The organism is Bacillus sp. COPE52, assembly GCF_003355115.1.
GTDB lineage: Bacteria > Bacillota > Bacilli > Bacillales > Bacillaceae_G > Bacillus_A > Bacillus_A toyonensis.
The window spans coordinates 65,616-121,364 of record NZ_CP031292.1 but is presented as its reverse complement, the minus strand read 5'-3'; the positions used below and the strand labels follow the sequence as shown (position 1 = coordinate 121,364).

Annotated in this window: 71 protein-coding genes and 2 other annotated features (1 of these 73 cut by a window edge); of the genes, 69 read left to right on the top strand and 2 right to left on the bottom strand. The window is 39.0% G+C overall.

Annotated features, from left to right (window positions below):
* From clpC to DPQ31_RS00390, 67 genes are all read left to right on the top strand, one after another.
* Positions 1–2,331 carry the 3' portion of an ATP-dependent protease ATP-binding subunit ClpC gene (gene clpC / locus DPQ31_RS00720; RefSeq protein WP_000971171.1) on the top strand. It extends 105 nt beyond the left edge of the window, so the window shows 2,331 of its 2,436 coding nt (coding positions 106–2,436); its start codon lies off the left edge, out of view; its stop codon occupies positions 2,329–2,331.
* 95 nt (positions 2,332–2,426) lie between these two features.
* On the top strand, positions 2,427–3,803 hold the full coding sequence (radA, locus tag DPQ31_RS00715) for a DNA repair protein RadA (RefSeq protein WP_001085199.1): 1,377 nt from the start codon (positions 2,427–2,429) through the stop codon (positions 3,801–3,803).
* A 3-nt stretch (positions 3,804–3,806) separates the two neighbouring features.
* Entirely contained in the window at positions 3,807–4,880 is a 1,074-nt protein-coding gene (disA, locus tag DPQ31_RS00710) for a DNA integrity scanning diadenylate cyclase DisA (RefSeq protein WP_000392164.1), read from the top strand.
* A gap of 160 nt (positions 4,881–5,040) precedes the next feature.
* Positions 5,041–6,144 (top strand): PIN/TRAM domain-containing protein, encoded by a 1,104-nt coding sequence (locus DPQ31_RS00705; protein ID WP_000919680.1) that lies wholly within the window; start codon positions 5,041–5,043, stop codon positions 6,142–6,144.
* 16 nt (positions 6,145–6,160) lie between these two features.
* Entirely contained in the window at positions 6,161–6,841 is a 681-nt protein-coding gene (gene ispD / locus DPQ31_RS00700; protein ID WP_000288308.1) for a 2-C-methyl-D-erythritol 4-phosphate cytidylyltransferase, read from the top strand.
* Positions 6,842–6,957: 116 nt separating this feature from the next.
* Positions 6,958–7,434 (top strand): 2-C-methyl-D-erythritol 2,4-cyclodiphosphate synthase, encoded by a 477-nt coding sequence (ispF, locus tag DPQ31_RS00695; protein ID WP_000488380.1) that lies wholly within the window; start codon positions 6,958–6,960, stop codon positions 7,432–7,434.
* Positions 7,435–7,523: 89 nt separating this feature from the next.
* Complete coding sequence (gene gltX, locus DPQ31_RS00690) at positions 7,524–8,981, top strand: glutamate--tRNA ligase (protein ID WP_000415160.1); 1,458 nt, start codon at positions 7,524–7,526, stop codon at positions 8,979–8,981.
* Positions 8,982–9,028: 47 nt separating this feature from the next.
* Positions 9,029–9,277, top strand: a binding site (T-box leader).
* Positions 9,278–9,423: 146 nt separating this feature from the next.
* Entirely contained in the window at positions 9,424–10,089 is a 666-nt protein-coding gene (gene cysE / locus DPQ31_RS00685) for a serine O-acetyltransferase (RefSeq protein WP_000476498.1), read from the top strand.
* Entirely contained in the window at positions 10,070–11,467 is a 1,398-nt protein-coding gene (cysS, locus tag DPQ31_RS00680) for a cysteine--tRNA ligase (protein ID WP_000152262.1), read from the top strand. Before cysE ends, cysS begins: the two co-directional genes overlap by 20 nt.
* A gap of 2 nt (positions 11,468–11,469) precedes the next feature.
* Positions 11,470–11,877, top strand: coding sequence for a Mini-ribonuclease 3 (locus tag DPQ31_RS00675; RefSeq protein ID WP_000564265.1), 408 nt, complete (start codon positions 11,470–11,472; stop codon positions 11,875–11,877).
* Positions 11,874–12,617 carry a 23S rRNA (guanosine(2251)-2'-O)-methyltransferase RlmB gene (gene rlmB, locus DPQ31_RS00670; RefSeq protein WP_208731458.1) on the top strand — a complete coding sequence of 248 codons (744 nt, stop codon included), beginning with the start codon at positions 11,874–11,876 and terminating at the stop codon, positions 12,615–12,617. Before DPQ31_RS00675 ends, rlmB begins: the two co-directional genes overlap by 4 nt.
* Positions 12,618–12,620: 3 nt before the next feature.
* Positions 12,621–13,133 (top strand): NYN domain-containing protein, encoded by a 513-nt coding sequence (locus tag DPQ31_RS00665; protein WP_000997879.1) that lies wholly within the window; start codon positions 12,621–12,623, stop codon positions 13,131–13,133.
* Between the two features lie 67 nt (positions 13,134–13,200).
* Entirely contained in the window at positions 13,201–13,860 is a 660-nt protein-coding gene (locus DPQ31_RS00660) for an RNA polymerase factor sigma-70 (protein WP_000387198.1), read from the top strand.
* Positions 13,861–13,990: 130 nt separating this feature from the next.
* Positions 13,991–14,137 carry a 50S ribosomal protein L33 gene (rpmG, locus tag DPQ31_RS00655; RefSeq protein WP_012260172.1) on the top strand — a complete coding sequence of 49 codons (147 nt, stop codon included), beginning with the start codon at positions 13,991–13,993 and terminating at the stop codon, positions 14,135–14,137.
* A 23-nt stretch (positions 14,138–14,160) separates the two neighbouring features.
* Positions 14,161–14,340: a preprotein translocase subunit SecE gene (secE, locus tag DPQ31_RS00650; RefSeq protein ID WP_001241321.1), complete on the top strand. Its 180-nt coding sequence runs from the start codon at positions 14,161–14,163 to the stop codon at positions 14,338–14,340.
* Between the two features lie 131 nt (positions 14,341–14,471).
* Positions 14,472–15,005, top strand: a complete 534-nt coding sequence (nusG, locus tag DPQ31_RS00645; RefSeq protein ID WP_000415793.1) for a transcription termination/antitermination protein NusG — start codon at positions 14,472–14,474, stop codon at positions 15,003–15,005.
* Between the two features lie 167 nt (positions 15,006–15,172).
* Complete coding sequence (rplK, locus tag DPQ31_RS00640; RefSeq protein WP_001085872.1) at positions 15,173–15,598, top strand: 50S ribosomal protein L11; 426 nt, start codon at positions 15,173–15,175, stop codon at positions 15,596–15,598.
* A 179-nt stretch (positions 15,599–15,777) separates the two neighbouring features.
* A complete protein-coding gene (gene rplA / locus DPQ31_RS00635) occupies positions 15,778–16,470 on the top strand; it encodes a 50S ribosomal protein L1 (RefSeq protein WP_002093855.1) in 693 nt (230 codons plus the stop codon).
* 49 nt (positions 16,471–16,519) lie between these two features.
* Positions 16,520–16,664: a sequence feature (ribosomal protein L10 leader region), on the top strand.
* A gap of 39 nt (positions 16,665–16,703) precedes the next feature.
* A complete protein-coding gene (gene rplJ, locus DPQ31_RS00630; protein WP_000048718.1) occupies positions 16,704–17,204 on the top strand; it encodes a 50S ribosomal protein L10 in 501 nt (166 codons plus the stop codon).
* A gap of 67 nt (positions 17,205–17,271) precedes the next feature.
* A complete protein-coding gene (rplL, locus tag DPQ31_RS00625) occupies positions 17,272–17,631 on the top strand; it encodes a 50S ribosomal protein L7/L12 (protein ID WP_000159737.1) in 360 nt (119 codons plus the stop codon).
* 74 nt (positions 17,632–17,705) lie between these two features.
* Entirely contained in the window at positions 17,706–18,305 is a 600-nt protein-coding gene (locus tag DPQ31_RS00620) for a class I SAM-dependent methyltransferase (RefSeq protein ID WP_000763276.1), read from the top strand.
* 291 nt (positions 18,306–18,596) lie between these two features.
* A complete protein-coding gene (gene rpoB / locus DPQ31_RS00615) occupies positions 18,597–22,130 on the top strand; it encodes a DNA-directed RNA polymerase subunit beta (RefSeq protein WP_097959563.1) in 3,534 nt (1,177 codons plus the stop codon).
* Between the two features lie 37 nt (positions 22,131–22,167).
* The gene (rpoC, locus tag DPQ31_RS00610) at positions 22,168–25,779 is read left to right on the top strand and encodes a DNA-directed RNA polymerase subunit beta' (RefSeq protein WP_000567945.1); all 3,612 of its coding nucleotides are present in this window, start codon (positions 22,168–22,170) and stop codon (positions 25,777–25,779) included.
* A gap of 113 nt (positions 25,780–25,892) precedes the next feature.
* The gene (locus DPQ31_RS00605; RefSeq protein WP_000121831.1) at positions 25,893–26,141 is read left to right on the top strand and encodes a 50S ribosomal protein L7ae-like protein; all 249 of its coding nucleotides are present in this window, start codon (positions 25,893–25,895) and stop codon (positions 26,139–26,141) included.
* A gap of 114 nt (positions 26,142–26,255) precedes the next feature.
* On the top strand, positions 26,256–26,678 hold the full coding sequence (rpsL, locus tag DPQ31_RS00600) for a 30S ribosomal protein S12 (protein ID WP_001142341.1): 423 nt from the start codon (positions 26,256–26,258) through the stop codon (positions 26,676–26,678).
* 29 nt (positions 26,679–26,707) lie between these two features.
* A complete protein-coding gene (gene rpsG / locus DPQ31_RS00595; RefSeq protein ID WP_001137492.1) occupies positions 26,708–27,178 on the top strand; it encodes a 30S ribosomal protein S7 in 471 nt (156 codons plus the stop codon).
* A gap of 206 nt (positions 27,179–27,384) precedes the next feature.
* The gene (gene fusA / locus DPQ31_RS00590) at positions 27,385–29,463 is read left to right on the top strand and encodes an elongation factor G (RefSeq protein ID WP_000196385.1); all 2,079 of its coding nucleotides are present in this window, start codon (positions 27,385–27,387) and stop codon (positions 29,461–29,463) included.
* Between the two features lie 117 nt (positions 29,464–29,580).
* The gene (gene tuf / locus DPQ31_RS00585) at positions 29,581–30,768 is read left to right on the top strand and encodes an elongation factor Tu (protein ID WP_001029617.1); all 1,188 of its coding nucleotides are present in this window, start codon (positions 29,581–29,583) and stop codon (positions 30,766–30,768) included.
* A 397-nt stretch (positions 30,769–31,165) separates the two neighbouring features.
* Complete coding sequence (rpsJ, locus tag DPQ31_RS00580; protein WP_001040595.1) at positions 31,166–31,474, top strand: 30S ribosomal protein S10; 309 nt, start codon at positions 31,166–31,168, stop codon at positions 31,472–31,474.
* 34 nt (positions 31,475–31,508) lie between these two features.
* Entirely contained in the window at positions 31,509–32,141 is a 633-nt protein-coding gene (gene rplC / locus DPQ31_RS00575) for a 50S ribosomal protein L3 (RefSeq protein WP_000160209.1), read from the top strand.
* Positions 32,142–32,166: 25 nt separating this feature from the next.
* Entirely contained in the window at positions 32,167–32,790 is a 624-nt protein-coding gene (rplD, locus tag DPQ31_RS00570; RefSeq protein ID WP_001127258.1) for a 50S ribosomal protein L4, read from the top strand.
* Positions 32,790–33,080 carry a 50S ribosomal protein L23 gene (gene rplW, locus DPQ31_RS00565; protein ID WP_001205558.1) on the top strand — a complete coding sequence of 97 codons (291 nt, stop codon included), beginning with the start codon at positions 32,790–32,792 and terminating at the stop codon, positions 33,078–33,080. The genes rplD and rplW overlap by 1 nt, the downstream gene beginning before the upstream one ends.
* Positions 33,081–33,108: 28 nt before the next feature.
* Positions 33,109–33,939, top strand: coding sequence for a 50S ribosomal protein L2 (gene rplB, locus DPQ31_RS00560; RefSeq protein ID WP_000511583.1), 831 nt, complete (start codon positions 33,109–33,111; stop codon positions 33,937–33,939).
* Positions 33,940–33,999: 60 nt separating this feature from the next.
* Positions 34,000–34,278, top strand: coding sequence for a 30S ribosomal protein S19 (gene rpsS, locus DPQ31_RS00555; protein ID WP_000124454.1), 279 nt, complete (start codon positions 34,000–34,002; stop codon positions 34,276–34,278).
* Between the two features lie 17 nt (positions 34,279–34,295).
* Positions 34,296–34,637, top strand: a complete 342-nt coding sequence (gene rplV, locus DPQ31_RS00550) for a 50S ribosomal protein L22 (RefSeq protein ID WP_001148024.1) — start codon at positions 34,296–34,298, stop codon at positions 34,635–34,637.
* A 3-nt stretch (positions 34,638–34,640) separates the two neighbouring features.
* On the top strand, positions 34,641–35,300 hold the full coding sequence (gene rpsC, locus DPQ31_RS00545) for a 30S ribosomal protein S3 (protein ID WP_000529958.1): 660 nt from the start codon (positions 34,641–34,643) through the stop codon (positions 35,298–35,300).
* Position 35,301: 1 nt separating this feature from the next.
* Positions 35,302–35,736: a 50S ribosomal protein L16 gene (gene rplP / locus DPQ31_RS00540; RefSeq protein ID WP_000928969.1), complete on the top strand. Its 435-nt coding sequence runs from the start codon at positions 35,302–35,304 to the stop codon at positions 35,734–35,736.
* A complete protein-coding gene (rpmC, locus tag DPQ31_RS00535) occupies positions 35,726–35,926 on the top strand; it encodes a 50S ribosomal protein L29 (RefSeq protein ID WP_000855718.1) in 201 nt (66 codons plus the stop codon). The genes rplP and rpmC overlap by 11 nt, the downstream gene beginning before the upstream one ends.
* A 20-nt stretch (positions 35,927–35,946) precedes the next feature.
* Complete coding sequence (rpsQ, locus tag DPQ31_RS00530) at positions 35,947–36,210, top strand: 30S ribosomal protein S17 (RefSeq protein WP_000004106.1); 264 nt, start codon at positions 35,947–35,949, stop codon at positions 36,208–36,210.
* Between the two features lie 43 nt (positions 36,211–36,253).
* Positions 36,254–36,622 (top strand): 50S ribosomal protein L14, encoded by a 369-nt coding sequence (gene rplN / locus DPQ31_RS00525; RefSeq protein ID WP_000615912.1) that lies wholly within the window; start codon positions 36,254–36,256, stop codon positions 36,620–36,622.
* Between the two features lie 38 nt (positions 36,623–36,660).
* Positions 36,661–36,972, top strand: coding sequence for a 50S ribosomal protein L24 (rplX, locus tag DPQ31_RS00520; RefSeq protein ID WP_000558200.1), 312 nt, complete (start codon positions 36,661–36,663; stop codon positions 36,970–36,972).
* 26 nt (positions 36,973–36,998) lie between these two features.
* Positions 36,999–37,538: a 50S ribosomal protein L5 gene (rplE, locus tag DPQ31_RS00515; protein ID WP_001080829.1), complete on the top strand. Its 540-nt coding sequence runs from the start codon at positions 36,999–37,001 to the stop codon at positions 37,536–37,538.
* Positions 37,539–37,571: 33 nt separating this feature from the next.
* Positions 37,572–37,757, top strand: coding sequence for a 30S ribosomal protein S14 (gene rpsN / locus DPQ31_RS00510; protein ID WP_001085700.1), 186 nt, complete (start codon positions 37,572–37,574; stop codon positions 37,755–37,757).
* A 29-nt stretch (positions 37,758–37,786) separates the two neighbouring features.
* Positions 37,787–38,185: a 30S ribosomal protein S8 gene (gene rpsH / locus DPQ31_RS00505; protein ID WP_000245511.1), complete on the top strand. Its 399-nt coding sequence runs from the start codon at positions 37,787–37,789 to the stop codon at positions 38,183–38,185.
* A 32-nt stretch (positions 38,186–38,217) separates the two neighbouring features.
* Positions 38,218–38,757 (top strand): 50S ribosomal protein L6, encoded by a 540-nt coding sequence (gene rplF, locus DPQ31_RS00500; RefSeq protein WP_000086552.1) that lies wholly within the window; start codon positions 38,218–38,220, stop codon positions 38,755–38,757.
* Positions 38,758–38,788: 31 nt separating this feature from the next.
* A complete protein-coding gene (gene rplR, locus DPQ31_RS00495) occupies positions 38,789–39,151 on the top strand; it encodes a 50S ribosomal protein L18 (protein ID WP_000628818.1) in 363 nt (120 codons plus the stop codon).
* A gap of 21 nt (positions 39,152–39,172) precedes the next feature.
* On the top strand, positions 39,173–39,673 hold the full coding sequence (rpsE, locus tag DPQ31_RS00490) for a 30S ribosomal protein S5 (protein WP_000554646.1): 501 nt from the start codon (positions 39,173–39,175) through the stop codon (positions 39,671–39,673).
* A 13-nt stretch (positions 39,674–39,686) separates the two neighbouring features.
* Entirely contained in the window at positions 39,687–39,869 is a 183-nt protein-coding gene (rpmD, locus tag DPQ31_RS00485) for a 50S ribosomal protein L30 (protein WP_001085231.1), read from the top strand.
* Between the two features lie 33 nt (positions 39,870–39,902).
* Complete coding sequence (gene rplO, locus DPQ31_RS00480) at positions 39,903–40,343, top strand: 50S ribosomal protein L15 (protein WP_000766083.1); 441 nt, start codon at positions 39,903–39,905, stop codon at positions 40,341–40,343.
* Positions 40,343–41,644 carry a preprotein translocase subunit SecY gene (gene secY, locus DPQ31_RS00475; RefSeq protein WP_000490120.1) on the top strand — a complete coding sequence of 434 codons (1,302 nt, stop codon included), beginning with the start codon at positions 40,343–40,345 and terminating at the stop codon, positions 41,642–41,644. The genes rplO and secY overlap by 1 nt, the downstream gene beginning before the upstream one ends.
* Positions 41,645–41,698: 54 nt before the next feature.
* Complete coding sequence (locus DPQ31_RS00470) at positions 41,699–42,349, top strand: adenylate kinase (RefSeq protein ID WP_001048990.1); 651 nt, start codon at positions 41,699–41,701, stop codon at positions 42,347–42,349.
* Positions 42,349–43,095 (top strand): type I methionyl aminopeptidase, encoded by a 747-nt coding sequence (gene map / locus DPQ31_RS00465; RefSeq protein WP_000582534.1) that lies wholly within the window; start codon positions 42,349–42,351, stop codon positions 43,093–43,095. The genes DPQ31_RS00470 and map overlap by 1 nt, the downstream gene beginning before the upstream one ends.
* Positions 43,096–43,163: 68 nt before the next feature.
* The gene (gene infA, locus DPQ31_RS00460) at positions 43,164–43,382 is read left to right on the top strand and encodes a translation initiation factor IF-1 (RefSeq protein WP_001029884.1); all 219 of its coding nucleotides are present in this window, start codon (positions 43,164–43,166) and stop codon (positions 43,380–43,382) included.
* Positions 43,383–43,417: 35 nt separating this feature from the next.
* Positions 43,418–43,531 (top strand): 50S ribosomal protein L36, encoded by a 114-nt coding sequence (gene rpmJ / locus DPQ31_RS00455; protein WP_000868344.1) that lies wholly within the window; start codon positions 43,418–43,420, stop codon positions 43,529–43,531.
* 21 nt (positions 43,532–43,552) lie between these two features.
* Positions 43,553–43,918 (top strand): 30S ribosomal protein S13, encoded by a 366-nt coding sequence (gene rpsM / locus DPQ31_RS00450; RefSeq protein ID WP_000090793.1) that lies wholly within the window; start codon positions 43,553–43,555, stop codon positions 43,916–43,918.
* Between the two features lie 24 nt (positions 43,919–43,942).
* Positions 43,943–44,332: a 30S ribosomal protein S11 gene (rpsK, locus tag DPQ31_RS00445; protein ID WP_000101797.1), complete on the top strand. Its 390-nt coding sequence runs from the start codon at positions 43,943–43,945 to the stop codon at positions 44,330–44,332.
* 181 nt (positions 44,333–44,513) lie between these two features.
* Entirely contained in the window at positions 44,514–45,458 is a 945-nt protein-coding gene (locus tag DPQ31_RS00440; protein ID WP_000569643.1) for a DNA-directed RNA polymerase subunit alpha, read from the top strand.
* Positions 45,459–45,493: 35 nt separating this feature from the next.
* Positions 45,494–45,856, top strand: a complete 363-nt coding sequence (rplQ, locus tag DPQ31_RS00435) for a 50S ribosomal protein L17 (RefSeq protein ID WP_000331490.1) — start codon at positions 45,494–45,496, stop codon at positions 45,854–45,856.
* A 103-nt stretch (positions 45,857–45,959) separates the two neighbouring features.
* The gene (locus DPQ31_RS00430) at positions 45,960–46,802 is read left to right on the top strand and encodes an energy-coupling factor ABC transporter ATP-binding protein (protein WP_000711788.1); all 843 of its coding nucleotides are present in this window, start codon (positions 45,960–45,962) and stop codon (positions 46,800–46,802) included.
* Entirely contained in the window at positions 46,778–47,659 is an 882-nt protein-coding gene (locus tag DPQ31_RS00425) for an energy-coupling factor ABC transporter ATP-binding protein (protein WP_000406524.1), read from the top strand. Before DPQ31_RS00430 ends, DPQ31_RS00425 begins: the two co-directional genes overlap by 25 nt.
* Positions 47,647–48,441, top strand: coding sequence for an energy-coupling factor transporter transmembrane component T family protein (locus tag DPQ31_RS00420; protein WP_001186520.1), 795 nt, complete (start codon positions 47,647–47,649; stop codon positions 48,439–48,441). The genes DPQ31_RS00425 and DPQ31_RS00420 overlap by 13 nt, the downstream gene beginning before the upstream one ends.
* 14 nt (positions 48,442–48,455) lie before the next feature.
* The gene (gene truA, locus DPQ31_RS00415; RefSeq protein ID WP_208731457.1) at positions 48,456–49,199 is read left to right on the top strand and encodes a tRNA pseudouridine(38-40) synthase TruA; all 744 of its coding nucleotides are present in this window, start codon (positions 48,456–48,458) and stop codon (positions 49,197–49,199) included.
* A 152-nt stretch (positions 49,200–49,351) separates the two neighbouring features.
* The gene (gene rplM, locus DPQ31_RS00410; RefSeq protein ID WP_001260795.1) at positions 49,352–49,789 is read left to right on the top strand and encodes a 50S ribosomal protein L13; all 438 of its coding nucleotides are present in this window, start codon (positions 49,352–49,354) and stop codon (positions 49,787–49,789) included.
* A gap of 21 nt (positions 49,790–49,810) precedes the next feature.
* The gene (gene rpsI / locus DPQ31_RS00405; protein WP_000079986.1) at positions 49,811–50,203 is read left to right on the top strand and encodes a 30S ribosomal protein S9; all 393 of its coding nucleotides are present in this window, start codon (positions 49,811–49,813) and stop codon (positions 50,201–50,203) included.
* Positions 50,204–50,365: 162 nt separating this feature from the next.
* Positions 50,366–50,794, top strand: a complete 429-nt coding sequence (locus DPQ31_RS00400) for a DUF2521 family protein (protein WP_001101001.1) — start codon at positions 50,366–50,368, stop codon at positions 50,792–50,794.
* Positions 50,795–50,860: 66 nt separating this feature from the next.
* A complete protein-coding gene (gene cwlD / locus DPQ31_RS00395; RefSeq protein ID WP_000822443.1) occupies positions 50,861–51,574 on the top strand; it encodes an N-acetylmuramoyl-L-alanine amidase CwlD in 714 nt (237 codons plus the stop codon).
* A 143-nt stretch (positions 51,575–51,717) separates the two neighbouring features.
* Positions 51,718–52,785 (top strand): Mrp/NBP35 family ATP-binding protein, encoded by a 1,068-nt coding sequence (locus tag DPQ31_RS00390; RefSeq protein ID WP_000256618.1) that lies wholly within the window; start codon positions 51,718–51,720, stop codon positions 52,783–52,785.
* A gap of 55 nt (positions 52,786–52,840) precedes the next feature.
* On the opposite strand, the gene gerD is transcribed toward DPQ31_RS00390, so the two are convergent.
* On the bottom strand, positions 52,841–53,458 hold the full coding sequence (gene gerD / locus DPQ31_RS00385) for a spore germination lipoprotein GerD (RefSeq protein ID WP_208731456.1): 618 nt from the start codon (positions 53,456–53,458) through the stop codon (positions 52,841–52,843).
* Positions 53,459–53,597: 139 nt separating this feature from the next.
* Between gerD and kbaA the strand changes: the two genes are divergently transcribed.
* A complete protein-coding gene (gene kbaA / locus DPQ31_RS00380; protein ID WP_001088537.1) occupies positions 53,598–54,209 on the top strand; it encodes a KinB signaling pathway activation protein KbaA in 612 nt (203 codons plus the stop codon).
* 128 nt (positions 54,210–54,337) lie between these two features.
* Here kbaA and pdaB read toward each other — a convergent pair whose 3' ends face one another.
* Positions 54,338–55,102 carry a polysaccharide deacetylase family sporulation protein PdaB gene (pdaB, locus tag DPQ31_RS00375; protein ID WP_000464721.1) on the bottom strand — a complete coding sequence of 255 codons (765 nt, stop codon included), beginning with the start codon at positions 55,100–55,102 and terminating at the stop codon, positions 54,338–54,340.
* A 184-nt stretch (positions 55,103–55,286) separates the two neighbouring features.
* On the opposite strand from pdaB, the gene DPQ31_RS00370 reads away from it, so the two are divergent.
* Positions 55,287–55,505 (top strand): hypothetical protein, encoded by a 219-nt coding sequence (locus DPQ31_RS00370; protein ID WP_000901142.1) that lies wholly within the window; start codon positions 55,287–55,289, stop codon positions 55,503–55,505.
* Positions 55,506–55,749: the final 244 nt, after the last annotated feature.

The following is a 55,749-nucleotide window of genomic DNA, read 5'->3' as shown; positions in this document are numbered from 1 at the left end:
CTTGGGCTTGTACGCGAAGGTGAAGGAATTGCAGCAAAAGCGTTAATTGCTCTTGGATTAAGTCCAGAGAAAGTTCAAAAAGAAGTAGAAGCGTTAATTGGGCGTGGAACAGAAGCTTCTCAAACTGTACATTATACACCTCGTGCTAAAAAGGTTATTGAATTATCTATGGATGAAGCGCGTAAGCTAGGCCATTCTTACGTTGGAACAGAACACATTTTACTCGGTTTAATCCGTGAAGGTGAAGGTGTAGCGGCACGTGTTTTAAATAATTTAGGTGTAAGTTTAAATAAAGCGAGACAACAAGTGTTACAACTTCTTGGAAGTAATGAAGCTAGTTCAGGTCATCAAGGTGGTTCAGCAACAAATGCAAATACACCGACACTTGACAGTTTAGCAAGGGACTTAACAGTTGTTGCACGTGAAAATCGCTTAGACCCTGTTATTGGACGTGGTAAAGAAATTCAACGTGTAATTGAGGTGTTAAGCCGTAGAACGAAAAACAACCCAGTATTAATCGGTGAGCCTGGTGTAGGTAAAACGGCAATTGCAGAAGGATTAGCACAGCAAATTGTAAATAATGAAGTTCCTGAAACTTTAAGAGATAAGCGTGTTATGACACTAGACATGGGTACAGTAGTAGCTGGAACGAAATATCGCGGTGAATTTGAAGACCGTTTAAAGAAAGTGATGGATGAAATTCGCCAAGCAGGCAATATTATTCTATTTATTGATGAGCTTCATACATTAATTGGTGCCGGTGGAGCAGAAGGTGCAATCGATGCATCGAATATTTTAAAACCATCTTTAGCACGAGGAGAGTTACAATGTATTGGGGCGACAACTTTAGATGAGTATCGCAAATATATTGAAAAAGACGCGGCTTTAGAAAGACGTTTTCAACCAATTCATGTTGATGAGCCAAGTTTAGAAGAATCGATTCAAATCTTGAAAGGTTTACGTGACCGTTATGAGGCGCATCACCGTGTATCTATTACAGATGACGCTATTGATGCAGCTGTAAAACTTTCAGATCGTTATATTACAGATCGCTTTTTACCGGATAAAGCAATTGATTTAATTGATGAAGCTGCTTCAAAAGTTCGCTTACGTTCTTATACAACACCACCAAACTTAAAAGAGCTTGAAGTGAAGCTTGAGGAGATTCGAAAAGAAAAAGATGCGGCTGTACAAAGTCAAGAATTTGAAAAGGCTGCATCTTTACGTGATATGGAACAACGCTTACGAGAGAAGTTAGAAGATACAAAACGTCAATGGAAAGAGCAACAAGGAAAAGAAAATTCAGAGGTTACGGTAGAAGATATTGCAAATGTCGTTTCTACATGGACGCGTATCCCAGTTTCTAAACTTGCACAAACAGAGACTGATAAATTATTAAACTTAGAATCCATTCTTCATGATCGTTTAATTGGTCAAGATGAAGCGGTAGTAGCTGTAGCAAAAGCTGTTCGTCGTGCCAGAGCAGGATTAAAAGATCCGAAGCGCCCAATTGGTTCATTTATTTTCTTAGGGCCAACAGGTGTAGGTAAAACAGAACTTGCAAGAGCACTAGCAGAATCTATGTTCGGTGATGAAGATGCAATGATTCGCATCGATATGTCAGAGTACATGGAGAAGCATTCTACTTCCCGTTTAGTTGGTTCTCCTCCAGGATATGTTGGATATGAAGAAGGTGGACAATTAACAGAGAAAGTTCGTCGCAAGCCATATTCAGTTGTCTTATTAGATGAGGTAGAGAAAGCTCATCCGGATGTGTTTAATATTTTACTACAAGTATTAGAAGATGGTCGTTTAACCGATTCTAAAGGACGTACAGTAGATTTCCGTAATACAATTGTTATTATGACATCTAACGTTGGGGCAGATGCATTAAAACGTAATAAGTATCTTGGATTTAACGTACAAGATGAGAGCCGCGATTATTCGGATATGAAAGGCAAAGTAATGGATGAACTGAAAAAAGCATTTCGTCCAGAATTCTTAAACCGTATTGATGAAATTATCGTATTCCATATGCTTGAGAAAAAACATATTCAAGAAATAGTAACTCTTATGGTAAATCAGTTAGTGAATCGCTTAAAAGAACAAGAAATCGAATTGCAATTAACAGAAGGGGCAATTTCTGCTATTGCTGATAAAGGATTTGATCGTGAGTACGGTGCTCGTCCGCTTCGTAGGGCAATTCAGAAGCATGTAGAAGATAGACTATCTGAAGAACTTTTAAAAGGTGCTATTGAGAAAGGACAAAAAGTTATCTTTGATGTAGAAGGAGAATCATTTGTCATTCATAGTGCGGAAAAGGTAAAATAAGTATAGACAAACAAAGAGGGCTACGCGATAGCCCTCTTTCTTGTACGAGAAGGATAAACGTTTATAGACGAAAGTGAAGTGAACTATAAAAAGGTATGGCTAAAAAGAAAACGAAATTTATATGTCAAGAATGTGGTTATCAGTCACCGAAATATATGGGTAAATGTCCCGGATGTGGTCAATGGAATACACTTGTTGAAGAGATGGAACCAGTTGTATCATCAAGGCGCCTTAATTACGCGAATGCAATTCAAACGGAAGTAACAAAACCAAGACGTCTTACTGAAGTAGAAACAAAGTCTGAGGCACGTATTGAAACGGAATTTCAAGAGTTTAACCGTGTGCTTGGTGGCGGAATTGTAGATGGGTCCTTAGTACTTATTGGTGGAGACCCTGGGATTGGAAAATCAACATTACTATTACAGATTTCATCGCAATTAGCAGATTCTTCATATGATGTATTATACATATCGGGTGAGGAGTCGGCAAAGCAGATTAAACTTCGTGCAGATCGTTTGCATGTAAAGGGTAGCAATCTATTTGTTGTAGCAGAGACAGACCTGCAGCGTATTGCAGCACATATTGAAGAAATGAATCCAGCTTTTGTTGTTATTGATTCTATTCAAACGATACATTTACCTGAAGTGACGTCAGCACCAGGAAGTGTGGCACAAGTACGTGAATGTACAGCGGAATTAATGAAACTTGCAAAAACAAAAGGAATCCCTATTTTCATCGTCGGACATGTGACAAAAGAAGGAGCAATTGCAGGACCTCGTATGTTAGAACATATGGTCGATGCAGTTCTCTACTTTGAGGGAGATCGACACCATACGTATCGTATTTTACGAGCTGTGAAGAACCGTTTTGGTTCCACGAATGAAATGGGTATCTTTGAAATGAAAGAGCTTGGTCTTGCGGAAGTTTTAAATCCTTCTGAAATCTTCCTTGAGGAAAGGCCGGTTGGTGTTGCAGGGTCAACAGTAGTTGCTTCAATGGAAGGAACAAGACCGGTTTTAGTAGAAATACAAGCTTTAATCTCCCCTACTAGTTTTGGAAATCCTCGAAGAATGGCGACGGGAATTGATCATAACCGTGTTTCGCTTATTATGGCAGTATTAGAAAAAAGAACAGGCTTACTATTGCAAAATCAAGATGCATATTTAAAAGTAGCTGGTGGTTTGAAATTAGATGAACCGGCAATTGATTTAGCAGTGGCTTTAAGTATAGCCTCAAGTTTTAGGGATAAATCTACGGCACCAACCGATGCAGTAATAGGAGAAGTAGGATTAACTGGAGAAATAAGAAGAGTATCAAGAATCGAACAACGTGTACAAGAAGCGGCTAAATTAGGATTTCAACGTGTTATTATTCCTAGAAAAAACTTAGGAGGATGGACAATTCCAGATGGGATTGAGGTTGTAGGTGTTTCTAATTTAGGAGAAGCGCTTCGTTTGACATTAGGAGGCTAGGCTATGGAAGAAAATAAGCAACGTGTCAAAAGTATGATTAATATTTTACAGCTCGTGGCCCCAGGGACACCACTGCGCGAAGGGATAGATAATGTACTTCGCGCACAAACAGGGGGACTAATTGTTCTTGGATATAATGAGCAGATTAAAAGTATTGTTGATGGCGGTTTTCACATTAATTGTGCATTCTCTCCTGCTAGTTTATATGAATTAGCAAAAATGGACGGGGCACTTATTTTAAATGAAACGGGAAGTAAAATTTTAATAGCAAATGCACAGTTAGTTCCAGAGGCATCTATTGATTCTATTGAAACAGGCATGCGTCACCGAACAGCAGAACGTGTAGCGAAGCAGACTGGTAGCCTTGTTGTAGCTATTTCACAAAGACGTAACGTAATTACGCTATATCAAGGGAACTTACGTTATACACTAAAAGATATAGGGGTTATTTTAACAAAGGCAAATCAAGCTATTCAAACGTTAGAAAAATATAAGGCTGTATGGAATGATGGTATTACGAATTTGGGCATTCTAGAATTTGAAGAGGTCGTTACAATGTCCGAGGTCGTTCACGTTTTACATAGTGTTGAAATGGTACTGCGTATTAAAAATGAAATATTGAGCTATATTCATGAGCTAGGAACAGAAGGTAGGTTAATCCGTTTACAACTTACAGAACTACTAGCTGATTTAGAGGCAGAGGCAGCATTATTAATCAAAGATTATCACCAAGAAAAAACACAAGACCATCATCAAATTTTGAAAAAGTTGCAGGACCTTGCAAATACACAACTTTTAGAGGATAGTGATTTAGTTAAATTACTTGGCTACCCAGGGCAAACGAGTTTAGAAGAAAGTGTGACGCCAAGGGGATATCGAATCACAAGCAAAATCTCTCGTGTTCCGCCACTTATCATTGAAAATTTAATTAATCGATTCAAAACGTTGCAAGGTGTTTGTCGCGCGACTATTCATGAATTGGATGATGTGGAAGGAATTGGAGAAGTAAGGGCGAAGAAAATACGAGAAGGCTTAAAAAGAATTCAAGAGCATCTCTATATGAGTAGACACAATTAAGAATATTACATTGATTCCATAATATAACGACACTAGAACATTTTTGGTATATGATATGATATATTGGTAAATAAAACTATTTATAAAAAAACACGTCCGCTTTTGCATTCGGCGTTTTGATTAGCGAAACAATGGTTAATAATGAGTAGGAGGTGGTTGGATGTTAAAACGGATCGTACAGCTCTTCTTTCTAGTAATTGGGGGAGCGTTAGGGATTTACTTAATCCCAAAAGTTATTAATGTATTAGACATCGGTGCTGTTCCTTTATTGGAAGGATCGTATGTTCGTGCAATTATTGGTGCAATTATTTTATTTTTAACAACATTTTGGCTTGTAGATTATATTGTTCAACTTATTAAGCATATTGAAGAGGCTCTTGTAAAGGCGCCTGTAGCAGATGTTTTATTTGGTACATTAGGGTTAATCTCTGGTCTCATTGTTGCATATTTAATTTTAATACCAATTCGTGAATTTACAATTCCGGTTATTAGCACAGTATTGCAAGTGTTCTTTACTCTTTTACTTGGATATTTAGGATTCCAAGTAGGATTTAAAAAGAGGAATGAATTGCTAGGATTATTTACATTACCCCAACGCGGAGGTAAGAAGAAAAACAATAGTGAGAACGAAGAGATAGAGGTAGAAAAATCTACGGCTCATTGGAAAATTCTCGATACGAGTGTAATTATTGATGGACGTATTGCTGATATTTGCCAAACGAAGTTTTTAGAAGGAACAATTGTAATTCCACAATTCGTATTAGAAGAGCTTCAGCATATTGCCGACTCCTCCGATGCTTTAAAGCGTAATCGTGGTCGCAGAGGACTAGACATTTTAAATCGTATTCAAAAAGAGATGCCGATTCCGGTAGAAATTTATGAAGGCGATTTCGAGGATATCCAAGAGGTGGATAGCAAACTTGTAAAGTTAGCTAAAATCACCGGTGGAACTGTAGTAACAAATGATTTTAACTTAAATAAAGTTTCTGAATTACAAGGAGTAACGGTGTTAAACATTAATGATTTAGCTAATGCAATTAAACCAGTTGTACTCCCTGGCGAAGAATTAAGTGTTTATGTTGTGAAAGATGGTAAAGAGCAAAACCAAGGTGTTGCGTACTTAGATGATGGTACGATGATTGTAGTAGAAGATGGTAGAGAGTATGTAGGTTCGCAACTTAATGTACTAGTTACTAGCGTATTACAAACATCGGCTGGTCGTATGATTTTCGCAAAACGTAAATTATTAGAAAAAGCATTATAGGTAGAGGATTATTAATATGTATACATTAATTATTCCGGCAGCCGGTCAAGGAAAGCGGATGGGTGCTGGCAAAAATAAGTTGTTCTTACTTATAAATGAAGTACCGATTATCGTGCATACATTACGTGCTTTTGAAAGAGATAAGGCGTGCAAAAGTATTGTTATGGCAATTAACGAAGAGGAACGCCCGTATTTTGAAGAATTAATGCAGAAGTATCCGATTGAAAAACAGGTGCAATTTATTCAAGGTGGGGCTGAAAGACAAGATAGTGTATATAACGCGATTCAGCATGCAAGTGATGTGGAATACGTTCTTGTGCATGACGGAGCGCGCCCATTCGTAACGAATAAAGTGATTCAAGATGTATTAACAGCAGCAGAAAAATATGGGGCTTCCATTTGTGCAGTGCCAGTAAAGGATACAGTGAAGAAAGTAGAACAAGGTGTTGTTGTCGAAACGGTAGAACGATCTCAGCTTAAGGCTGTACAAACACCGCAAGGGTTCTCTGTTTCGCTTTTGTTAGAAGCTCATAGAAGTGCAAAACAGAGCTGTTTTCTTGGTACAGATGATGCAAGTCTCGTAGAACGCATTGGTAAGCAAGTAGGTGTAGTAGAGGGGAGTTACTATAATATTAAAGTGACGACTCCAGAGGATTTACTAATTGCTGAAAGTTTCCTTCATGTTCAGAAAAAATAGCCGTGATGGTGTATAACAAAGGAAAGCTCGGCAATAGCCGGGCTTTTCTTTGTAAGGATATCGATATAATATAGAGTCATAAAGCTCAGTGGTTTAGCTCAAGGAGGATGTAAAGAATGTTTCGAATTGGACAAGGTTTTGATGTACATGAATTTGCAGAAGGTAGACCGTTAATTATCGGCGGAATTACAATTCCCCATGAGAAGGGATTAATCGGTCACTCAGATGCGGATGTATTGTTACATACGATTGCTGACGCATGTCTAGGAGCAATTGCAGCAGGAGATATTGGAAAGCATTTTCCTGATACTGATCCTGCCTTTAAAGATGCAGATTCAGCTATATTACTACAAAAGGTTTGGGAATTTGTACGCGAACAAGGTTACGAGCTAGGAAACCTAGATTGTACAATTATTGCTCAAAAGCCAAAAATGGCACCGCATATTGAAAGTATGCGTAAACGTATTAGTGAACTGTTAGAAACGTCTATAGATAACATTAATGTAAAGGCAACAACAACAGAAAAATTAGGATTTACAGGTAGAGAAGAAGGAATTGCTTCTCAAGCAGTGGTATTATTACAGAAAAAATAATGGTTTTTAATTCGTAAGATGGATAATCACATTTTTTTGTTGTACAATTATAGAATGTGTTGACATTAAGAATGGAAGGTGTACCAATTATGGAAAAGCAAGTGAGAGTGCGCTATGCGCCAAGTCCAACAGGACACTTACATATCGGAAATGCGCGTACGGCATTATTTAATTATTTATTTGCTCGTCATCAAGATGGTAAGTTTATTATTCGTATTGAAGATACTGATGTAAAACGTAATGTTGCAGGTGGAGAAGAAAGCCAATTAAAATACTTGAAATGGCTCGGTATGGACTGGGATGAAGGTGTTGATGTTGGTGGTGAATTCGGACCATATCGTCAAACAGAGCGTTTAGATATTTATAAAAAATTATATCTAGATTTATTAGAGCGTGGTTTAGCTTACAAATGTTATATGACAGAAGAAGAGCTGGAAGCAGAGCGTGAAGGACAAATTTCTCGTGGTGAAACACCTCGTTATGCAGGTAACCATCGTGATTTAACTGAAGAACAAATGAAAGAATTTGAAGCTGAGGGACGTATTCCAAGTATTCGTTTCCGTGTACCAGCTGATCGTGATTACACATTCAAAGACATCGTAAAAGATGAAGTTGCATTCCATTCAAATGATTTCGGTGATTTTGTTATCGTGAAAAAAGATGGAATTCCAACTTATAACTTTGCGGTAGCAGTAGATGATCACTTAATGGAGATTACACATGTGCTTCGTGGCGATGATCATATTTCAAATACGCCAAAACAAATGATGATTTATGAAGCTTTCGGTTGGGACATCCCACAATTCGGTCATATGACCCTAATTGTTAACGAAAGCCGTAAAAAGTTAAGTAAACGTGATGAATCTATTATTCAATTTATTGAGCAATATAAAGAGCTAGGATATCTTCCAGAAGCAATCTTTAACTTTATTGCACTACTAGGTTGGTCGCCGGTAGGAGAAGAAGAGATCTTCTCTAAAGATGAGTTCATCAAAATGTTCGATGCAGCTCGTTTATCAAAATCACCTGCATTATTTGATTCTCAAAAATTAAAATGGATGAACAACCAGTATATGAAAAAGCAAGATTTAGATACGGTTGTAGAGTTAAGTTTACCGCATTTAGTGAAAGCTGGACGTGTAGGCGAAACTTTAAGTGAACAAGAACAAGCTTGGATTCGTGATGTAATTGCTTTATATCATGACCAAATGAGTTTCGGAGCTGAAATCGTAGAGCTTTCTGAAATGTTCTTTAAAGATCATGTTGATTATGAAGAAGAAGGACAAGAAGTGTTAAATGGTGAACAGGTACCTGAAGTACTTCGTGCATTTGCTGGTCAAATAGAAGCTCTAGAAGCGATGGAGCCTGCAGCGATTAAGGCAGCTATTAAAGCAGTTCAAAAGGAAACAGGGCATAAAGGTAAAAACTTATTTATGCCAATCCGTGTTGCTACTACTGGTCAAACACATGGTCCAGAGCTTCCTAATGCGATTGCACTTCTTGGGAAAGAAAAAGTTTTAAATCGTCTTCAAAAAGTAATTGGTTAACATTTTCTAGGTTTAGAAATATAATAAGTATACTTAAAATCTAATAAGGAAAAGCGACGAGAAGGAGAAGTAGAAAATCAGGCTTTTTACAGAGAGAACCACCTTTAGGCTGGAAGTGGTTTATAAGCGGATTTTTGAAATGCCCCTTCGAGTCTTCTGCTGAACAACGAATTGTTTCGTGAAATGTCTTAGGGCGTAAAGTAAGCAGAAGCGGTGTACACCGTTATCATGGATGAGTTTGAGGCTTTTTTATTAGCCTAAACAGAGTGGAACCGCGCTTAAAAGGCGTCTCTGTCAATATGACAGAGGCGTCTTTTTTTATACCGTAAAAGTCGGTATAAGTATAAGTTTGATCTCCTTGTATAAAGATTTAGAGGATAAGTGGGGAGTTAAGGGAGTTAGTTCACTCGAAAAAGCAGCCCATAAAGGGGAGGGGACATCGATGTTTAAGAGGCTTCGGGAAGATATTGAAGTCGTTTTTGAACAGGATCCAGCGGCACGAAGTTATTTCGAAGTCATTTTGACTTACTCTGGATTACATGCAGTTTGGGCCCATCGAATTGCACATGCTTTTTATAAAAAGAATTTCTTTTTTATTGCACGTTGGATTTCACAAGTTAGTCGGTTTTTTACTGGCATTGAGATTCATCCAGGAGCAACAATTGGTCGTCATTTTTTCATTGACCATGGAATGGGGGTTGTAATTGGAGAAACGTGTGAGATTGGTGATAATGTAACAATTTATCAAGGTGTTACATTAGGTGGTACGGGAAAAGAAAAGGGAAAGAGGCACCCTACAATTCAGGATAATGTATTAATTGCAACAGGTGCTAAAGTACTAGGCTCAATTACTGTTGGAGAGAATTCTAAAATTGGAGCAGGATCCGTTGTATTAAAAGAAGTCCCTGCGCATTCTACAGTTGTAGGTATACCTGGCCGAGTCGTTATTCAAAATGGAGTGAAGATTGGTCAAGAGTTAAATCATTCCGATCTTCCGGATCCGATTTTTGATAAATTAAAGGTTATGGAAGCAGAACTTGATAAATTGAAAAAGCAACTTGAAGTAAAGGTAGAAAGGAAGGATAAAAATGACTATTCACATTTATAATACGCTAACACGTCAAAAGGAAGAGTTTATTCCATTAGAAGAAAATAAGGTAAAGATGTATGTTTGCGGTCCTACAGTATATAACTACATCCATATTGGGAATGCGAGACCCCCTATGGTGTTCGATACAGTACGCCGTTATTTAGAATACAAAGGGTACGAAGTGCAGTATGTATCTAACTTTACTGACGTAGATGATAAATTAATTAAAGCGGCAAATGAATTAGGTGAAGATGTACCGACAATTGCTGACCGTTTCGTTGAAGCATATTTTGAAGATGTAACCGCACTAGGTTGCAAACATGCAACAGTTCATCCGCGTGTAACAGAAAATATGGATATTATTATTGAATTTATTCAAGAACTTGTGAATAAAGGGTATGCATATGAATCAGAAGGTGATGTGTACTTTAGAACGAAAGAATTCGAAGGTTACGGTAAATTATCGCATCAGCCAATCGCTGATTTACGTCATGGTGCACGTATTGAAGTAGGAGAAAAGAAACAAGACCCTCTTGACTTTGCTTTATGGAAAGCTGCAAAAGAGGGAGAAATCTTCTGGGAAAGCCCTTGGGGGAAAGGACGTCCAGGGTGGCATATTGAATGCTCAGCGATGGCACGTAAGTACTTAGGGGATACAATTGACATTCATGCTGGTGGTCAAGACTTAGCATTTCCTCATCATGAAAATGAAATTGCGCAGTCCGAGGCGTTGACTGGAAAAACATTTGCACGTTACTGGATGCATAATGGATATATTAATATTGATAATGAGAAGATGTCTAAGTCACTTGGAAACTTCATTTTAGTTCACGATATCATTAAGCAATATGATCCACAGTTAATTAGATTCTTTATGCTATCAGTACATTACCGTCATCCAATTAACTTTAGTGAAGAGTTATTACAAAGTACGAATAACGGGCTAGAAAGAATTAAAACAGCTTACGGTAACTTAAAGCATCGTATGGAAAGTAGCGCGAATTTAACAGATCATAATGAGAAATGGTTAGCTGAGATGGAAAAATTCCAGGCTGCATTTGAAGAAGCAATGGATGATGACTTCAATACTGCTAATGCGATTACTGAATTATATAATGTAGCAAATCACGCAAATCAATATTTATTAGAAGAACATACTTCTAAAGTTGTAATTGAAGCATACGTGAAACAACTTGAAACATTATTCGATATTTTAGGATTAGAATTAGCAAAAGAAGAATTGCTTGATGAGGAAATTGAGGCACTTATCCAAAAGCGTATTGAAGCTCGTAAAAATCGTGATTTCGCATTATCTGATCAAATTCGCGATGATTTAAAAGAACGGAATATTATTTTAGAAGATACCGCACAAGGTACAAGATGGAAAAGAGGATAAGAATGATTGATGCAAAGCAATTAAACAGCTTAGCGTTAGCATATATGGGTGATGCGGTATATGAACAATATATCCGCTATCACCTCCTTCAAAAAGGAAAAGTTCGTCCTAATCAATTACATCGCTTAGGGACGAGCTTTGTTTCGGCAAAAGCACAGGCGAAAGTTGTTTATCATTTATTAGAGACGTCATTTTTGACAGAGGAAGAAGAGGCGGTATTAAGAAGAGGGCGTAATGCAAATTCAGGTACCGTTCCGAAAAATACGGATGTACAAACATATCGACATAGTACAGCCTTTGAAGCGCTAATTGGTTATCATCACTTATTAAATAATCGTGAAAGATTAGACGAAATTGTATATAAGGCAATTGCAGTTTTAGAAGAAAAGGAAGGGGGCACATCATCATGAGTAGTGAATATATTATCGGACGTAACCCTGTAATTGAAGCGTTACGATCAGGGAGAGATATTAATAAAATTTGGATCGCAGAAGGTGCTGCCAAAGGGCAAGTGCAGATTGTACTAGCATTAGCGAAAGAAAATAAGATTATTTTACAACATGCACCAAAGAAGAAGTTAGATCAATTAGTTGAGGGTAATCATCAAGGTGTAATTGCTCAAGTAGCTGCATACCAGTATGCTGAATTAGAAGATTTATTCAAAGTAGCAGAAAAACGTAATGAAGATCCATTCTTCTTAATCTTAGATGAAATTGAAGATCCGCATAACCTAGGTTCTATTATACGTACTGCTGATGCCACAGGAGCTCATGGGGTTATTATTCCGAAAAGAAGGGCTGTAGGACTTACAGCATCAGTTGCGAAAGCATCAACAGGAGCAATTGAATATATTCCAGTTGCGCGCGTAACAAACTTATCTCGCACAATTGATGAATTGAAGGAACGCGGACTTTGGATTGCTGGTACAGATGCCAAAGGAAAAACGGATTACCGTAATTTAGATGGTAAAATGCCGATTGGATTAGTAATTGGTAGTGAAGGAAAAGGTATGAGTCGTATTATTGGTGAAAAGTGTGATTTCTTAATTACTTTACCGATGGTTGGTAAAGTTACATCCTTAAATGCTTCAGTAGCCGCAAGTTTGTTAATGTATGAGGTATATCGTAAACGTCACGAAATTGGTAAATAAAAAATGAACGATATTTTAATCGTTGACGGTTACAACATTATCGGAGCTTGGGGAGACTTGAAAAAACTACGGGATGTAGATTTGCAATCATCAAGAGACGCGCTTATTGATAAGATGGCGGATTATCAAGGATATACAGGAACGAAAGTAATGATAGTCTTTGATGCCTATACAGTCCACGGTATTGAAAAAAAGATGAAACAATCGCGGGTGGAAGTAATATTCACGCGCAAAAATCAAACTGCGGACGAAAAGATAGAGAAACTTGCGATTGAGCTTAGAAATATAAATACACAAATATATGTTGCGACTTCTGATTATACGGAACAATGGGTTATATTTGCGCAAGGTGCCCTTCGGAAATCTGCGCGTGAATTAGAGTTAGAAGTACAAGCGATGGAACAACAAGTAAGAAGACGTACAAAAGACACGAAAGAAAAGCAACCTGCCATGCGAAAGATATTTAGTGAGGATATTACAGAAAAATTAGAAAAATTAAGAAGAGGAGAGCGTTGAAGCATTGACGCTCTTTGTCTTTTTACTGTATAATATTGCTAAATAAATAGCGGTCGGAGGGATCAAGGTGGAAGCAGGCTTCGTAAGTGTAGGCGACGTTACATTTCGTGATTTAGAGGATGAGGCAATCGTTGAGTTAGTTCGAAAAGGTAATACTGACGCTCTAGAATATTTAATTCATAAATATAAGAACTTTGTTCGCGCGAAATCAAGATCTTATTTCTTGGTGGGTGCCGATCGAGAAGATATTGTTCAAGAAGGTATGATTGGATTGTTTAAAGCAATTCGTGATTATAAAGAGGACAAGCTGTCTTCGTTCAAAGCATTTGCTGAACTGTGTATTACTCGACAAATTATTACCGCTATTAAAACAGCAACAAGACAAAAACATATTCCTTTAAATTCGTATGTGTCTTTAGATAAGCCGATTTACGATGAGGAATCTGATCGAACGTTATTGGATGTTATTTCCGAAGCGAAGGTGACTGATCCTGAAGAGATGATCATTAGTCAAGAAGAATATACCGACATAGAGTCTAAAATATCTGAATTATTAAGCGATTTAGAAAGAAAAGTACTTTCTTTATACTTAGATGGTCGCTCTTATCAAGAGATTTCGGAACAGTTAAATAGACATGTGAAATCTATTGATAACGCTTTACAGCGGGTGAAGAGAAAATTGGAACGATATATGGAAATGAGAGAGAGTACAACTTTAAATTCATAGAAAGTAACGCAGGTGTAAATTAATTCACCTGTTTTCTTTTTGTAACGAGAGTGAGAGTCATGACATTGACATTGTCTTTTGTTGTATGATACATTTTTAGGGACATAATGTTACAAGGCTGGTGTAACTAATGAGGAAAAAAGTTGTACTCTCATGTGAAGAGTGTAAAAATCGAAACTACTCTACGATGAAAGATACGAGCTCAGTAGAGCGACTTGAGATAAAGAAGTTTTGTAAAACATGCAATAAGCATACAGTTCACAAGGAAACAAAATAAATAATACACTGGAGGTCCCGCAGATGCGTTTAACGAACTTTTTCGGCGATGTAGGTCGCGAAATGAAAAAAGTAAGTTGGCCTAAAAAAGATGAATTACTCCGCTCAACAGCGACTGTTATCGCTACAGTTGTGTTCTTTGCGATTTTCTTCGCAGTAGTTGATATGGGCATTTCTTCTTTAATTCGGTTAATTCTTGGTTAATTCTTGAATAAGAAGCACTTATCCATGATATAATGTTATTTATAAGAACTGTGTAAAAGCCCGGTGAACGGGTTTTTTCATTTGCGCAAAAAAATGTACGTCAGGGAGGGAAGGACGCTCGTCCTAAATGAATGGAAAAAAGTTGGTATGTTGTCCATACTTATTCTGGATATGAAAATAAAGTAAAGGCAAACCTAGAGAAACGTGTAGAATCAATGGGTATGCAAGATAAAATTTTCCGTGTTGTTGTCCCAGAAGAAGTAGAAGTAGAAATGAAAAATGGTAAAGAAAAAATAATGAAAAGAAAAGTGTTCCCAGGTTACGTGTTAGTGGAACTAATCATGACTGATGACTCTTGGTATGTTGTTCGTAATACACCGGGTGTAACAGGTTTTGTTGGTTCTTCAGGTTCTGGATCTAAACCATCCCCTCTATTAGAAGAGGAAGTTGTTACCATTATGAAGCATATGGGAATGGACAATGAAGTGGTTGATTTCGACTTTGAACTTCATGAGACAGTACGTGTAAATGAGGGACCATTCGCAGATTATACAGGTGCTATTGAAGAAATTGATGTGGAGAAGAAAAAAGTGAGTGTGCTTGTAGATATGTTTGGTCGCGAGACTCCAGTTGAACTTGACTTCCATCAAATTGAAAAATTATAAAATGAAACTTGAAATGAATTGTAAAAAGTGATAATATCTTTTAAGTCAGTACGTCTTCGTTATCGGAGACGTTTTTTGAAAGATTTTATCGTTACAGATAAAATATGACGTGGGAGGGCAAATCACTGTCCAATTGACCACATCACGGACTTAAGGAGGTGTGTCTCGTGGCTAAAAAGGTAATTAAAATGGTAAAGCTTCAAATTCCTGCAGGTAAAGCTAACCCAGCTCCACCAGTTGGTCCAGCATTAGGACAAGCAGGTGTTAACATCATGGGCTTCTGTAAAGAGTTTAACGCTCGTACAGCAGATCAAGCTGGTCTTATCATCCCTGTTGAAATTACGGTATTTGAGGACCGTTCATTCACTTTCATTACTAAAACTCCTCCTGCTGCTGTTCTTCTTAAGAAAGTAGCTGGTATTGAGTCTGGTTCTGGTGAACCAAACCGTAATAAAGTGGCAACTGTTAAGCGTGATAAAGTACGCGAAATCGCTGAAACTAAAATGCCTGACCTAAACGCTGCTAGCGTAGAAGCTGCAATGCGTATGGTTGAAGGTACTGCACGCAGTATGGGCATCGTTATCGAAGACTAATTCGATTTGTTTTTAAAAAAGGTTGCGGGTCTGGAATTCCAATTCGCAACCTTTATTATCGTAAATGATTATCGTTTTTTAAAATAAAAGGATGGCGCGCATCCTCAGGTTATCCCTGGAAAAAAAGCGTAAACGTGGGAGGTTATTCCGCTAAAACCACATTCGAGGAGGAAATAAAAATGGCTAAAAGAGGTAAAAAGTACGTAGAAGCTGCGAAGCTTGTTGATCGTGCAACTGCTTACTCTGCAACAGAAGCAGTAGAATTAGTAAAGAAAACAAACACAGCTAAATTTGATGCAACTGTAGAAGCTGCATTCCGTTTAGGTGTTGACCCTAAGAAAGCTGACCAACAAATTCGTGGCGCAGTTGTTCTTCCACACGGTACTGGTAAAGTACAACGTGTATTAGTATTCGCTAAAGGCGAAAAAGCAAAAGAAGCTGAAGCTGCTGGCGCTGAATTCGTAGGCGATGCTGATTACATCGGTAAAATCCAACAAGGTTGGTTCGATTTCGATGTAGTAGTAGCAACTCCTGACATGATGGGTGAAGTTGGTAAACTTGGTCGCGTATTAGGACCTAAAGGTTTAATGCCAAACCCTAAAACTGGAACAGTTACTTTCGATGTAACTAAAGCTGTTAACGAAATCAAAGCTGGTAAAGTTGAATACCGCGTTGATAAAGCTGGTAACATCCACGTTCCAATCGGTAAAGTATCTTTCGAAGATGCTAAACTAGTAGAAAACTTCAAAACAATTGCTGACACGCTACAAAAAGCTAAGCCAGCTGCTGCAAAAGGTACTTACATGAAGAATGCAACTGTTGCTTCTACAATGGGACCTGGCGTACGCGTAGACGTTTCTACACTTGCGTAAAAATTGGAAGTTGACTTCATAAAGAAGTTTTAATATAATCATTTATGTTGTGAATTTAAATAGTGTACCGTAGACAGTAGGTGTCATTCGACTTAATTTCCTACCTAGGTGTTAATATACGAAGCGGAATCTTTTTTCTGTGACTATATGCCTCCATGTCTACAAGTTGGGCATGGAGGTTTTTAGTGCACTTTCGGTACATCTTCTATATAATCTACAGGAGGTGTAATAACATGAGCAAAGTAATCGAAACTAAACAACAAGTTGTAACTGAAATCGCGGACAAACTTCGCGCTAGTAAATCTACAATCGTTGTTGACTACCGTGGTTTAACAGTTTCTGAAGCAACAGAATTACGTAAGCAATTACGTGAAGCTGGCGTTGAGTTCAAAGTTTACAAAAACTCTTTAACTCGTCGTGCTGCAGAGTCTGCTGAAATGGCTGAGTTAAACGAATTCTTAACAGGACCAAACGCAATCGCGTTCAGTAACGAGGATGTAGTTGCTCCTGCGAAAGTATTAAACGACTTCGCTACAAAACATGAAGCTTTAGAAATTAAAGCGGGCGTAATCGAAGGTAAACTTGTAACACTTGATGAGGTTAAAGCTATCGCTACTCTTCCATCACGTGAAGGCTTACTTTCTATGCTTCTTAGCGTTCTTCAAGCTCCAATCCGTAACCTTGCACTTGCTACTAAAGCAGTTGCAGAACAAAAGGAAGAGCAAGGCGCTTAATTTTTTAAAAGATAATTACTTGTTATCTATAAAACAATACAAACCTATTTAAGGGAGGATATTTACAATGACTAAAGAACAAATCATTGAAGCAGTTAAATCTATGACTGTATTAGAACTTAACGACTTAGTAAAAGCTATCGAGGAAGAATTCGGCGTAACTGCTGCTGCTCCTGTAGCTGTAGCTGGTGGCGCTGGTGAAGCTGCTGCTGAGAAAACTGAATTTGACGTAGTACTTGCAAGTGCTGGCGCTCAAAAAATCAAAGTTATCAAAGCTGTACGTGAAATCACTGGTCTTGGCTTAAAAGAAGCTAAAGAATTAGTTGACAACACTCCAAAAGCAATCAAAGAAGGCGTTTCTAAAGAGGAAGCTGAAGAAATGAAAGCTAAACTTGAAGAAGTTGGCGCTGCTGTAGAAGTTAAGTAATTAACTTTTGATGCTTTAAAAAGCTCGCTCTCATGCGAGCTTTTTTTTTAACTGTAAAGAAAAGAGGTGGCCATATGGCAGACCATTATTTTTCTAACGACCCTTCTAGTAAGAGTGATCGTAAACGATGGGAATTTACGCTTCGTGAATCTCGATTTACTTTTTTATCTGACCATGGGGTGTTCTCGAAAAACGAAGTGGACTTTGGTTCTCGTCTTTTAATTGAAGCGTTTCAAATGCCAGATGTTAAAGGTAATGTGTTAGACGTAGGGTGTGGGTACGGTCCAATCGGTTTGTCGTTAGCGAAAGAGTTTCAAGATCGTGAAATTCACATGGTGGATGTGAATGAAAGGGCCTTGGGGCTTGCAAAAGAAAATGCCGCTAATAACAAAATTGAAAATGTACGTATTTTGCAAAGTAGTGTCTATGAAAATGTAGATGGCAAGTATGCTGTTATTCTATCTAATCCTCCAATTCGTGCTGGTAAAGATATCGTGCATGAGATTTTAGAAAAAGCTGTAGAGTATTTAGTTTCAGGTGGAGAATTGTGGATTGTTATTCAAAAGAAACAAGGTGCACCATCTGCGCTAAAAAAACTAGAAGAAGTATTTTCTGAAGTTGAAGTTGTAGAAAAGAAAAAAGGATATTATATCATAAAATCAAAAAAGCGTTGACGGTTATTTTTGGCTATGTTAACATTATACAATGCCAATATATGATTTTCTGCGTTGAGAAAAGATGTATATTTTTGTTTCTCTTGGAAAAGATAGTAAAATCAGCAGATTATGAAACAGAATGATGGTTTTCTTAAAGAAGCCATTTTTCTTTTTGAGCAGGTAGAAAGACTCAACGTATCTATCTTTAAGAGAAAAAAACTACGCTAATAGCAGTAGTTGTATTTATTTGTGATTTTGCACAAATTTTTTTGTGCATTTATAATACTCATGATTTGAGGGGTGAAGCAGTTGACAGGTCAACTAGTTCAATACGGACGCCACCGCCAACGAAGAAGTTATGCCCGTATTAGTGAAGTATTAGAGTTACCAAATCTTATCGAAATTCAAACCTCTTCTTATCAGTGGTTTCTTGATGAGGGTTTGCGAGAAATGTTCCAAGACATTTCTCCGATCGAAGACTTTACGGGAAATCTATCGCTTGAATTTATCGACTACAGCTTAGGTGAACCTAAATACTCTGTAGAAGAATGCAAAGAGCGTGATGTGACGTATGCAGCACCACTTCGTGTAAAAGTGCGTCTAATCAACAAGGAAACTGGTGAAGTAAAAGAACAAGATGTGTTCATGGGAGATTTCCCACTCATGACAGAGACTGGAACATTCGTAATTAACGGTGCAGAACGTGTTATCGTTTCCCAGTTAGTTCGCTCTCCAAGCGTATACTATAGTGGCAAAGTGGATAAAAACGGAAAACGTGGTTTTACTGCTACTGTAATTCCAAACCGCGGGGCTTGGTTAGAGTATGAGACAGATGCTAAGGATGTTGTATATGTACGTATTGACCGTACTCGTAAACTTCCTGTAACTGTTTTGTTACGCGCATTAGGGTTTGGCTCTGATCAAGAAATCACCGAGCTTTTAGGTGATAACGAATACTTAAGCAACACATTAGAAAAAGACAACACAGATAGCACAGAAAAAGCATTGCTTGAAATTTATGAGCGTCTACGCCCTGGTGAACCACCAACAGTAGAAAATGCAAAGAGCTTACTTGTGTCTCGTTTCTTTGATCCGAAGCGCTACGACTTAGCAAATGTAGGTCGCTATAAGATCAACAAAAAGCTACACATTAAAAATAGATTGTTTAACCAACGTTTAGCTGAAACACTGGTGGATCCAGAAACTGGTGAAATTTTAGCGGCAGAAGGAACAGTCTTAGATCGTCGTACGCTTGATCGCATTCTACCTTACTTAGAGAAAAACATTGGATTCAAAACAGCGAAACCAATGGGCGGAGTGGTAGCAGGCGATGTTGAGCTGCAATCCATTAAGATTTATGCTCCTGAGTCAGAAGGCGAACGCGTAATTAACGTAATTGGTAATGCAAATATTACTCGTGATATAAAACATATTACACCAGGTGATATCCTTGCTTCTATCAGCTACTTCTTCAACCTACTATACAAAGTAGGGGACACAGACGATATCGACCACTTAGGAAACCGTCGTTTACGTTCAGTAGGAGAGCTTTTACAAAACCAATTCCGTATCGGTCTTTCTCGTATGGAGCGTGTTGTTCGTGAGAGAATGTCGATTCAAGATACAAATGCAATTACACCACAGGCGTTAATTAACATCCGTCCTGTTATTGCATCTATTAAAGAGTTCTTCGGAAGTTCTCAGTTATCTCAGTTCATGGACCAAACAAACCCATTAGCAGAGTTAACTCACAAACGAAGACTATCTGCATTAGGACCCGGTGGTTTAACGCGTGAGCGCGCAGGCTTTGAAGTGCGTGACGTTCACTACTCTCACTACGGTCGTATGTGTCCGATTGAAACACCAGAGGGACCAAACATCGGTTTGATTAACTCATTATCTTCGTTCGCGAAAGTAAATGAGTTTGGTTTCATTGAAACACCATACCGTCGTGTTGACCCAGAAACTGGTCTTGTAACAGGGCAGGTTGATTATTTAACAGCAGATGAAGAAGATAATTATGTTGTAGCCCAAGCGAATATGAAATTATCTGAAGAAGGAGAATTCCTTGATGAAGATATCGTAGCTCGTTTCCGTGGTGAAAACATTGTCACAAATAAAGAACGCATCGACTATATGGATGTATCTCCAAAGCAAGTAGTGTCGGCAGCGACAGCTTGTATTCCGTTCTTAGAAAACGATGACTCTAACCGCGCACTTATGGGAGCGAACATGCAACGTCAGGCGGTTCCGTTAATGAATCCGGAATCACCGATTGTAGGTACAGGTATGGAGTACGTATCAGCAAAAGACTCAGGTGCTGCAGTAATCTGTAAACACCCTGGTGTTGTTGAACGCGTAGAAGCACGTGAAGTTTGGGTACGTCGCTATGTAGATGTTGACGGTCAAACAGTAAAAGGCGACTTAGATCGCTACAAAATGCAAAAATTCATTCGTTCTAACCAAGGAACTTGCTACAACCAACGTCCAATCGTAAGTGTTGGAAATGAAGTTGTAAAAGGTGAAATCCTTGCGGATGGTCCTTCTATGGAATTAGGTGAACTAGCACTTGGACGTAACGTGCTTGTTGGCTTCATGACATGGGACGGTTATAACTATGAGGATGCGATCATTATGAGTGAGCGCCTTGTAAAAGATGATGTGTACACTTCTATTCATATTGAAGAATATGAGTCAGAAGCTCGTGATACGAAGCTTGGACCAGAAGAAATTACACGTGATATTCCAAACGTCGGAGAAGATGCACTTCGTAACCTTGATGAGCGTGGTATTATTCGCGTCGGTGCTGAAGTAAAAGATGGAGATCTACTTGTTGGTAAAGTAACACCTAAAGGTGTAACAGAACTAACAGCAGAAGAACGTCTATTACATGCAATCTTCGGTGAAAAAGCACGTGAAGTACGTGATACATCACTACGTGTACCACATGGTGGTGGCGGTATTATCTTAGACGTAAAAGTATTCAACCGTGAAGATGGCGATGAATTGCCACCGGGCGTGAATCAACTTGTACGTGCGTATATCGTTCAAAAACGTAAAATTTCTGAAGGTGACAAGATGGCAGGACGTCACGGTAACAAAGGTGTTATCTCTCGTATTTTACCAGAAGAAGATATGCCTTACTTACCAGATGGTACGCCAATCGATATCATGTTAAACCCATTAGGGGTACCATCTCGTATGAATATCGGTCAGGTATTAGAGCTTCATCTTGGTATGGCAGCAAGATACCTTGGCATTCACATTGCAACACCAGTATTCGATGGTGCTCGTGAGGAAGATGTATGGGGCACAATTGAAGAAGCTGGTATGGCAAATGACGCGAAAACAATCCTGTATGACGGACGTACTGGTGAACCATTCGATAACCGCGTATCTGTTGGTGTCATGTATATGATCAAACTTGCGCACATGGTTGACGATAAACTTCATGCTCGTTCTACTGGACCATACTCACTTGTAACGCAGCAACCTCTTGGAGGTAAAGCTCAGTTCGGTGGACAGCGTTTCGGTGAGATGGAGGTTTGGGCACTTGAAGCTTATGGTGCTGCTTATACTCTTCAAGAAATCTTAACAGTGAAGTCTGATGATGTTATCGGACGTGTTAAGACGTATGAAGCAATTGTTAAAGGTGAAAATGTTCCAGAACCAGGCGTTCCTGAATCATTCAAAGTATTGATTAAAGAACTGCAAAGTTTAGGTATGGACGTTAAAATGATGTCTAGCGACGATAAAGAAATCGAAATGCGTGATACAGAAGATGACGACGATCATCAATCAGCAGATAAATTGAATGTCGAAGTTGAGACAACTAAGGAATAATTGGGATAACCTGTAGACTAAAAGGGAGGTAGGCCCCTTGATAGATGTAAATAACTTTGAATATATGAAGATTGGACTTGCTTCACCTGACAAGATTCGTTCTTGGTCATACGGTGAAGTTAAGAAACCAGAAACAATTAACTATCGTACGTTAAAGCCTGAAAAAGATGGCTTGTTCTGTGAGCGTATTTTCGGACCACAAAAGGACTGGGAATGTCATTGCGGAAAATACAAACGTGTACGTTATAAAGGTGTAGTTTGTGATCGATGTGGCGTTGAAGTAACGCGTGCAAAAGTTCGTCGTGAACGTATGGGTCATATCGAATTAGCTGCTCCTGTATCTCATATTTGGTATTTCAAAGGTATCCCGAGCCGCATGGGACTTGTCTTAGACATGTCCCCTCGCGCGCTTGAAGAAGTAATTTATTTCGCTTCTTATGTTGTAACAGAAAGTGGAGATACACCACTTGATAAGAAGCAATTACTTTCTGAAAAAGAATACCGTGCATATCGTGATCGATATGGTAGCACATTCCAAGCTGCTATGGGTGCAGAAGCGATTAAAAAGCTACTACAAGATATCGATTTAGATAAAGAAGTAGACTTCTTAAAAGAAGAATTAAAAACAGCACAAGGACAACGCCGTACTCGTGCTATTAAACGTCTAGAAGTATTAGAAGCATTCCGTAACTCTGGAAATCACCCATCTTGGATGATCCTAGATGTTCTTCCAGTTATCCCACCAGAACTACGCCCAATGGTACAGTTGGATGGTGGACGTTTTGCTACTTCTGATTTAAACGACTTATACCGTCGTGTAATTAACCGTAACAACCGTTTAAAACGTCTATTGGACTTAGGTGCACCAAGCATCATCGTTCAAAACGAAAAACGTATGTTACAAGAAGCTGTAGACGCATTAATCGATAATGGTCGCCGTGGCCGTCCAGTTACTGGACCAGGTAACCGTCCATTAAAATCTCTATCTCACATGCTTAAAGGTAAACAAGGACGTTTCCGTCAAAACTTATTAGGTAAACGTGTTGACTACTCTGGTCGTTCAGTAATCGTTGTAGGACCGAACTTAAAGATGTACCAATGTGGATTACCGAAAGAAATGGCGCTTGAACTGTTCAAACCTTTCGTTATGAAAGAGTTAGTTGAAAAAGGTTTAGCACACAACATTAAGAGTGCTAAACGTAAAATCGAGCGTGTACAACCTGAAGTTTGGGACGTTTTAGAATCTGTGATTAAAGAACATCCAGTACTTCTAAACCGCGCACCAACACTTCACCGTCTTGGTATCCAGGCGTTTGAACCTACACTAGTAGAAGGTCGTGCAATCCGTCTTCACCCACTTGTATGTACTGCATACAACGCGGACTTTGACGGTGACCAAATGGCAGTTCACGTTCCGTTATCATCAGAAGCACAAGCAGAAGCTCGTATTCTTATGTTAGCGGCACAAAACATCTTGAATCCAAAAGACGGAAAACCAGTTGTTACTCCATCTCAGGATATGGTATTAGGTAACTACTACTTAACACTTGAGCGTGAAGGTGCAATCGGTGAAGGTATGGTCTTCAAAGATGCCAACGAAGCAATACTTGCATACCAAAATGGATATGTACATCTGCACACGCGTGTTGCAGTTGCTGCAAGTTCAGTAAATAATGTAACGTTTACTGAAGAGCAAAAAGGTAAGCTTCTATTAACAACAGTTGGTAAATTAATATTTAACGAAATCTTACCAGAGTCGTTCCCTTATATTAACGAACCAACAAACTCAAACCTTGAAAAAGAAACACCAGCGGAATATTTCGTTGAAAAAGGTGCGAACATTAAAGAAATTATTGCTAGTCGCGAAGAAGTGGCACCATTTAGCAAGAAGATTCTTGGTAACATCATTGCGGAAGTATTCAAGCGTTTCAAAATTACAGAGACGTCTCGCATGCTTGACCGTATGAAGAACTTAGGATTTAAATACTCTACAAAAGCTGGTATTACAGTTGGGGTATCTGACATTCTTGTATTAGGTGAAAAAGATGAAATTCTCCACGAAGCACAAGCAAAAGTAGATAATGTAATTAAACAATTCCGTCGCGGTTTAATCACGGAAGAAGAACGTTACGATCGTGTTATCTCTATTTGGAGTAATGCAAAAGACGTTATCCAAGGAAAACTGATGAAGTCCTTGAATAAACGCAATCCAATCTTCATGATGAGTGATTCCGGTGCCCGTGGTAACGCATCTAACTTCACTCAGCTTGCTGGTATGCGTGGTCTGATGGCCAATCCATCTGGTCGTATCATTGAACTTCCGATCAAATCAAGTTTCCGTGAAGGTTTAACAGTACTTGAGTACTTCATCTCTACGCATGGTGCTCGTAAAGGTCTTGCCGATACAGCACTTAAGACTGCCGATTCTGGTTACTTAACACGTCGTCTTGTAGACGTTGCACAAGATGTAATTGTTCGTGAAGATGATTGTGGAACAGATCGCGGTTTACTAATCGGTGCGATTAAAGAGGGTAATGAAGTAATTGAGTCATTATATGATCGTCTTGTTGGACGTTTTGCAAGAAAAACTGTAAAACATCCTGAAACAGGTGAAGTATTAGTTGCTGAAAATCAATTAATTACTGAAGATATCGCTCATATCGTTGAAAATTCGGGTGTTGAAACTGTAAACATTCGTTCAGCGTTTACGTGTAACACTCGCCATGGTGTATGTAAGAAGTGTTACGGTCGTAACTTAGCAACTGGTACAGACGTAGAAGTAGGAGAAGCGGTAGGTATTATCGCGGCTCAATCTATCGGTGAGCCAGGTACACAGTTAACGATGCGTACGTTCCATACAGGTGGGGTTGCCGGTGATGATATCACACAAGGTTTACCTCGTATCCAAGAGATCTTTGAAGCTCGTAATCCGAAAGGTCAGGCAGTTATCAGTGAAATCGACGGTGTTATCGCAGCGATCAACGATGTTAAAGATCGCCAAGAAGTAGTTGTACAGGGTGAGGTTGAAGCTCGTACGTATGCTATTCCTTACGGTGCTCGTCTGAAAGTAACGCCAGGACAGCCAATTAGCCACGGTAAAGAGTTAACAGAAGGTTCTATTGATCCGAAAGAATTACTAAAAGTAACGGACATTACGGCAGTTCAAGAATACTTATTACGTGAAGTTCAAAAAGTATACCGTATGCAAGGGGTAGAAATTGGTGACAAACACGTAGAGGTAATGGTACGTCAAATGCTACGTAAAGTTCGTGTAAGTGATGCAGGTGAAACAGATGTATTACCAGGAACATTACTAGATATCCATCAGTTTACTGATGCGAATGCGAAGGTGTTACTGCAAGGTAAACAACCAGCAACGGCTAGACCTGTTCTACTTGGTATTACAAAAGCTTCACTTGAAACTGATTCATTCTTATCTGCAGCATCATTCCAAGAAACAACTCGTGTCTTAACTGATGCAGCAATTAAAGGTAAACGTGATGAGCTTCTAGGACTGAAAGAGAACGTTATTATCGGTAAACTTGTTCCTGCTGGAACAGGTATGAATCGTTATCGCAAAGTTGATCTTGTAAAAACAACACAAGATGACATGAATGTAGAAAACGATGAGATTTATGTGGAACAGTAAAATTTTCCGTCGTAAATTTTGTATAAAAACATCTAATCCTAGTTGACATTGTATGAGTCAAAATGTTACTATAATCAAGGTTGCTCCTGAACGATGCTTTGGAGGATATTTATATGTCTTATCAAAAAGTGTCAAATGCTGAAAATGTAGTCGTTGGTCATAAACGAACATTGGAAGCAATCAAAAATGGTATAGTTAAAGAAGTTGTTATTGCAGAAGATGCTGATGTGCGGTTAACCCATATTATCATTCGCACTGCTTTGCAACATAACATACCCATAACCAAAGTTGAATCAGTTCGTAAGCTTGGAAAAGTTTCGGGGATTCAAGTGGGAGCTTCAGCAATAGGAATAATAAGTTAAAACTGTTTTTGTGAGGAGAGAGCATTTGCTCTTCCTTGCAAAAACTTTGTTTTCAACTAATAATGAACCACCTGGATATGTGGTCATACAAACATGCGAAGGGAGGATAATCAAATGCCTACTATTAACCAATTAGTGAGAAATGGTCGTACTGATAAAGTATGGAAATCTAAATCACCTGCGTTAAACAAAGGTTTTAACTCTTTAAAGAAAAAATCAACTGATATCTCTGCACCTCAAAAACGTGGTGTATGTACTCGTGTTGGTACAATGACTCCAAAGAAACCTAACTCAGCGTTACGTAAATACGCTCGTGTACGTTTAACAAACGGTATTGAAGTTACAGCTTACATCCCAGGTATCGGTCATAACCTACAAGAGCATAGCGTAGTATTAATTCGCGGTGGTCGAGTAAAGGATTTACCAGGGGTACGTTACCACATCGTTCGTGGAGCGCTTGATACAGCTGGTGTTGACAAACGTATGCAAGGACGTTCTAAATATGGTACTAAGCGACCAAAACCTGCTAAAAAATAATAAACTTATAATGAAAGGAGGAACTCAATATGCCTCGTAAAGGACCTGTTGCGAAACGTGACGTGTTACCTGATCCAATGTACAATTCTAAACTTGTAACACGCCTAATCAACAAAATGATGGTTGACGGTAAAAAAGGTAAATCTCAAACAATTCTTTATAACGCTTTCGATATCGTTCGTGAACGTTCAGATAAAGAACCAATGGAAGTATTCGAGCAAGCTCTTAAGAACATCATGCCTGTTCTTGAAGTACGCGCTCGTCGTGTTGGTGGTGCTAACTACCAAGTTCCAGTTGAGGTTCGTCCAGAACGCCGTACAACTTTAGGTCTTCGCTGGTTAGTAAACTATGCTCGTCTTCGTGGTGAAAAAACTATGGAAGAGCGTCTAGCTTACGAAATCTTAGATGCAGCTAACAACGCTGGTGCATCTGTTAAGAAACGTGAAGACACTCATAAAATGGCAGAAGCTAACAAAGCATTTGCTCATTACCGTTGGTAGGATTCAACGTAAAATAAATGTAAGCATAAACCGCTTTATTTGTCGCTTATGGAAGTGTGGAGAGGGAGAATGCCTCTCCCTTTCGTTGGGCGCTCGTTTTACATAATGAGGGTACTGGACACTGGCATATGTAACAATATAAAGTGGCTTTTTTGCTACTTAAAATAAAAAAATCCAATCCATATATGGAAGGAGCAAGACACCAAATGACAAGAGAGTTCTCTTTAGAAAACACTCGTAATATTGGTATCATGGCTCACATCGATGCTGGTAAAACTACAGCAACTGAGCGTATTCTGTATTACACAGGACGTATTCATAAAATCGGTGAAACTCATGAAGGTGCATCTCAGATGGACTGGATGGAGCAAGAGCAAGAGCGTGGTATCACAATTACTTCTGCTGCAACTACAGCTCAATGGAAAGGTCACCGTGTAAACATCATTGACACTCCAGGACACGTAGACTTCACAGTAGAAGTAGAACGTTCTTTACGCGTACTTGATGGTGCGGTAGCAGTACTTGATGCACAATCTGGTGTTGAACCACAAACAGAAACTGTTTGGCGTCAGGCTACTACTTACGGTGTACCTCGTATCGTATTCGTTAACAAAATGGATAAGATCGGTGCAGATTTCTTATACTCTGTAGGAACAATCCACGATCGTTTACAAGCAAACGCACATCCAATTCAGTTACCAATCGGTGCTGAAGATGAGTTCAATGGTATCATTGACCTTGTTGAAGAGTGTGCTTACATGTACGGTAACGATTTAGGAACAGACATCGAGCGTGTCGAAATTCCTGAAGAGCACAAAGAACTAGCTGAAGAATACCGTGGAAAGCTTATTGAAGCGGTAGCTGAGCTTGATGAAGAAATGATGATGAAGTACCTAGAAGGTGAAGAAATCACTGTAGAAGAGCTTAAAGCTGGTATCCGTAAGGCTACAACTTCTGTAGAATTCTTCCCAGTAATCTGTGGTTCTGCATTCAAAAACAAAGGTGTTCAAATTCTGTTAGACGCAGTTATCGACTACCTACCATCTCCATTAGATGTACCTGCTATTAAAGGTACTCTTCCGGATACAGAGGAAGAAGTAGAACGTAAGTCTAGCGATGAAGAACCATTTGCAGCTTTAGCATTCAAAATCATGACTGACCCTTATGTTGGTAAGTTAACGTTCTTCCGTGTGTACTCTGGTGTGTTAAACTCTGGATCATACGTGAAAAACTCAACTAAAGGTAAGCGTGAGCGTGTAGGTCGTATCCTACAAATGCACGCTAACAGCCGTGAAGAGATTTCAACAGTTTACGCTGGTGACATCGCTGCTGCTGTAGGTTTAAAAGATACTACTACTGGTGATACTCTTTGTGACGAGAAGAGCCTTGTTATCCTTGAGTCTATGGAATTCCCAGAGCCAGTTATCTCTGTAGCTATCGAACCAAAATCTAAAGCTGACCAAGATAAAATGGGTACAGCATTATCTAAGCTTTCTGAAGAAGATCCAACATTCCGTGCTCACACTGACCAAGAAACTGGCCAAACAATCATCGCTGGTATGGGTGAACTTCACCTTGATATCATCGTTGACCGTATGCGCCGTGAATTCAAAGTTGAAGCAAACGTTGGTGCTCCTCAGGTAGCATACCGTGAAACTTTCCGCGCTGCTGCGAAAGTTGAAGGTAAGTTCGCTCGTCAATCTGGTGGACGTGGACAATTCGGTCACGTTTGGATTGAGTTTGCACCTAACGAAGAAGGTAAAGGATTTGAATTCGAAAACAAAATCGTCGGCGGTGTAGTTCCACGTGAATACATCCCAGCTGTTGGAGCGGGTCTTGAAGACTCACTTAAAAATGGTGTACTAGCTGGTTACCCACTAGTTGACATTAAAGCAGCATTAGTTGACGGTTCTTACCATGATGTCGATTCATCTGAGATGGCGTTCAAAATCGCTGCATCTATGGCACTTAAAGCTGCGGTTTCTAAATGTAACCCAGTAATTCTTGAGCCAATGATGAAAGTTGAAGTTGTAATTCCTGAAGAATACATGGGAGACATCATGGGTGACGTAACATCTCGTCGTGGACGTGTAGAAGGTATGGAAGCTCGCGGTAACGCACAAGTTGTTCGCGCTATGGTTCCACTTTCTGAAATGTTCGGTTATGCGACAGCATTACGTTCAAACACTCAAGGACGCGGAACATTCTCAATGACATTTGATCATTATGAAGAAGTACCGAAGTCTGTTTCAGAAGAAATTATTAAAAAAAATAAAGGTGAATAATTGATTTTTATCGATTGTTCAAGTATAACTACTTATGTAAGCTTAGAAAGTGAGACTTCGGTTTCGCTTTCTAGTCTAAATATAAAATAACCTATATAAACTAAGGAGGAATTTAGAATGGCTAAAGCTAAATTCGAACGTTCTAAACCCCATGTTAACATCGGTACAATCGGCCACGTTGACCATGGTAAAACTACATTAACTGCTGCGATCACTACAGTTCTTGCAAAAGCTGGTGGTGCTGAAGCACGCGGATACGATCAAATCGACGCTGCTCCAGAAGAAAGAGAGCGCGGAATCACAATCTCAACTGCACACGTTGAGTACGAAACTGAAACTCGTCACTATGCACACGTTGACTGCCCAGGTCACGCTGACTATGTTAAAAACATGATCACTGGTGCTGCTCAAATGGACGGCGGTATCTTAGTAGTATCTGCTGCTGATGGCCCAATGCCTCAAACACGTGAGCACATCCTTCTTTCTCGTCAAGTAGGTGTACCTTACATCGTTGTATTCTTAAACAAATGCGACATGGTAGACGACGAAGAATTATTAGAATTAGTAGAAATGGAAGTTCGTGACCTATTATCTGAATACGGATTCCCAGGCGACGACATTCCTGTAATCAAAGGTTCTGCTCTTAAAGCTCTTCAAGGAGAAGCTGATTGGGAAGCAAAAATCATTGAATTAATGACTGAAGTTGATGCTTACATCCCAACTCCAGAACGTGAAACTGACAAACCATTCTTAATGCCTATCGAGGATGTATTCTCTATCACAGGTCGTGGTACAGTTGCAACTGGTCGTGTAGAGCGCGGAATCGTTAAAGTTGGTGACGTAGTAGAAATCATCGGTCTTGCTGAAGAGAATGCTTCTACAACTGTAACTGGTGTAGAAATGTTCCGTAAACTTCTTGACCAAGCTCAAGCTGGAGACAACATCGGTGCTCTTCTTCGTGGGGTTGCTCGTGAAGACATCCAACGTGGACAAGTTCTTGCTAAAACTGGCTCTGTAAAAGCACACGCTAAATTCAAAGCTGAAGTTTTCGTATTATCTAAAGAAGAAGGTGGACGTCACACTCCATTCTTCGCTAACTACCGTCCTCAGTTCTACTTCCGTACAACTGACGTAACTGGTATCATCCAATTACCAGAAGGTACTGAAATGGTAATGCCTGGTGACAACATCGAAATGACTATCGAACTTATCGCTCCAATCGCTATCGAAGAGGGAACTAAATTCTCTATTCGTGAAGGTGGACGTACAGTAGGTTACGGCGTAGTTGCAACTATCGTTGAGTAATCTTAACTGATATAAAAACCCAAGGGATTCTCCCTTGGGTTTTTTGTTTGTGTTTATATAATGAGTAAGATTATATTTTTATGTTTTGACGAGTTTCTTCTATAGTAATATAAAACCAACAAAACAAAACCCAGAAACTGTAAAATGAATTCTGTTAGATGAAAACTTGAAATTCTTTAAAGTGCCATGTATAATAGCAAAAGTAGAGAAAAGCAGATGCAAACAAAAAGATGCTTGCATCTAGACGAATAACATTGTATAATAGACAATGTTGGTCTTTGACTGCGATGAAGTGGAAGGTTGCTGACACACCCGGCCGCTTTGCCATGGCATGGTGTGGGGAAATTTCCATGGAGAAGGTCTATTTTAGAAATAGGCGAACGAAGGAGGGAAAATAATGGCAAAAGAAAAAATTCGTATCCGTTTAAAAGCTTATGATCACCGTATTCTTGATCAATCAGCTGAGAAAATTGTAGAAACAGCTAAGCGTTCTGGGGCAACAGTTTCTGGTCCGATCCCATTACCAACTGAGAAGACTATTTACACAATTCTTCGTGCTGTTCATAAGTACAAAGATTCTCGTGAGCAATTCGAAATGCGCACACACAAACGTTTAATCGATATCGTGAGTCCTACTCCACAAACAGTAGATTCATTAATGCGTTTAGACTTACCGTCTGGTGTAGATATCGAAATCAAACTATAAATTATATAACTTAAAAATGTAGGAGGTGTAACTCATGACCAAAGGAATCTTAGGAAGAAAGATCGGTATGACTCAAGTATTTGCTGAGAACGGTGAGTTAATCCCAGTAACAGTTATCGCTGCTAATCCAAACGTTGTTCTTCAAAAGAAAACAACTGAAACTGATGGCTACAATGCAATCCAGTTAGGATTTGAAGATAAACGTGAAAAGTTAACTAACAAACCTGAACAAGGCCACACTGCTAAAGCATCTACAACTCCTAAGCGCTTCATTCGCGAAATCCGCGATGCAGACGTGGACGGATTAGAGGTTGGTCAAGAGGTAAAAGTTGAAGTTTTCGCTGCAGGTGAAATCGTTGACGTAACAGGAATTTCTAAAGGTAAAGGTTTCCAAGGTGTTATCAAACGCCACGGACAATCTCGCGGACCTATGTCTCATGGTTCTCGCTATCACCGTCGTCCAGGTTCAATGGGCCCAGTTGCTCCGAACCGTGTATTCAAAGGCAAAAAACTTGCTGGACGTATGGGTGGAGACCAAGTTACTATCCAAAACTTAGAAATCGTTCAAGTTGACACTGAGCGCAACTTATTACTAGTAAAAGGTAACGTTCCAGGTGCTAAGAAATCTCTTGTAGTTGTTCAAGGCGCTGTGAAGGTTAGCAAATAATTCACAATAGGAAGGAGGAATTCCAATGCCAAAAGTTACTGTATATAACCAAACTGGTTCACAGGTTGGTGAAATCGAATTAGCTGAAGCTATTTTCGGTATCGAACCAAATGAAGCTGTACTTTTCGAAGCTGTAATGATGCAACGTGCATCTTTACGTCAAGGTACACACAAAGTAAAAACTCGTTCTGAAGTTCGCGGTGGTGGTCGTAAACCATGGCGTCAAAAAGGAACTGGACGTGCTCGTCAAGGGTCTATCCGCTCTCCTCAATGGCGTGGTGGTGGTACGGTATTCGGACCTACACCAAGAAGCTATGCGTACAAACTTCCTAAGAAAGTTCGTCGTTTAGCAATCAAATCTGCATTAGCTACTAAAGTAGTTGAGAACAACATTGTAGTTCTTGAAGACCTAGTGTTAAATGCACCAAAAACAAAAGATATGCTAGCAGTACTTAAAGGATTAACTGTTGAGAAGAAAGCTCTTATCGTAACTGCTGATGCAAACGAATCTGTAGAGTTATCTGCTCGCAATATCCCTGGAGTAACAGTAATCACTGCTGATGGCGTAAACGTTTTAGACGTGCTTCATCATGATAAGCTAATCATGACAAAAGCGGCAGTGGAAAAAGTAGAGGAGGTGCTTGCATAATGAGAGATCCTCGTGATATCATTAAGCGCCCAGTTATCACTGAACGTTCTATGGAAATGATGGCTGAAAAAAAATACACGTTCGATGTGGACGTTAAATCTAATAAAACAGAAGTTAAAGATGCTCTTGAAGCGATCTTTGGTGTTAAAGTAGAAAAAGTGAACATCATGAACTACAAGCCGAAAGCAAAACGCGTTGGTCGTCACGCTGGTTTTACTAGCCGTCGTCGTAAAGCAATCGTTAAGCTAACTGCTGACAGCAAAGAAATCGAAATCTTCCAAGGCGTTTAATTCTTACTAAAGAAGGAGGGAAATTGAGATGGGAATTAAAAAGTATAATCCAACTACTAACGGTCGTCGTAATATGACTACGAATGATTTCGCTGAAATCACGACTGACAGACCCGAAAAGTCATTACTTGCTCCTTTAAGCAAGAAGGCGGGTCGTAATAACCAAGGTAAAATTACTGTACGTCATCAAGGTGGCGGACATAAGCGTCAATACCGTATCATCGACTTTAAGCGTAACAAAGATGGAATTCCAGGACGCGTTGCTACGATCGAATACGATCCAAACCGCTCTGCGAATATCGCATTAATTAACTACGTTGACGGTGAAAAACGTTACATTCTTGCTCCTAAATCTTTAGAAGTAGGTATGGAAGTTATGTCTGGCCCAGAAGCTGACATTAAAATCGGTAATGCATTACCATTAATCAACATTCCAGTAGGTACTGTTGTTCATAACATCGAGCTTAAGCCTGGTCGTGGCGGACAATTAGTTCGTTCTGCTGGTACATCTGCTCAAGTACTTGGTAAAGAAGGTAAATACGTACTTGTACGTTTAACTTCTGGTGAAGTACGTCTTGTATTATCTGCTTGTCGCGCTTCAATCGGTCAAGTTGGTAACGAACAACACGAACTTATCAAAATCGGTAAAGCAGGTCGCTCTCGCTGGTTAGGTAAACGCCCAACAGTTCGTGGTTCTGTAATGAACCCGGTTGATCACCCACACGGTGGTGGTGAAGGACGTTCTCCAATCGGACGTAAGTCTCCAATGTCTCCATGGGGTAAACCAACTCTTGGATTCAAGACTCGTAAGAAAAATAAAGCGTCTGATAAATTTATCGTTCGTCGTCGTAAAAAATAATGGGATTGTAGTACGGTTCATTTCTAGAACCGTACGCCAATCACGAAGGGAGGCACCAAAATGGCTCGTAGCTTAAAAAAAGGACCATTTGTCGATGATCACTTAATGAGCAAAATGGAAAAATTAGTTGCATCTGAGCAAAAACAAGTTGTTAAAACTTGGTCTCGCCGTTCAACAATCTTCCCTCAGTTCATCGGACACACAATCGCTGTATATGATGGTCGTAAACACGTACCTGTGTACATCACTGAGGATATGGTTGGCCATAAGTTAGGTGAATTCGCACCAACTCGTACGTATAAAGGTCACCTTGCTGACGATAAGAAAACTAGAAGATAATGAGAGGAGGCACTTCAATGCAAGCTAAAGCAGTAGCGAGAACAGTTCGTATTGCTCCTCGTAAAGTTCGTTTAGTAGTAGACTTAATCCGAGGTAAGCAAGTGGGTGAAGCGATTGCTATCCTTAACCACACACCAAAAACTGCTTCTCCAGTTGTAGAAAAAGTTTTAAAATCTGCAATCGCAAATGCAGAGCACAATTATGAGATGGATATTAACAACCTAGTTGTTGAAAAAGTTTTCGTTGACGAAGGTCCAACGTTGAAACGTTTCCGTCCACGTGCAATGGGTCGTGCAAGCCAAATTAACAAACGCACAAGCCACATCACAGTTGTGGTATCAGAAAAGAAGGAGGGATAATCGATGGGTCAAAAGGTTAATCCAATTGGTCTTCGTGTCGGTGTTATCCGTGACTGGGAATCTCGTTGGTTCGCTGAGAAAGATTACGCTACATTATTACATGAAGACATCAAAATCCGTGAGTACATTACTGTACGCTTAAAAGATTCTGCTGTTGCTAAAGTAGAAATCGAACGTGCAGCAAATCGTGTAAATGTTACAATTCACACTGCAAAACCTGGTATGGTAATTGGTAAAGGTGGTACTGAAGTTGAAGCACTTCGCAAAGCTCTTAACCAATTAACAGGCAAGCGTGTACACATCAATATTTTAGAAGTTAAGAGAGCTGATCTTAACGCTAAATTAGTAGGCGAAAACATCGCTCGTCAATTAGAAAACCGTGTATCATTCCGTCGTGCACAAAAGCAAGTTATTCAACGTGCTATGCGTGCAGGTGCTAAAGGTATTAAAACACAGGTTTCTGGTCGTCTTGGCGGAGCTGATATCGCTCGTGCAGAATCTTACAGTGAAGGAACTGTTCCACTTCATACACTTCGCGCTGATATTGACTATGCAGCAGTTGAAGCTGATACAACATACGGTAAATTAGGCGTAAAAGTATGGATCTACCGTGGAGAAGTCCTTCCTACAAAAAAGAAAGCTTCTGAGGAAGGAGGAAAATAATATGTTAATGCCAAAACGCGTAAAATATCGTAGAGAGCATCGTGGTAAAATGCGTGGTCGTGCAAAAGGTGGAACTGAAATTGCTTTCGGTGAATTCGGTTTACAAGCACAAGCTGCTTCATGGATTACAAACCGTCAAATCGAAGCTGCTCGTCGTGCAATGACTCGTTACATGAAACGTGGCGGTAAAGTATGGATTAAAATTTTCCCTTCTAAGCCTTACACTGCAAAACCTCTAGAAGTACGTATGGGTTCCGGTAAAGGGGCACCAGAAGGCTGGGTAGCAGTAGTAAAACCTGGGAAAATTATGTTCGAAATCGCGGGTGTATCTGAAGAGGTAGCACGCGAAGCATTACGTCTTGCAGCTCACAAGTTACCTGTGAAATGTAAATTCGTAAAACGTGAAGAAAATGGTGGTGAATCTAATGAAAACTAATGATATTCGTGAATTAACCACTGCCGAAATCGAAACAAAAGTTAAAGCTTTAAAGGAAGAGTTGTTTAATCTTCGCTTCCAACTTGCTACAGGACAATTAGAGAATCCAACTCGCATTCGTGAAGTGCGTAAAGCAATTGCTCGTATGAAAACTGTAGTTCGTGAAAGAGAGATCGGAATTAATCGATAAATTGAGGGGAGGTTTGCATAGTGAGCGAACGTAACCAACGCAAAGTTTATACTGGTCGTGTAGTGTCTGACAAAATGGACAAAACGATTACAGTTTTAGTTGAAACTTACAAAACTCATTCCTTGTACGGAAAACGTGTTAAGTATTCTAAGAAGTACAAAGCCCATGATGAGCAAAACCAAGCGAAACTTGGCGATATCGTTAAAATCATGGAAACTCGCCCGCTTTCTGCTACTAAGCGTTTCCGTTTAGTTGAAATCGTTGAAGAAGCGGTTATTATCTAAATAGACGAATCGGAATTTTTAGTCCGAAGGGAGGTTTCATAACATGATCCAACAAGAATCTCGTTTGAAAGTTGCTGACAACTCTGGTGCACGTGAACTTTTAACAATTAAAGTATTAGGCGGCTCTGGTCGTAAATATGCTAACATTGGTGATATTATCGTTGCTACGGTAAAACAAGCAACACCAGGTGGCGTTGTTAAAAAAGGTGACGTTGTTAAAGCAGTAGTAGTACGTACGAAGAGCGGAGCTCGTCGTCCGGACGGTTCTTACATCAAATTTGATGAAAACGCAGCGGTTATCATTAAAGACGATAAGAGCCCACGTGGTACTCGTATCTTCGGACCAGTAGCTCGTGAATTACGTGATAGCAACTTCATGAAGATCGTTTCTTTAGCTCCAGAAGTTCTATAATTTAAGGTATTGCCTTGCTAAGGAGGTGCAGAATTAAGATGCATGTAAAAAAAGGTGATAAAGTACAGGTAATCACTGGTAAAGACAAAGGAAAACAAGGCGTTATCCTTGTGGCTTTCCCAAAGCAAAACCGTGTTATCGTTGAGGGTGTCAATATCGTTAAGAAGCACTCTAAGCCATCTCAATTAAATCCACAAGGTGGAATTATTACTAAAGAAGCACCTATTCACGTTTCTAACGTTATGATTTTAGATCCGAAAACAGGTGAACCTACTCGTGTAGGCTTCAAAGTAGAAGATGGTAAAAAAGTTCGTATTGCAAAAAAATCTGGTGAATTATTAGATAAATAATTTTCTTAAGAAAGGAGGTCACTTCATTGAATCGCCTTAAAGAGAAGTTCCAAAAGGAAATTACTCCTGCTCTAGTGAGCAAGTTTAACTATAAATCTGTGATGGAAGTACCGAAAATCGAAAAGATCGTAATCAACACTGGTGTTGGTGACGCGGTATCTAACTCAAAAGCTTTAGACAATGCAGTAGAAGAATTAACACAAATCGCAGGTCAAAAACCTGTTGTAACTCGTGCTAAAAAATCAATCGCTGGTTTCCGTCTTCGTGAAGGTATGCCAATCGGTGCGAAAGTAACTTTACGCGGCGAGCAAATGTATGAGTTCTTCGACAAATTAGTGTCAGTTTCTTTACCACGTGTACGTGATTTCCGTGGTGTTTCTAAGAAATCATTCGATGGTCGTGGGAACTACACATTAGGTGTTAAAGAGCAACTTATCTTCCCTGAGATCGATTATGATAAAGTAAGCAAAGTCCGCGGTATGGACATCGTAATCGTTACTACAGCGAAAACTGATGAAGAAGCTCGTGAACTTTTAACACAATTCGGTATGCCATTCCAAAAATAATGGAAGCCAACGCTAAGTAGAGGAGGCGAAAACGTGGCTAAAAAATCTATGATAGCGAAACAAAAGCGTACTCCTAAGTTTAAAGTACAAGAGTATACACGTTGCGAACGCTGCGGTCGTCCGCATTCTGTATACCGCAAATTTAAACTTTGCCGTATTTGTTTCCGTGAACTTGCATATAAAGGTCAAATTCCTGGTGTTAAAAAAGCTAGTTGGTAAAACCCACAAATGGGAAGGAGGTAAAACACATGGTGATGACAGATCCAATTGCAGACATGCTTACTCGCATCCGTAATGCGAACATGGTACGTCATGAGAAATTAGAGGTTCCTGCTTCTAAAATCAAAAAAGAGATCGCTGAACTTTTAAAACGTGAAGGTTTCATTCGTGATGTAGAATACATCGAGGATAACAAACAAGGTATCCTTCGTATTTTCCTGAAATATGGTGCAAACAATGAACGTGTAATCACTGGATTAAAACGTATCAGTAAACCTGGCTTACGCGTTTACGCTAAAGCTGATGAAGTACCACGTGTACTTAACGGATTAGGTATCGCTCTTGTTTCTACATCTAAGGGAGTAATGACAGACAAAGATGCTCGTCAATTACAAACTGGTGGAGAAGTAGTAGCATACGTTTGGTAATATATATTTAAAACGAACGGAGGTGTGACCACATGTCTCGTATTGGTAAAAAGATTCTTGAAATCCCTGCAGGTGTTACTATTACAATTGCAGAAGACAATACTGTAACAGTAAAAGGCCCTAAAGGTGAATTAACTCGTAAATTCAATGCTGATATGTCTATCAAAATTGAAGAAAATACACTAACAGTTGAGCGTCCATCTGAACAGAAGGAACACCGTGCATTACACGGTACAACTCGTGCTTTAATCGGAAACATGGTTGAAGGTGTAACTACAGGTTTCGCACGCGGACTTGAATTAGTCGGTGTTGGTTACCGTGCTCAAAAACAAGGAGATAAACTTGTATTAAGCGTAGGTTATTCTCATCCAGTAGAAATGACTCCGGAAGCAGGTATCGAAGTTGAAGTACCTGCACCAACTAAAATCGTAATTAAAGGTATCGACAAGCAACGTGTTGGCGAATTTGCTGCTAACATCCGTGCTGTACGTGCTCCTGAGCCATATAAAGGTAAAGGTATTCGTTACGAAGGCGAAGTTGTTCGTCGTAAAGAAGGTAAAACTGCTAAGTAAACCCGTTAGGTGAGAGAAAGGAGTGACAAGAATGATCACTAAAGCTGATAAAAATGCGACTCGTAAGAAAAGACATGCACGTGTACGTGCTAAACTTACTGGTACTGCAGAACGTCCACGTTTAAACGTGTTCCGTTCTAACCAACATATTTACGCTCAAGTTATTGATGATGTGAATGGTGTAACGTTAGTAAGTGCATCTACTCTTGATAAAGACCTTGCTCTTAACGGTACTAGCAATACTGAAGCTGCTACGAAAGTTGGAGAATCAGTTGCTAAGCGTGCTGTAGAGAAAGGCGTTAAAGAAGTAGTATTCGATCGCGGTGGTTACTTATACCATGGCCGTGTTAAAGCTCTAGCTGAAGCTGCTCGTGAGGCTGGATTACAATTTTAATGGTCAAAGGAGGGAAAATTGATGCATCGCATTGACCCAAGTAAATTAGAACTTGAAGAACGTGTAGTTACGATAAATCGTGTCGCGAAAGTTGTTAAGGGTGGTCGTCGTTTCCGCTTTGCTGCACTAGTTGTAGTTGGCGATAAAAACGGTCATGTTGGATTCGGTACTGGTAAAGCACAAGAGGTACCAGACGCAATTCGCAAAGCTATCGAAGACGCTAAGAAAAACTTAATCGCTGTACCATTAGTTGGTACAACAATTCCACACACAATCAACGGTCATTTTGGAGCTGGTGAAGTATTCTTAAAACCTGCTGCTGAAGGTACTGGTGTTATTGCTGGTGGACCTGTTCGTGCGGTACTTGAATTAGCTGGTGTACAAGATATTCTTTCGAAATCTCTTGGTTCTAACACACCAATCAACATGATTCGCGCTACTGTGAACGGATTAAGCGAACTTAAGCGCGCTGAAGATGTTGCAAAATTACGCGGTAAATCTGTAGAAGAGCTACTAGGTTAAGGAGGGAAAACAAATGGCGAAAAAGTTAGAAATTACCCTCACTCGTAGTGTAATTGGTCGTCCACAAGATCAACGTGCGACGGTAGAAGCTTTAGGTCTTAAAAAGTTGAATTCAACTGTAGTTAAGGAAGAAACTCCTGCTATTCTTGGTATGATCAACAAAGTTTCTCACCTTATAACTGTAAAAGAAGCTTAAGGATAACTCATTAATATAAGGAGGTGCCTGGGAATGAAACTTCATGAATTAAAACCTGCAGAAGGTTCTCGTAAAGTACGTAACCGTGTCGGTCGTGGTATCGGTTCTGGTAACGGTAAAACTGCTGGTAAAGGTCATAAAGGACAAAACGCACGTTCTGGTGGCGGTGTTCGTCTTGGCTTCGAAGGTGGTCAAACTCCATTATTCCGTCGTTTACCAAAACGCGGCTTCACAAACATTAACCGTAAAGAGTTTACTATTGTAAACTTATCAACGTTAAATCGTTTTGAAGATGGTACAGAAGTAACACCTGAATTATTGCTGGAAACTGGCGTTATCAGCAAGTTAAACGACGGTGTTAAAATTCTTGCAAGCGGAGCAGTAGAGAAAAAATTAACTGTTAAAGCGCACAAGTTCTCTTCAAGTGCTAAAGAAGCAATTGAAGCAGCTGGCGGATCAGTTGAGGTGATCTAATGTTTCGTACAATCTCCAACTTTATGCGCGTTGCTGAGATAAGACGTAAAATATTATTCACTTTAGCGATGTTAATCGTATTCAGGATTGGCACGTTTATCCCAGTGCCATTTACAAATGGAGACGTACTGAAAGCACAAGATCAATTAAATGCCTTAGGTATCCTAAATACATTTGGCGGTGGCGCCTTGAAAAACTTCTCCATCTTCGCGATGGGAATCATGCCGTATATTACAGCATCCATCATCGTGCAATTATTGCAGATGGATGTTGTTCCTAAATTTTCGGAATGGTCGAAGCAAGGTGAAATGGGCCGTCGTAAACTAACGCAATTCACGCGTTACTTTACAATTGTTCTTGCGTTTATTCAGGGGTTTGGTATGTCAATCGGTTTTAACGGTATGGTAGGTGGGCAATTAATTTTGAATCCTGGTTGGAGCACTTATTTATACATTGCTACGGTACTGACTGCTGGTACTGCATTTTTAATGTGGTTAGGTGAACAGATTACAGCTAAAGGTGTAGGTAATGGTATTTCCATCCTTATCTTTGGTGGTATTGCCGCAGCGATCCCAAGTGTTATATCTCAAGTGTATCAACAACAGTTTCAAAATATCGGAGATCAATTGTTCATGAGTATCGTTAAAGTTGTATTGATCTTACTAGCTGTGCTAGCGGTTATTGTTGGTGTTATTTTCATTCAACAGGCTGTTAGAAAGATCCCAATTCAATATGCGAAGCGTGTAACAGGAGCGAATGGGAATCATGCTGGAGCACAAAACACTCATTTACCACTTAAGGTAAATAGTGCGGGTGTTATTCCAGTCATTTTTGCTGTTTCATTCTTAATTACACCTCCAACTATTGCACAGTTCTTCCCGAAACATGATGTATCGCAGTGGATTATTGCAAACTTTAACTATTCTCACCCAGTGGGAATGATCATATATGTTGCGCTCATTGTAGCCTTCACATATTTCTATGCATTTGTTCAGGTTAATCCAGAGCAAATGTCAGAGAATCTAAATAAGCAAGGTGGATATGTTCCAGGTATTCGTCCGGGTAAGAATACGGAACAATATTTAACAAAAATCTTGTATCGTTTGACCTTTGTAGGATCAATTTTCCTAGCAGCGATTGCAATCTTACCAGTTATCTTTACGAAATTGGGAAATCTTCCTCCATCTGCACAGATCGGTGGAACGAGTATGTTAATCGTTGTCGGCGTTGCTTTAGAAACAATGAAGCAGCTAGAAAGCCAACTGGTAAAACGCCATTACAAAGGGTTTATCAAGCAATGAGTAAGTGGGAAGGCTTGTCTTCCCTACATGCTCATGTACTGAGGGGGAACAAGGATGAACTTAATTTTAATGGGGCTTCCTGGTGCTGGTAAAGGTACACAAGCCGAACAGATTGTTGCCAAGTATAACATCCCTCACATCTCAACAGGAGATATGTTCCGTGCAGCTATGAAGGCTGAAACTGAAATGGGTTTACAAGCAAAATCTTTTATTGATAAAGGTGCTCTTGTTCCAGATGAAGTTACAATCGGAATCGTTCGTGAACGTTTAAGTCAAGAAGACTGTGTAAAAGGATTCTTATTAGATGGTTTCCCACGAACTGTTGCACAAGCATCAGCTCTTGAAGAGATTATGAAAGATCTTGGCAAAAAAATCGACTATGTTTTAAACATTAATGTGGATTCAGGGTTGTTATTAAAACGCCTTACAGGCCGTCGCATTTGTAAAGAGTGCGGTGCGACTTACCACTTAGAATTCAATCCACCAGCAAACGCTGATGTGTGCGATAAATGTGGTGGCGATTTATATCAACGCTCTGATGACAATGAAGAAACTGTAGCAAATCGTTTAGATGTAAATATTAAGCAAACAAAACCTTTGCTTGATTTCTATGAGGAGCTTGGTTACTTGCAAAGCATTAATGGTGAGCAAGACATCAATAAAGTATTTGCTGATATCGATGTTCTCATCGGAGGCTTAGCGTAATGATCATCTGCAAAACTCCTCGCGAGATAGAAATCATGCGAGAAGCTGGCAGGATCGTTGCTTTAACTCATCAAGAGTTGAAACAGCATATTACTCCAGGAATTACAACGAAAGAGCTCGATCAAATAGCGGAAAAGACGATTCAAAAATATGGTGCTACGCCATCTTTTAAAGGATACAACGGATTTCCGGGGAGCATATGTGCTTCTGTAAATGAAGAGCTTGTACACGGAATTCCAGGGAAGCGAAAGCTCGAAGAGGGCGATATCATCAGTATCGATATTGGTGCGAAATACAATGGGTACCATGGAGATTCTGCATGGACGTATCCAGTTGGAAACATTTCTGAATCTGTTCAAAAGCTACTTGATGTCACAGAAAAATCGTTGTATCTTGGTTTAGAACAAGTAAAACCAGGCGAAAGATTATCAAATATCTCACATGCGGTTCAAACCCATGCTGAAGAGAACGGATTCTCGATCGTTAGGGAGTATGTTGGTCACGGAATCGGGCAAGACTTACATGAGGACCCTCAAATCCCGCACTATGGTCCTCCAAATAGAGGCCCTAGATTAAAGCCGGGAATGGTCATCTGTGTTGAGCCGATGGTGAATCAAGGAAGACGATATGTAAAAACACTATCTGATGACTGGACAGTGGTAACGGTAGATGGTAAATGGTGTGCCCATTTTGAGCACACGATTGCTCTTACAGAAGCAGGATACGAAATCCTTACCACTTTATAAGTAGCTGGCTCTCCGGAATTTCAGAGCAGTGTAAAATGTTACTGATTTGAAGAAGGGAGAACTATTGAATGGCTAAAGATGATGTAATTGAAGTCGAAGGTACCGTTCTTGAAACGTTGCCAAATGCTATGTTCAAAGTAGAATTAGAGAATGGGCATGTCGTATTGGCTCACGTTTCTGGTAAAATCCGTATGAACTTCATTCGTATTTTACCAGGAGACAAAGTTACGGTAGAATTATCTCCGTACGATTTAAATCGTGGTCGTATTACGTACCGTTTTAAATAATATAGCACTCCGTAATCTTTAAGGAGGTTCGAGACATGAAAGTAAGACCGTCAGTTAAACCAATCTGCGAAAAATGTAAAGTTATTCGTAGACGTGGAAAAGTAATGGTTATTTGTGAAAACCCTAAACATAAACAAAAACAAGGTTAATCAGAAGGAGGTGCATTCAGAATGGCACGTATCGCAGGTGTAGATATTCCTCGAGACAAACGCGTTGTTATTTCTTTAACTTACGTATTCGGCATTGGTCGCACAACTGCTGAAAAAATTCTTACTGAAGCTGGTATTTCTTCAGAAACACGAGTTCGTGATTTAACGGAAGACGAACTAGGACGTATCCGTGATGTTATCGATAGCATTAAAGTTGAGGGAGACCTTCGTCGTGAAGTATCTCTTAACATTAAACGTCTAATGGAGATCGGTTCTTACCGTGGTCTTCGTCACCGTCGTGGTTTACCAGTTCGTGGTCAAAACTCTAAAAACAATGCTCGTACACGTAAAGGTCCACGTCGTACAGTAGCAAATAAAAAGAAATAATAAGTAAAGGAGGTTGAACTAACAATGGCACGTAAAACAAACACTCGTAAAAAACGTGTGAAAAAGAATATTGAAGCTGGTATAGCTCATATTCGTTCTACTTTCAACAACACAATCGTAACACTTACAGATACTCATGGTAACGCACTTTCTTGGTCTAGTGCTGGTGCACTTGGTTTCCGTGGATCTCGTAAGTCTACTCCATTCGCTGCGCAAATGGCTGCTGAAGCTGCTGCTAAAGTTGCAATGGAGCACGGTTTAAAAACTTTAGAGGTTACTGTTAAAGGTCCTGGTGCTGGTCGTGAAGCTGCAATTCGTGCTCTTCAAGCTGCAGGTCTAGAAGTAACAGCAATTAGAGATGTTACTCCAGTTCCTCATAATGGATGTCGTCCACCAAAACGTCGTCGTGTGTAATTTTTCTGTATAGAATTTTCCCTTTTGTCTATAATGGATATGATGCATTATCGAGAAATTTCGTACAGAAACATCGCTTGTTGTGCACAATCGGGAACTGCCTAAGGGGGACTTTCGGTTAATCAAAGGGGTATACCTTTGTTTAACCGGGGTTTCGACGTTTTGAAGGAGGGTTTAGTTAATGATTGAAATCGAAAAGCCGAAAATCGAAACGGTTGAACTTAACGAAGATGCTAAATATGGTAAATTCGTAATTGAACCGCTTGAGCGTGGATATGGTACTACTTTGGGTAACTCCTTACGTCGTATTCTTTTATCCTCACTCCCTGGTGCCGCTGTTACTGCTATCCAAATCGATGGCGTATTACATGAATTTTCAACAGTTGAGGGCGTAGTAGAAGACGTTACGACGATCATCTTAAACTTGAAAAAGTTAGCTCTTAAAATCTACTCTGAAGAAGAGAAGACGTTGGAAATTGATGTGCAGGGCGAAGGTATTGTCACAGCTGCTGATATTACTCACGATAGTGATGTAGAAATCTTAAATCCAGATTTACACATTGCAACGTTAGCAAAGGATGCGCATTTCCGCGTGCGTTTAACTGCAAAGCGTGGCCGTGGGTATACGCCAGCTGATGCAAATAAAAGCGAAGATCAACCAATAGGAGTAATTCCTATTGATTCTATTTATACTCCAGTATCACGTGTAACTTACCAAGTGGAAAAGACACGTGTCGGACAAGTGGCTAATTATGATAAGCTTACGCTTGATGTATGGACGGATGGAAGCATCGGGCCAAAAGAAGCTATCTCTTTAGGGGCCAAAATCTTAACTGAGCATTTAAATATCTTTGTTGGTTTAACTGATGAAGCACAAAATGCTGAGATTATGGTCGAGAAGGAAGAAGATCAAAAAGAGAAAGTTCTTGAGATGACTATCGAAGAACTAGATCTTTCTGTTCGTTCTTATAATTGCCTAAAACGTGCAGGAATTAATACTGTACAAGAGCTTGCGAACAAAACAGAAGAAGATATGATGAAAGTTCGTAACTTAGGACGTAAATCCTTAGAAGAAGTTAAACATAAACTTGAGGAATTAGGTTTAGGTTTACGTAAAGACGACTGAGGATTTAAACCCATCAACAAAGGAGGGAACTACGAATGGCATACAGAAAATTAGGCCGTACAAGTGCGCAACGTAAAGCTATGTTACGTGATTTAGCTACTGATTTAATTATCAACGAGCGCATCCAAACGACAGAAACTCGTGCAAAAGAACTTCGTTCTGTAGTGGAAAAAATGATCACTTTAGGTAAACGCGGAGATCTTCACGCTCGTCGTCAAGCAGCAGCTTTCATTCGCAATGAAGTTGCTAACGCTGAGACTGGTCAAGATGCACTTCAAAAATTATTCGCTGATGTAGCTCCACGCTATGCTGAGCGCCAAGGCGGATACACTCGTATTGCAAAAATTGGTCCACGTCGCGGAGACGCAGCACCAATGGTAATTATCGAGTTAGTATAATGATAATTAAAAGGGCAGGACAGTTCTTTTCAAGTAACTGGTCATGGCCCTTTTTTTTTAAATATAAAAAAGGCTAACTTGGCGAAGGAAAGGGTGCCTTGTATTGAAAAAAGAGAAACTTCGGACAGAAAATGTATCATTTCAATATCCTGGGGCAGCCTCGTATGCATTAAAAGATGTTTCGTTTTCCTTATATGAAGGAGAATGGGTATCTGTTATCGGACAAAATGGTTCAGGTAAATCTACACTTGCAAAATTATTGAATGGTTTGTTTTTGCCGGAATCAGGGACAATTACTGTAAATGATACAATGGTTTTATCAGAAGAAACGGTATGGGATGTTCGAAAACAAATTGGAATGGTATTTCAAAATCCAGATAATCAATTTGTTGGAACGACAGTACAAGATGACGTTGTATTTGGCTTAGAAAATATCGGAATGCCAAGGGAACAGATGGTAGAAAGATTAGAACAAGCCCTGCGACTTGTCCGTATGGAAGATTTTCTTAATGATGAGCCCCATTCGTTATCTGGTGGGCAAAAGCAGCGAGTTGCAATAGCAGGTGTTTTAGCACTTCAGCCATCTATTTTAATACTAGATGAAGCAACGTCAATGTTAGACCCTCAAGGGAGACGTGAAGTAGTAGAAACGGTTAGACAGCTTGTTAATCAAAAAGGTATTACCGTATTATCAATTACGCACGATTTAGAAGAAGCGGCACAGTCAGACCGTGTCATTATTTTAAACAAGGGAGAAATATTAGAGGAAGGGACCCCAAAGCAAATTTTCAAGTCCTCTCATATGCTCCAAGAAATTGGGTTAGATGTACCTTTTTCAGTAAAAATAGCAGAATTATTAAAAAGAAGTGAAATTCTTTTGCAAAATACGCATCTTACAATGGAAAGTTTGGTGAACGAACTTTGGAGATTACATTCCAAAAAGTAGAACATCGTTATCAATATAAAACTCCATTTGAAAGACGCGCGCTTTATGATGTAGACGTGTCGTTTCCAAGTGGAGGCTATTATGCCATTATCGGTCATACTGGTTCAGGTAAGTCGACGATGATTCAACATTTAAATGGTTTATTGCAGCCGACAAATGGTACGGTTCAAATTGGTGAACATTTAATTTCAGCAGGGAAGAAAGAGAAGAAGCTTAAGCCACTACGAAAAAAAGTAGGGGTTGTCTTTCAGTTCCCAGAACATCAGTTATTTGAAGAGACAGTGGAGAAAGATATTTGTTTTGGGCCTACTAATTTCGGTTTATCTGAAGAAGTGGCAAAGCAAAAGGCAAAAGATGCCATTCAGCTTGTTGGATTGGATATAGAGTTATTAGCACGTTCTCCGTTTGAATTAAGCGGTGGGCAAATGAGGCGTGTTGCAATAGCGGGCGTACTTGCGATGGAACCCGAAGTACTTGTATTAGATGAACCTACAGCGGGGCTTGATCCGAAAGGACAGCACGAGCTTATGGAGATGTTTTATAGTTTGCATAAGGAGCAGGGGCTTACAGTCATTCTTGTTACCCATAATATGGAGGATGCCGCTAAGTATGCAGATCAAATTGTGGTCATGCATAAAGGAACGGTCTTTTTGCAAGGAAGTGCAGAGGAAGTATTTTCACATGCTGATGAACTAGAACAAATTGGTGTGGACCTTCCGATGTCTTTAAAGTATAAACGTGCAATTGAAGAGAAGTTTGGTATTTCAATTCCAAAGGCTACCTTATCTTTAGAGGATCTTACTCATGAAGTTGTACAGGTGTTACGAAAAGGTGGTCATGAATCATGCAGCAGTTGATTATTGGGAGATACATTCCAGGTAAGTCACTCATTCATCAACTTGATCCTCGTACGAAGCTGTTGATTGTCTTTTTATATGTATTTGTTGTTTTCTTAGCAAATAATGCGATTTCATATGGATTTTTATTTTTATATGCACTCATTGCTTTATTTTTTGCAAAAGTGCCGATTCGTTATGTACTTTCGGGCTTAAAACCAATTTTATGGATTTTTCTTTTTACATTTTTCCTGCATATCTTCACAACTAAAGAAGGGGATGTACTATTCCAGCTTGGTTGGTTTTCAATACATGAAAAGGGATTAGAGCAAGGGATATACATTTCTATACGATTCTTTGTTATTATTTTAATGACGACATTATTAACGTTAACAACGACACCTATTGAGATTACAGATGGTTTGGAGACGTTATTAAAGCCGTTGAAGCGTATAAAGGTTCCTGTTCATGAAATCGCATTAATGATGTCTATTTCTCTTCGTTTTATTCCGACATTAATGGATGAAACGAGTAAAATTATGAAAGCACAAGCGTCACGTGGTATTGATTTTGCTGGAGGTCCGATAAAAGATAGGATGAAGGCAATTATTTCACTACTCGTTCCACTTTTTATTAGTGCTTTTAAGCGTGCTGAGGATTTAGCAATTGCGATGGAAGCACGTGGATATCGAAATGGTGAAGGACGAACTAAATTTAGGCAACTACGCTGGAAAATGAGCGATACAGTAACAATTATAAGTTTACTTTGTCTAGCTTGTATTTTAGTATGGTTGCGATTGTAATGGAGAACGGAAAGATGGAAAGAATAAAATGTACAGTTGCATATGATGGCATGCATTTTTGTGGTTACCAAATTCAACCACAGCATCGTACTGTTCAACAAGAAATAGAGAAGGCATTACAGAAATTGCATAAGGGTGAACTTGTTCGTGTTCAGGCATCAGGCAGAACGGATTCTACCGTTCATGCGAAAGGACAAGTCATACACTTTGATACACCTTTGTCTCTTGAAGAGTGGCAATGGAGTAATGCTTTAAACACAATGTTGCCAGATGATATTGTTATCAGGCAAGTAGAGAAGAAAACAGAAGAATTTCATGCACGTTACGGTGTTGAGAGAAAAGAATATCGTTATCGTGTATTATTATCAAAGACTGCGGATGTATTCCGTAGAAATTACGTATATCAATATCCATATCCGCTTGAAATAAACTCTATAAGAAAAGCGATTCCTTATTTTATTGGAACGCATGATTTCACTTCTTTTTGTTCGGCAAAAACTGACAAAAAAGATAAAGTGCGAACAATTTTTGAAATCGAGTTAATTGAGCAAGATGATGAATTAATTTTTCGTTTTGTAGGTAATGGATTTTTATATAATATGGTCAGAATTATTGTTGGTACGTTACTTAACATAGGGCAAGAAAAGCTTGATCCTGATAGCATTCCAGAGATTTTAGCAAAACAAAATCGCCAGTTTGCTGGAAAGATGGCTCCAGGTCATGGACTTTACTTATGGCAAGTAAACTATAACAACTAATCCTGGTGTAACATTTGCTTGACATTAGAAACTCAAAAGTATATCATAACATATGGTATTGTTTCTAAAACCACGATTAGCCCCGGAAGGAAATCGTGTTTAAGATAAACAATAGATTTTTTCTATGGAAAAGATAACGAGGAGGGAAACACATGCGTACGACTTTTATGGCAAAAGCTAACGAAGTTGAGCGTAAATGGTATGTGGTTGATGCTGAAGGTCAAACTTTAGGTCGCCTATCTACTGAAGTAGCATCCATTTTACGTGGTAAAAACAAACCTACATTTACACCACACGTTGACACGGGTGATCATGTAATTATTATTAACGCTGAGAAAATTCATTTAACAGGTAATAAATTAAACGATAAAATTTACTACCGTCACACTAACCACCCAGGTGGACTTAAGCAAAGAACAGCTCTAGAAATGCGTACAAACTACCCTGTACAAATGTTAGAGCTTGCAATTAAAGGGATGCTTCCAAAAGGACGTTTAGGACGTCAAGTATCTAAGAAATTAAACGTGTATGCTGGAGCAGAGCATCCACACCAAGCACAAAAACCAGAAGTTTACGAACTTCGCGGATAATTAATTAAAGGAGGGCTTACTTTGGCACAGGTTCAATACTATGGCACTGGACGTCGTAAGAGTTCAGTAGCGCGCGTACGCCTAGTTCCAGGCGAAGGACGCGTTATCATTAACGGTCGTGATTTTGAAAACTATATCCCATTTGCTGCATTACGTGAAGTAGTTAAACAACCTCTAGTTGCAACAGAAACTTTAGGTAACTACGATGTACTTGTAAACGTAAATGGTGGTGGATACACTGGTCAAGCTGGTGCTATTCGTCACGGTATTTCTCGCGCTTTATTAAAAGCTGATCCAGAATACCGTCTAACACTAAAACGTGCAGGTCTATTAACTCGTGACGCACGTATGAAAGAGCGTAAAAAATACGGTCTTAAAGGCGCACGTCGTGCACCTCAGTTCTCAAAACGTTAATTTTTGCGAACTACAAACCTCAACCATTTTGGTTGGGGTTTTTTTATGTTTAATTCCTCTTATTTATTTTTGAAGTTTGGAATATTTTAGTGCTACCGTCCCGCGTATGCTTCTTCTTTAGAAGTTTAGACTAATACGTATTAGGGAGGTTTTATAAGTACTATGAATGTCATTGTCAGCTTAAAAGAAAAACAAAAAGAAAAGCAATTAAAATACGAGCGGAAGATGCTACGAGAATTATCATTAAAAACGTTGCGTTCAAATATTCGTGATGCCTTTCAGATGCAAGAGCTTCATCGTCAGTATGAAGATTACTGTATTGAACTAGGAATAGAATCTTATTTATTAGGAGCGAGATACAGTAAGTTTGGTTATTATGGCGAATCGTTCTTTGATGTGAAATATAGGGCTTTAGAAGAAGAGCAACAATTAACGGAAACACTATTTCAATTTTTAACGAGTATGACTATACGAGAAATTAAGTTAAAAGATGAGGAATTACTTTTTGAATCTTGTCAGCAGTTTATCGGATTGTGGTGGCAGGAAGGATATGAAAAAGGTGAAAGAAGATATCGTTTAAAGCTACATTAAGACAAGCATAAACTTTCCTCTTGTCCCATATAAGTAATTAGAGGGACTAGCTGGAGGAGGAAAGGTATGAAGAGAATTCGAATTATCTCTTTTGCGCTCGCTGCGGTTGTTTTGTTTTTTTTAGTCAAACAAGAATTTCAAATTACAAAATCATGGCGAGCGTGGAATTTACCCTTATCAGGGAAAGTAATTGTATTAGACGCAGGGCATGGTGGACCAGACGGAGGAGCTGTTGGTGGAAAGGATATTATAGAAAAAGACATAACTCTTGAAATTACAAAAAAAGTGCAAGATTATTTGCAAGAGCAAGGTGCATTAGTTATTTTGACACGTGAAGGAGATTATGATTTAGCTAACAAAGATACAAAGTCGTATAGTAGACGTAAAGCAGAGGATTTAAGAAGACGTGTGGAGATTATTAATAAGCCAGATGTCGATTTCTTTGCAAGTATTCATTTAAATGCATTAACTAGTAGTGGTTCTAAAGGAGCACAAACGTTCTACTATCGTTCTTTAACTGAAAATGAACGTGCTGCGAAGTTTATACAAGCTGAATTGAGAACGAGTTTAGAAAATACGAACCGTTCTGCTAAAACGATTTCTCATGTGTATTTATTAAAGTATGCGAAAACACCAGGCGCTTTAATTGAAGCTGGATTTTTATCGAATGTGAACGAAAGGTATATGTTAAATTCGGAAAAATATCAGCAAAAGGTAGCGGCTGCCGTATATCGAGGTATATTGCGTTATTTCACGGAAAAAGGAAATCCTCCAGAATAAGGGGGATTTTTTGAGTTTCTCTCGTTAACGAAGTTTTCGGAAAATATGTTATACTGAAAATGTAAACGCATTTATTTCAAGGATAAAGAGAGATAAATTCAATTAACATTACGTTATTTTTCATACAGGGGGCTGGGCTAATTATGGTAACGAAAGAGCAAGTAGTGGAAGCGTTAGAAGGGATTGTAGATCCGTTTTTGCATAAAACGTTAAAAGAAACAAATGCAATTAAAGAGGTAACAGTCAAGCCGGAGAAGGAACATGTGAGTGTTAAAATTGCAATTGTAAAAACAGGTACTGCGGAACAAATGCAGTTGCAGTCGGGCATCGTAAAGTTAGTGAAGGAACTTGGGGCAGCAACAGTTGGACTTCGTTTTGCAGAATTTACAGAAGAGGAATTAGCTCAGTTTGTACCACCGCAAGAAGAAGAGCAAATTGAATCTTTATTGTCACCGAATTCAAAAACGACATTTTTAGCAGTTGCGAGTGGAAAAGGTGGAGTGGGAAAATCAACAGTCTCCGTTAACCTTGCCATTGCTTTAGCTCGTCTAGGGAAAAAAGTTGGTATCATTGATGCGGATATTTACGGTTTTAGTGTACCTGATATGATGGGGATAGAAAAACGTCCTATTGTAAGAGGAGATAAAATAATCCCAGTGGAGCGTCTAGGTGTAAAAGTAATCTCAATGGGATTCTTTGTGGAAGATAATGCACCGGTTATTTGGAGAGGACCTATGCTTGGGAAAATGTTAAATCATTTCTTCACAGAAGTAGAATGGGGTGATTTAGATTACTTAGTATTAGATTTACCGCCAGGTACAGGTGATGTTGCGCTAGACTTGCATTCCATGTTGCCGGCTTGTAAAGAGATTATAGTAACGACGCCTCATCCAACAGCGGCATTTGTAGCAGCGCGTGCTGGAGCGATGGCTTTGCGCACTGAACACAGTATTCTTGGTGTCGTTGAAAATATGGCGTATTTTGAAAGTAAAGTAACTGGTGAGAAGGAGTATGTATTTGGAAGAGGTGGAGGAGATAAATTAGCTGCCGAATTACAAACAGATGTAATAGGCCGCATTCCACTTCAACAACCTGATTGGAATAAAGAAGACTTCGCTCCTTCAGTATATGAAGATACGCATACAACGGGGATTATTTATCGCACGATAGCTGAAACAGTAATTGATAAAACAGCTGTCGCGCAAAAATAAAATAATAATGAGTGGACGATATATATTGTCCACTCACTATTATAGTTATTATTTTTTACTGTTGTTCCTTACTCCCGCCTTGGGAGCCACCTTCGCCACCTGCATCTTTTTTATCAGATCCACCTTTTTCAGCCTTTTGCACACCTTTACTAATAATATCAATCATCTTAGCTTGGAAGAGTGGGCTTTCAGTAGTTTCTGTTAGTACTTGTTGTAAATATTGACGGTATTCTTTACTCTTCATTGTTTGCAACATCATTTTTTCTACTTCAGGGTTTTGCATGATCTCTATAACGCCTGCTTGGTATTCAGGGTCTTTTAGTAAGGTTTTCATTAAATTTGTTTGTTCTTTCCCCATACTTTTAGCGAATTTCGATGAGAACTCAGGGTCTTTAAAGAGCTTTTCCCAGAATTGCTGCCCTTTGTCGGATACCATTGCATCTTCAATCGTTTTCTTTACTACTGTTTCATCTAGTATGAGTGCTTGTTTCATTTTTTCATCAGTTAATACATCTTGAATGGCCTTCTTACCTTGATCAGTTTTTAAAATATCAACAATCATTTTCTTTGTTTGATCGTAATCTAATTCGGATTTCGTTTCTTTTCCTTGTGCACATGCTACAAGTGCAATAAGTAGAAAAGAAGAAACGAAAACGAGTAGTATCCGTTTCATAAGTTGGAACTCCTTTCAACACAGTTCTCTCTTTTTAATATAAATATCTTTAAGGAATTTATACATGAACATGGCTAGCTTTTTGAAATTGTCATTGATACAATTTAATTAGAAATATAAGGATAATGGGGGATGTGTTGTGAATAGCCGCAAGTGGGTACGACTATTTTTAACGACGTTGTTTCTTGGTGGAGTCAGCACGGTTATTATTGGGTTTGTTTTGGAGTGGGACAAGTACGATAAATTTTTTCAAAATTTCGACGTAAAGGAGATTCTAGCAGTTTCTTTCTGGTTGATGGGTGTAGGGTTTATTTTTAGTGTTATAAGTCAAATGGGGTTCTTTGCCTATTTAACGATTCATCGTTTTGGACTAGGTATGTTCCGATCGTCATCTTTATGGAATGTAGTCCAGCTCTTCTTTATTGCATTCGTTTTATTCGATTTTGTGTATTTAAGATCTGTACTCATTGCAAATGGAGAAGTTTCATTAGGGAATAACATACTTGTTGCTGGAATATTATTTGTGTTTGGAGCGATTGTTGCTTATATAAAAAGTAAAGAAACAAATAAAAAAGCATTTGTGCCTGCCCTGTTCTTTATGGTTGTTGTAACAATTCTTGAATGGGTGCCAGCACTAAGGATTAATGATACAGATTGGTTATATTTAATGGTTATACCACTTTTATTATGTAATGCATATCAGTTACTTATATTACATCGTTTAATCGGAAAAACGAGTAAAGCTGCTTAATTGAAAAGTACTTTTGAATTTTTACGCAGCGATAGTTATACTACGAGAAATAGTGAGATGGAAATAGCTCTATTACCTTTCGATAAGGTAATAGAGCTATTTATGTGTAAAGGGTAGCAGAAAAGAAACTACTTCACATCTTCACTTTTCGTACTTGTGTTGGAAATGAGTTGTGATACGGATATTTGTTGATATCCGTCACTCTTTAACTTTTGTAGAAGTAGCGGTAAAGCTTTATTTGTTTGAAGAGCAGAATCAGATGCGTGTAATAAGACAATATCTCCACCCTTCAAATTATTAGAGACAGTGGAAACGATAGTATTTACACCTGGATTTTTCCAATCATTTGAATTATTACTCCAATGAACGACAGTGTATCCGAGCGATTCTGCGATTTTAAGAGTTGCTTTGTTGAATTCACCACTAGGTGGACGCAATAGCTTGACTTGTTTTACGCCAAGTTTCGTAAAAACATCTTGGGCTCGTAAAAGATCTCTTCTTATTTCATTTGGCTCTAGAGAAGTGTAAGACGTGTAATTATAACCCATACTACCGATTTCATGTCCATCTTTCATGATACGTTCGACGATATCGGGGTGTCTTTCGGCCCATGCAGCAGAAAGGAAGAAGGTTGCATTCTTAATTTCTCTTTCTTTGAGTGTCTCAAGGATTGGAATCGCTTTTTTGTCTCCCCAACTAATATCAAACGTGAACGCAACTTGTTTTTTAGCAGTATCTCCTTTGTAAATTACCTTAGGACCTGTAGCAGTTGAAAAAGCAGATTCATGTGAATATGTTTTTAAAAAGAGTAGCCATGCTGTAAATAAGGAAAGTATCACTATTAAGCTAATGTGTTTAAAAGTTCTTTTGCTCGTAATAAAAAAGAAAAACATAATATTACGCCCCTTTGTCCAATCCTTTTCAGTTACATATATGCTTTAAATATAAAAAAGAGAACAAGGGATTAATATCGTAAGTGGTGGATATAATGAATGATAGGATTTTGATGATTTGTTTTTGATAAGTAAAAATGAGCGGAACTTGTATTGCTCTGTAAGGAATGATTGAGGTGATGATTTGCTTGGGCTTATGTTGACGAAAGAAGAGAAAAAAGAAATGGAATACATATTGAAGAGAGAGTTAGAGGAACTTTTATTTGATTTTGAAGATGAGCGTATTCATGAGGTTGTAAAAAAAGCGATGGAAGAAAGATATAAAATCATTTTTTGTTTATTTCGAAGAGTTGCTAACGCAGAAGAATGTATTCGTTATGTAAGAAAAAGAATTTTTTATTAAAAAGTGTTGACGTTAATGATTAGTATATGGTAAATTAATAAACGTCGCTGATGCGGAAACGCAGAAAACGACAAGAAAGAAATTGAAAAACTTAGTTGACATCGAAAAACGAAGATGTTAACATAAGGAAGTCGCAAATGAGCGACCAAGTAGTTCTTTGAAAACTGAACGAAACAAACAACGTGAAACGTCAATTTTTATTTTTAGATGCTAGACAAACTAACTTTATTGGAGAGTTTGATCC

Excerpts from the sequence above, each read along its gene's own strand:
- radA (WP_001085199.1), top strand. The coding sequence starts at position 2,427 with ATGGCTAAAAAGAAAACGAAATTTATATGTCAAGAATGTGGTTATCAG.
- disA (WP_000392164.1), top strand. The coding sequence starts at position 3,807 with ATGGAAGAAAATAAGCAACGTGTCAAAAGTATGATTAATATTTTACAG.
- DPQ31_RS00705 (WP_000919680.1), top strand. The coding sequence starts at position 5,041 with ATGTTAAAACGGATCGTACAGCTCTTCTTTCTAGTAATTGGGGGAGCG.
- ispD (WP_000288308.1), top strand. The coding sequence starts at position 6,161 with ATGTATACATTAATTATTCCGGCAGCCGGTCAAGGAAAGCGGATGGGT.
- ispF (WP_000488380.1), top strand. The coding sequence starts at position 6,958 with ATGTTTCGAATTGGACAAGGTTTTGATGTACATGAATTTGCAGAAGGT.
- gltX (WP_000415160.1), top strand. The coding sequence starts at position 7,524 with ATGGAAAAGCAAGTGAGAGTGCGCTATGCGCCAAGTCCAACAGGACAC.
- cysE (WP_000476498.1), top strand. The coding sequence starts at position 9,424 with ATGTTTAAGAGGCTTCGGGAAGATATTGAAGTCGTTTTTGAACAGGAT.
- cysS (WP_000152262.1), top strand. The coding sequence starts at position 10,070 with ATGACTATTCACATTTATAATACGCTAACACGTCAAAAGGAAGAGTTT.
- DPQ31_RS00675 (WP_000564265.1), top strand. The coding sequence starts at position 11,470 with ATGATTGATGCAAAGCAATTAAACAGCTTAGCGTTAGCATATATGGGT.
- rlmB (WP_208731458.1), top strand. The coding sequence starts at position 11,874 with ATGAGTAGTGAATATATTATCGGACGTAACCCTGTAATTGAAGCGTTA.
- DPQ31_RS00665 (WP_000997879.1), top strand. The coding sequence starts at position 12,621 with ATGAACGATATTTTAATCGTTGACGGTTACAACATTATCGGAGCTTGG.
- rpmG (WP_012260172.1), top strand. The coding sequence starts at position 13,991 with ATGAGGAAAAAAGTTGTACTCTCATGTGAAGAGTGTAAAAATCGAAAC.
- secE (WP_001241321.1), top strand. The coding sequence starts at position 14,161 with ATGCGTTTAACGAACTTTTTCGGCGATGTAGGTCGCGAAATGAAAAAA.
- nusG (WP_000415793.1), top strand. The coding sequence starts at position 14,472 with ATGGAAAAAAGTTGGTATGTTGTCCATACTTATTCTGGATATGAAAAT.
- rplA (WP_002093855.1), top strand. The coding sequence starts at position 15,778 with ATGGCTAAAAGAGGTAAAAAGTACGTAGAAGCTGCGAAGCTTGTTGAT.
- rplJ (WP_000048718.1), top strand. The coding sequence starts at position 16,704 with ATGAGCAAAGTAATCGAAACTAAACAACAAGTTGTAACTGAAATCGCG.
- rplL (WP_000159737.1), top strand. The coding sequence starts at position 17,272 with ATGACTAAAGAACAAATCATTGAAGCAGTTAAATCTATGACTGTATTA.
- DPQ31_RS00620 (WP_000763276.1), top strand. The coding sequence starts at position 17,706 with ATGGCAGACCATTATTTTTCTAACGACCCTTCTAGTAAGAGTGATCGT.
- DPQ31_RS00605 (WP_000121831.1), top strand. The coding sequence starts at position 25,893 with ATGTCTTATCAAAAAGTGTCAAATGCTGAAAATGTAGTCGTTGGTCAT.
- rpsL (WP_001142341.1), top strand. The coding sequence starts at position 26,256 with ATGCCTACTATTAACCAATTAGTGAGAAATGGTCGTACTGATAAAGTA.
- rpsG (WP_001137492.1), top strand. The coding sequence starts at position 26,708 with ATGCCTCGTAAAGGACCTGTTGCGAAACGTGACGTGTTACCTGATCCA.
- fusA (WP_000196385.1), top strand. The coding sequence starts at position 27,385 with ATGACAAGAGAGTTCTCTTTAGAAAACACTCGTAATATTGGTATCATG.
- tuf (WP_001029617.1), top strand. The coding sequence starts at position 29,581 with ATGGCTAAAGCTAAATTCGAACGTTCTAAACCCCATGTTAACATCGGT.
- rpsJ (WP_001040595.1), top strand. The coding sequence starts at position 31,166 with ATGGCAAAAGAAAAAATTCGTATCCGTTTAAAAGCTTATGATCACCGT.
- rplC (WP_000160209.1), top strand. The coding sequence starts at position 31,509 with ATGACCAAAGGAATCTTAGGAAGAAAGATCGGTATGACTCAAGTATTT.
- rplD (WP_001127258.1), top strand. The coding sequence starts at position 32,167 with ATGCCAAAAGTTACTGTATATAACCAAACTGGTTCACAGGTTGGTGAA.
- rplW (WP_001205558.1), top strand. The coding sequence starts at position 32,790 with ATGAGAGATCCTCGTGATATCATTAAGCGCCCAGTTATCACTGAACGT.
- rplB (WP_000511583.1), top strand. The coding sequence starts at position 33,109 with ATGGGAATTAAAAAGTATAATCCAACTACTAACGGTCGTCGTAATATG.
- rpsS (WP_000124454.1), top strand. The coding sequence starts at position 34,000 with ATGGCTCGTAGCTTAAAAAAAGGACCATTTGTCGATGATCACTTAATG.
- rplV (WP_001148024.1), top strand. The coding sequence starts at position 34,296 with ATGCAAGCTAAAGCAGTAGCGAGAACAGTTCGTATTGCTCCTCGTAAA.
- rpsC (WP_000529958.1), top strand. The coding sequence starts at position 34,641 with ATGGGTCAAAAGGTTAATCCAATTGGTCTTCGTGTCGGTGTTATCCGT.
- rplP (WP_000928969.1), top strand. The coding sequence starts at position 35,302 with ATGTTAATGCCAAAACGCGTAAAATATCGTAGAGAGCATCGTGGTAAA.
- rpmC (WP_000855718.1), top strand. The coding sequence starts at position 35,726 with ATGAAAACTAATGATATTCGTGAATTAACCACTGCCGAAATCGAAACA.
- rplN (WP_000615912.1), top strand. The coding sequence starts at position 36,254 with ATGATCCAACAAGAATCTCGTTTGAAAGTTGCTGACAACTCTGGTGCA.
- rplX (WP_000558200.1), top strand. The coding sequence starts at position 36,661 with ATGCATGTAAAAAAAGGTGATAAAGTACAGGTAATCACTGGTAAAGAC.
- rpsH (WP_000245511.1), top strand. The coding sequence starts at position 37,787 with ATGGTGATGACAGATCCAATTGCAGACATGCTTACTCGCATCCGTAAT.
- rplF (WP_000086552.1), top strand. The coding sequence starts at position 38,218 with ATGTCTCGTATTGGTAAAAAGATTCTTGAAATCCCTGCAGGTGTTACT.
- rplR (WP_000628818.1), top strand. The coding sequence starts at position 38,789 with ATGATCACTAAAGCTGATAAAAATGCGACTCGTAAGAAAAGACATGCA.
- rpsE (WP_000554646.1), top strand. The coding sequence starts at position 39,173 with ATGCATCGCATTGACCCAAGTAAATTAGAACTTGAAGAACGTGTAGTT.
- rpmD (WP_001085231.1), top strand. The coding sequence starts at position 39,687 with ATGGCGAAAAAGTTAGAAATTACCCTCACTCGTAGTGTAATTGGTCGT.
- rplO (WP_000766083.1), top strand. The coding sequence starts at position 39,903 with ATGAAACTTCATGAATTAAAACCTGCAGAAGGTTCTCGTAAAGTACGT.
- secY (WP_000490120.1), top strand. The coding sequence starts at position 40,343 with ATGTTTCGTACAATCTCCAACTTTATGCGCGTTGCTGAGATAAGACGT.
- DPQ31_RS00470 (WP_001048990.1), top strand. The coding sequence starts at position 41,699 with ATGAACTTAATTTTAATGGGGCTTCCTGGTGCTGGTAAAGGTACACAA.
- map (WP_000582534.1), top strand. The coding sequence starts at position 42,349 with ATGATCATCTGCAAAACTCCTCGCGAGATAGAAATCATGCGAGAAGCT.
- infA (WP_001029884.1), top strand. The coding sequence starts at position 43,164 with ATGGCTAAAGATGATGTAATTGAAGTCGAAGGTACCGTTCTTGAAACG.
- rpmJ (WP_000868344.1), top strand. The coding sequence starts at position 43,418 with ATGAAAGTAAGACCGTCAGTTAAACCAATCTGCGAAAAATGTAAAGTT.
- rpsM (WP_000090793.1), top strand. The coding sequence starts at position 43,553 with ATGGCACGTATCGCAGGTGTAGATATTCCTCGAGACAAACGCGTTGTT.
- rpsK (WP_000101797.1), top strand. The coding sequence starts at position 43,943 with ATGGCACGTAAAACAAACACTCGTAAAAAACGTGTGAAAAAGAATATT.
- DPQ31_RS00440 (WP_000569643.1), top strand. The coding sequence starts at position 44,514 with ATGATTGAAATCGAAAAGCCGAAAATCGAAACGGTTGAACTTAACGAA.
- rplQ (WP_000331490.1), top strand. The coding sequence starts at position 45,494 with ATGGCATACAGAAAATTAGGCCGTACAAGTGCGCAACGTAAAGCTATG.
- DPQ31_RS00420 (WP_001186520.1), top strand. The coding sequence starts at position 47,647 with ATGCAGCAGTTGATTATTGGGAGATACATTCCAGGTAAGTCACTCATT.
- truA (WP_208731457.1), top strand. The coding sequence starts at position 48,456 with ATGGAAAGAATAAAATGTACAGTTGCATATGATGGCATGCATTTTTGT.
- rplM (WP_001260795.1), top strand. The coding sequence starts at position 49,352 with ATGCGTACGACTTTTATGGCAAAAGCTAACGAAGTTGAGCGTAAATGG.
- DPQ31_RS00400 (WP_001101001.1), top strand. The coding sequence starts at position 50,366 with ATGAATGTCATTGTCAGCTTAAAAGAAAAACAAAAAGAAAAGCAATTA.
- cwlD (WP_000822443.1), top strand. The coding sequence starts at position 50,861 with ATGAAGAGAATTCGAATTATCTCTTTTGCGCTCGCTGCGGTTGTTTTG.
- DPQ31_RS00390 (WP_000256618.1), top strand. The coding sequence starts at position 51,718 with ATGGTAACGAAAGAGCAAGTAGTGGAAGCGTTAGAAGGGATTGTAGAT.
- gerD (WP_208731456.1), bottom strand. The coding sequence starts at position 53,458 with ATGAAACGGATACTACTCGTTTTCGTTTCTTCTTTTCTACTTATTGCA.
- pdaB (WP_000464721.1), bottom strand. The coding sequence starts at position 55,102 with ATGTTTTTCTTTTTTATTACGAGCAAAAGAACTTTTAAACACATTAGC.